This window comes from Paenibacillus sp. SN-8-1 (assembly GCF_050995535.1).
GTDB lineage: Bacteria > Bacillota > Bacilli > Paenibacillales > Paenibacillaceae > Fontibacillus.
Map to the genome: position 1 here is coordinate 880,343 of NZ_CP194782.1, position 57,671 is coordinate 938,013.

Here is a 57,671-nt window from a genome sequence, read left to right on the forward strand (position 1 = left end):
ATTAGCTCTATCGGCACAAGCAGAGACGGATATTTGGACGAATCCACGTTCAACGCTTACTCAAGGACGACTCTTTAGCGAAGAATTGGCTATTACGGTCTCCAGGCTTGAGAAGGTCGAGCCTGTGTATTCAATCAAACACAGTGAGCGTGTTCATAAGCTTTATCGTGATGGTTTATTATCAGAGGAAGTTAAGGCAAGCTTTGAGTGGCTCCGACTTAATGGTAATAAGGCGGCCCATGATACAACGTCTATTCCGGTGGATTTGGCATTATCGGCCCATCGGCATATCTATGTTCTGGCAACATGGTATGTTGAGACCTATGGGGACTTATCCATTAAGCCGCCTGTCTATCAGATGCCGTCTATGCCAAGTAATCAGTCTGCCGAGATGTTTAACCCTGTTCATTCCATTTATGCAATGGGAGATCAGCTTGAGCAGATGCTGAATGAGCAAATAGTGAACAAAATCCTGCCTACCATAAATGATCAATTCAAATATTTGCAGGAGACCATAACCAAGGTTGCTGATAGCTTTGGTGACAGGTCACCACTAAAGGAAAAGCTAACTTTTAACGATTCGAATGAGCAGACCGTATACGAAGCAGTAATGAAGGAGTCTGCTCAAGCGCTCACTGAAGAGACAACTCCTGATGCGGGGATTATCAAAAGAAAGGATGCTCACTCTGAAACAGAATTTGAGCAGGACATTCGGAGTCAACAGATTGTCTTCCCTGCTTCTATGGCCAACCTGGAACTTGACGACCTCAAGATTAAGGGATACAGCGCCATTCTTAACTATCTGCGAAATGAACTGAATGTGAGAACGATTAAAGACCTTCCAGAGGATCTATCATTTTTATCCTCCAACATGAGTGGTGTGGGACCCAAGACAGTGTCGAAGTTCATTCAGCAGTTAGATAATTGTATTACCGAAGAAAAACGTCTAATGGGCTCCGGTAAGCGGAAAGTGAATGCAATTACAGCCTTCCGTGAACTTAAAAATAAGCTTGGTCGCCGCCCGAAATATATGGAGCTGCATACGCTAGGCAGCTGTGACAGCCAGGATTACCGACAGCTATTTGGCTCTTATCATGGTTTTCTATGGAAAGCCAATGAGTTAAATAAGACTGAGGCCTCATTAGCCAAACGTTATGAGAACTGGCTTAATGAATTAGAGAGCACGAAGATGAGTAAAAGTTATAAAATGGTAGTTCTGTACTACATGCTTGAACGCGGTCCGAAGAACTGGACCCGTTCGGTTACCGCATATGAGGTTGCTCCATTCTTCTATGATTATTATATGAAGGATGAGAATAGAAAAAGCATCGATTTTTCTAATGATGAATCCAGGAAGCTCTGGGATGAACCGTTAATTAGAACGGCACGGTTGATCGCTCGCATGCCTATGACCGTCTGGGGTACAAATAACAAGTTCTTTTCTTATGCGAAAGGAGAATTAAGTTTATCACTTAAAGTTCGTGAGGAGGATCTTGAGCTGCTTCACGAATGGACAAGAGAGGTATGCGAGTATAGATTATTCACGTATTTCGAGCGCAAACGGGAAATTTAAGATGAAAGAAGACATATACTGGAATCAAAAAGGGAACCTTTCAACTAGATTGAAGGTTCCCCATTACTTTCCTCTGTATTCTATAATTGGCCTGATTACCTGTGAAATCAACTTTATTTTCTCGGCTGAGCAACCTTCTAGCATCACAATAATCTCATTTCTTAAATAATCGTCAGAGGCACTGTCCGCCCCATTCAATATATATTCCGTCGATTCTTCAAGTACCTTGCACAATTCAGATAATCTATCCAAATTGATAGGTGTCTTTCCACGTTCAATTTTGCTTATATAAGCGTTAGATACATCTAACTTCTCAGCTAAGCTCTCCTGTGTTAATCCCTTCTCTTCCCGAGACTGCTTGATTCTTTTTCCTATTACCGAGTAATCATAACCCATTTCCATCACCCAGTAAAAACTATAACAACGAATCCAATTCGTTAACATGCACTATAAGTTAAATTGAACTAATAAGTTAACTAGCGAACGTATATTCGCTGGCCACCATTTGACTTCTTCTCCTGGCATAATCTTCTTATAAATAAGAGGTCGAGGAGAGAAGAAGATGGAATTAGTATACAAGAACAACATCGTCTTGTCCGATGAAATGCTTAAATCCAAGGGTTGGGCCTATCTGTTTGATATTTCTCACATCAAGGAATCGCCGAACGATGAATTTGTGAACGAGCATGTTCAAAAGATATACTTATCTGCGCTTGATGCTATATCGAAGCAAAGATCAAAAAAACTGCAGAAGGGGCCCTTCGTTATTTGGCACTGTATGAAAAGACTTGTCGACGATCAGAATCGGCCTACCCAAGGATACGTACTTTTCATAACTCCGTTTTATCACGAGATTGTAGGCAGAGATGTCGATCCGGTTGTTGAAACCATGTGGACACATAAGGGATATATAAGGGCTTCAAGTTCAATTCCATTAATAGAGGGCGCTATGCCCCTTTGTCTGTTCGAAGAAGGACAAGCAATTGCTATAGACATTGATGATGTTCTGTTGTCTCGGTTATCTGATTTTTTTGAGGAGCAACAATATATGCTATCCTTGAGTAATCCTCACATAGCTATTCGGCTCAATCCGTATGAAGGTTAGGAGACTTTTCCATATGTCCAAAGATCAAATTATTAACCTTGTTCATGAGGGAATTACAAACCGTGAATACATTATAGGAAATGAAACTCGCTTTTATATCATAATAGTTAAAGTTACTTCCCATGACTACATCGTATATCTCCTGGATCATTCAGAGATTCTTATAAGTACTGAATTTAATGGTAGATTAGCCGCAGCAAAGCAAGAGGGTGTCCGCCTACTCTATAACTCTTATCCAGAAGTAGTTCAGGCAGACGTAACGATGATGCACTTTAAGGCTGACCGTCCGAGTGGAAGACCGTGGATGAAGGACAGTGATGTACTAGCTCAGCAAGGAGGAATGCAAGCGAATATGACAACCAACCGTATTCAATCAACCCCTGTTAACAAGATCCTGTACGGGCCTCCCGGAACAGGTAAAACTTACAATGTGATTTACGAGGCTTTATCTATCCTTAAACCAGGTATTGATCCAGACCTGCTGAATAATCCACAGCGACGTAACGAAGCTGTACAGCTGTTTAATCAATATACTGACAGTAACCATGTGATGTTCTGCACTTTTCATCAATCGTTCAGCTACGAGGAATTTGTAGAAGGGATTCGTTACAACGAAGAGAAGCAGCATTACGAAGTGCAAGACGGGATTTTTAAGAGAATATGCAACTTGGCAAGGGCAGCTACCGCAGAACACAAACTAACCTATAATTTTGACCCCGCAAGTACCCGATTCTTCAAAATGTCGTTAGGCAATACATTAACGGGTGATGATGAGGTATACGATTATTGTATCTCGAACAATGTGATTGCACTTGGATGGGGGGAAGATGCCGACTTCTCAAATTGTGGTGACAAGCAGGAGATAAGTAAGCTTTATCAGTCACAGTTGCCAAATGAGACTGTCTTTGGTGTCGAGGCTGTTGAACGGTTTAAGCATTGGATGCGCCTTGGCGATATTGTAATTATTTCTTATGGTAACAAGAAGGTAAGGGCAATTGGGAAGATTACTGGGGATTACAGCTATAAGGCAGATTCTCCAATTCCTTACCATCAGTTTCGGTCAGTAGAGTGGCTATATACAGATAGCAACGCTATGCTTCCGGTTCAAAGTATTCTTCGTGACAAGGTCTTCTCTCAACAAACTATTTACATGTTCAATCATAGTGATATCAATATGAACAGTATTCAGGAGCTCTTGTCGGGGAATAGCCAAGATAATGGGCAAGAACAGCAGTATGTTCTCATCATTGATGAGATTAATCGCGGGAATATCTCTAAGATTTTCGGGGAGCTCATTACATTAATTGAATCCGATAAAAGAATGGGGCAGCCAAATGAGTTATCCGTTACGTTGCCGTACTCAGGGAATACTCTCCATGTCCCTTCCAACCTTCATATCATTGGAACGATGAATACGGCAGACCGATCTATTGCTCTATTAGATACTGCGCTTCGCAGACGGTTTGAATTTGTGGAAGTATTGCCCGATTATTCACTTCTTCCAATTGACATTCAAGGAGTGAATATACGTAAACTGCTGGAGACGATCAATCAGCGAATTGAATATTTGTACGACCGCGATCATGTGATAGGCCATTCGTACTTTATGTCAAATAAAAAGCTACAGGCAGAAGACTATATCCGCATTATGCAGAAGAAAGTAATACCGTTGCTGCAGGAGTATTTCTACGAAGATTGGGAGCAGATTGAGCTTGTCCTAGGAGGGGCTGGCCGCGAGGGAGATAACTCGTATTTCCTGAATAGGATCGATATGGATGCCAGTCTTATTTTCAACAGGAAGAGCCCTGCTATGGAATCCCGGAAAACACGATATATTGTACAGCCGAATCCAACCATAGCGGCGCTCAGACGTGTATATAATAATTCGACCGATCATTCTGAAGAGGAACAAGAATGAAGCACATTGTTGTAACAGAATGCTTTGAGTCAATTGTTATATCAGATAAATTGAATGACGCCGCTCTCAACTCAGTAGAAGTTGATGAACTCGCCGCCTATGTTCGGAAGCAAGAGTTGGATGAAGACGGCATCCTTATCTCCCGAAATGAAGTTAGGTTCATTAACTATGTAGGATTCATTCAACTTAGTACATGTTCGATTGAGATACTGCCTAAGGTATCGGGCAGCAATCCTCGGCAATCTCGGAGAGTCCTTCTACGTATGCTTCAGTGTACTGGATTCCTGGAAATCCACGAGAGCCAGATCAGCCAATTGACGGTAGAGAAGATTAATCTACTTGAGATTATTGCTTATTTATTCGTTGCCAAGCTGTCTAATGAGCTTAGAAAAGGGGTGTATCGTTCTTATCAGCGTGAACAGGACGAGCTTCAGCTTGTTAGAGGCAAGATTGATATGAATCGCCAGCTTCGGCGGGAAGCGATGATGAAGCCGGGTGTAAGCTGTGTGTACGATGAATTTCAAGTTACCAATGAATTGAATCAAGTCTTGGTAGCAGGTTTGCAGACCGTGTTGTCCCGTTGTAGCTACCCTGCAACGAGAATGAGAGCGGCAAGCTCTATGGCCCTTTTGGATGAAGTAAAGCCTGGGCCAATCACTCAGTATGTCATGGATCATATGTTATTTGATCGTACGAATAGGCGCTTTCAGGAAAGCTATCGGCTTGCCAAGCTCCTAATTAGTCAGACTGCCCCGATGTCAGCACCCGGCAGGAGCAAGAACAGCTCGATCTTGTTCAAAATGAACGATCTGTTCGAAGCATACGTTGCTTACTTGGCGAACAAGTTGATAGATCAGGTCACGATTAAGGATAGAAGTCATAAGTTATTGATTAAGGAAGGTACTACAAGAGGAGTCTTTCAACTTGAGCCGGATTTGTTGATAGGGAGCTCGTCGGGAGCTCAAATCATCGTGGATACGAAATGGAAAATGATACGTTCAGATCGCTTGAGACACGGAGTGAAGCGTGAAGACTTTTACCAAATGTATGCTTATTTGACTCGTTATCAAGAAGTAGATACCGTCGTTATCCTGTATCCTCATCACGATGGAATTGATGAGCCAGCAGGCAGTTGTTTGGAATCTTGGCATTTGGAGGGACAGCCTTCCAAAAGGTTGAAGGTATACACGATTAATTATGAGGATGAGCGGATTGCGGAGTTGCAGCTGCAAGAAATAATAGATCTGATTGAATGATTGTTATGAGTCTTATGATTTTGAGAAGAAGGATAGTGGGATTATATGAACCAAATCGATATAGCTATAGAATTTGCAGCCAGGGCATATCGGAATCAAACAAGGATAGGTACGGACACGCCTTATATTAGCCATCCATTTGGAGTAGGTATGATATTGCTTGAGGCCAAGTGTAAAGAAGAAGTTGTAATAGCCGGTCTCCTTCATGATACATTGAAGGACACAGATACCACTGAAGAGGACATATACAATCGATTTGGTAGAGAAGTTCTGCGTCTTGTGGAGGGCACATCTGAACCGGATATAACACAACCTTGGGAATCGCGCAAAGAGCATACGTTGGAAGTATTAAAAAGGGCTGATTTGGCTATCCGACAAATCGCTTGCGCTGACAAGCTGCACAATTTGCGATCTATTCGCAGGGATATCGAAGCCTATGGTGATGAAGTGTGGAATAGGTTTAATCGAGGATATGAGGAACTAAGATGGTATTATACCAGCTTGGTTGAGAGTCTGGGGTATGCGTCGAGATTTGCCCTATTAGATACTTTTCAAGATGAAGTCGAGATGTTATTTGGGACACTGGAGCTCTCTACGGAGATTATGGCCTGCCGTAGGAACAAGAAGTTTTATGATGCCGTGTTTGAGGACTTGTTCGCTGCACATGCACGGAATACCCATGTTGAAGATGCGCGGACTGATCTGAAAGAAATGGTGTATGTATTGGCAGAGGAGTACAGAGCGGGAGAAGATAACAGTTACGAGAAAAGACATGAGATGTATCAATATTTAACTTCACGAGGTATCGAATTTGAAGTTAACTCTGAGGGAACTGACACAATCATTTCGACATGCGCTGCCATGAAAGATATATTTCATCTATTTCCGCACGAGGTATATCATCATCTCTACCGTAGTTTGAAGAGAGGAATACTTTAGTCGCCAAGAAGGAAAGGAAACATATCCGCTTTATTAGAGGGAGATGACATTATGCGTGAGCCGGTTGTTTATGGTGAGTTCGAAAGAAGAGACGGGGTACTCTTTAGAAGAAAGTGTTTTTTGCAATGGGGAAGCAGCACAAAGTCGATAGGAGCATTTGTAGGATTGAATCCGGGAGCTGCGGACTTTCTAGGGGGGCATCAAGAGCTTGAGCAGCGGATGGTTGGTGAGTTAAGGCTTGATCACACTCTTAGGCAGTTAGTACGGCTGATACGTCATATTCATGGGGATGAACCTGAGGGTAGGGTACATGTGTATAATCTTTTCTCTTTGAAAGACCCTCAGTCTGCCTCGGCTGTTAATCAGCTGCAACAAGTTAGAGATACATACAGTCCGGTTGAGGATGAGATCTCAACTCATGAACTGCAGGAGCATCCATGGTTGTTGTTAGCTTGGGGTCTGGATAGGTCAGAGACCATACTAAAATCTAAGGATCGATGGCTGGATACAATTAGACAATCAGGTGTACCCTTTTTCGGGAAACTTCATCCTAAAAAAAATGATTATTACCATTTATGCCCGAGACTTCAAAGTGATCGGGATATATTGTTGGATGATCTTGTGAATGAATATAAACAGATTTCTTATTAAGAAGGGATAGTTCTATGTTATGAAGACAATTTTGCGGGTTGGGGCTGAGGGAGGAAGCATCTCCTTATATGCAAAAAAGGATCATAATCAAGAGTTTTTCTATTTTTCGATAAGAAGCAATGAGAGAGCTTTAGCAGATCTTTTAAATGAAGACGATCAGAATCTATTGCCTTTGCTCGAGAGGGAAAGGAAATTTGTCTCTAAAGATTTGGCCAATGCCCTGGAACAATTGGGGCCCATCTGGAGAGAGTTGTATCCTATTGAAGTTCACCCGGATTTTGGTCCAATAATCTACGCTGAAGTTGCCAAGTTTCCTCCAGATAACTTGGACTATTGGGAGAAGAAGTGTTTAGGTGAGGAGGGGTTGTTTAAAAAAATGTCTTGGTGAGAGGTATACTCGCAGAAAACTGTAAATAATCCCTGAATTTAGAAAGTGATACGTTTATATCAGATGTGAGTCTATTTGACTACAGGAGGGCCTATGGAGTTCATTGCTCATATAAGACAAAAGGATGAGATTATCCAGACCGTAACTGAGCATCTGGAGGATGTACAGAAAGGCTGTGAATATTACGGGGCTAAAGCCGGGGTCCGACATTTGGCCGGGATGGCGGGGCTGCTGCATGATCTGGGCAAGAATACTAACGCTTTCAAGAAGTACATTCAGCAGGCTGTGGCCAACCCGGACTCTCCTCCGCGCCGAGGGTCGGTGGATCATTCAACAGCAGGCGGCCGCCTGCTCTATCGTCGTTATCACCGCAAGGCAGTGAATTATGAGGATAAAGTGGCCGCGGAATGGATCGCTAACTGTATTATTTCACATCACCAAGGGCTTCGGGACTTTCTTGATCCGGAGAAGTCTCCATTTCTGGAACGGGTGGCGGTGAAGACGGAAGGAATGGAGGAGTATGAGCAGGCTGTAAATGTTTTTTTCGCGGATAGATCCGAAGAAGAGTTCGACCTTTATTTCGAGAGAGCCAAAGCGGAGATGAAGGGTGTCCTGGAAGTGATTCAGAGGCACAAGCTTCCTCCTATTGCGGCTTCATTGATGATTAAGTACATCTTCAGCTGTCTGATTGATGCTGATCGAACGAATACGCGGCAATTTGAAGAAGGTGAGCCAACGAGGTGGGCAGCCTCCTATCCGGATTTTTTCAGCCAAAGCTATGAGAGATTAATGAGTGTAGTCCAGTCCTATGATCAGGCAGAGGATGCCGATCATCCGATCAACCGTCTACGGCGCGAAATGTCTCGTCAGTGTGATGAGTTCGCCGAGCGGCCTTCAGGCATCTATACTCTGTCTATTCCTACAGGCGGTGGCAAGACTCTAGCGAGCTTGCGCTATGCACTTAAGCATGCGCTCACCCATGGCAAAGAGCGGATTATCTATATTGTTCCTTATACGACAATTATTGAGCAGAATGCGGGAGATATCAGGGACATCATTCAGGACGATGATATGATACTCGAGCATCACTCCAATGTGATCGAGGAGGCCCAGCCGGGTGATGACACCTATGATAGCCGCATGAAGAAGAGCAGGCTCGCCAGAGATAACTGGGACAGGCCTATTATATTTACTACGATGGTACAGTTCTTGAATACGTTGTATGCCAAGGGTACCCGGAACAATCGAAGAATGCATCAATTGGCAAATGCCGTGCTTATATTCGATGAGGTTCAATCGGTTCCAGTCAAGTGCGTGTCGCTGTTTAATGCAGCATTAAATTTCTTGCATGTCTTGGGTAACTCCAGCCTCGTACTGTGCACGGCTACGCAGCCTGCTCTGGATTTCGTCAAGCACAAGCTCCATCTGCCGCAGCAGGCAGAGATGATCACTAATTTGGGTGAAGTGACAAGGAGCTTTAAACGGGTCGAACTGATTGATCGTACAAGACCACTCGGGTGGGGGGCTGAGGAGCTTGCTGCCTTCACCAGGCAAAATATAGATGAAGTTGGCAGTGTGCTCGTTATTCTTAATACCAAGACGGCCGTGCGAAGATTGTTCTTACAGTTGGAACGGGAGGAATGGTGCAGAGAAAGTGACGTAGAGCTGTTTCATCTGAGTACCAACATGTGCGCCGCCCATCGCAAAAAGATACTTGCAGAAGTAAAGGATGCGCTTGCGGCTGGACGGAGGGTAATCTGTGTCAGCACACAATTGATTGAAGCTGGAGTGAACATCAGCTTTGCATGTGTGATTCGTTCCCTGGCAGGCCTGGATTCCATTGCCCAGGCGGCTGGCAGATGCAATCGGCATGGCAAGGACCCGCTCCGTAAAGTATATATTATCCGCTCGGCCGATGAGAAGTTAAGCCGACTGCCGGAGATAGCTGTGGGAGCAGAGAAGACGGAGCGGCTGCTAAGCGAATTCAAGCGGGAACCGGAGAGATTTGACTATGACTTGTTATCGCCAGCTGCGATGCAAATATATTTTCAATACTATTATGATCATATCAAGAATGAACTGAGTTACTATATTCCGAAGCTGGATAAGAATATGTTCGATCTGCTGGATATGAATAAAGATTACTATGCCGCCTACAGAAATAAGCACAGAGCTAATCCCGAAATACTGAGCCGGCCCTCCTTTGCCTCGGCAGAGCAGTATTTTGAAGTGATCTCAAGTGCAGCTGCCTCCGTGGTCGTACCTTACAACGAAGAAGCGGAGAACCTGATTCTGGCATTGAATGGGGACCTCGATATCCGAGAGCTTGGGAAGATCATACGAAAATTACAGCAATATGTCGTCAATATCTATGATCACGAATTGAGGAAGTTGGAGAAGAATGGGGATGTGTATGCGCTGCTTCATGGTCAGGTTCTTGCACTTCGAGAAGTTGCATATTCTGCAAAGTTCGGAGTGGAGACAGACGGAGAAGGCGAATGGTCGGTAGCCATGATATGAGAAGAGCCCGCTGATAAGGGCGGTTCTTCTGTCTCAAATCATGATTTATAAATTTCAATCCACGCTTTTGGCGACACAATGAGTTTAGCATATATAAATTAAAAATGGCAATTTGGTGATCAAAGAAATTGTATTTTTCTGGAATGTGTAATATAATCAGCTTAGTTTATAAATCATGATATATAAGAAAGGAGGTTCAATATGAGAAATCAAATAGAGTTTAAAGTATCAGGCAGCCACGCTCTATTTACAGATCCCCTATCCAAGATAGGGGGTGAGAAATTCAGCTATCAAGTACCTACCTACCAGGCGTTGAAAGGAATTACGGAATCTGTATATTGGAAGCCCACCATAATCTGGTATGTGGATGAAGTAAGAGTGATGAACTCGATTCAGACCGAATCGAAAGGAATACGTCCTATTGAATATAGTGGCGGGAACACATTAGCCTATTACACCTATCTCAAGGAAGTAGAGTACCAGGTACGTGCCCATTTTGAGTTCAACCCTTTTCGTGAAGATTTAGTTCACGACCGTAACGAAAATAAGCACCATAATGTCGCAAAGCGTTCCGTTCAGGCTGGAGGGAGAAGGGATATATTCCTCGGAACCCGGGAATGCCAAGGCTATGTTGAGCCCTGTCAGTACGGGGAGGGTATAGGCTTCTATGATGATATCCCGGAGATTGATTTCGGGTTGATGGTTCACGGAATTAACTATCCAGATGAGACAGGAAGACAGGAACTCGAGACTCGCCTATGGCGTCCCAAGATGGAGAACGGGATCATCCGGTTCCCTAGGCCGGAGGAATGCACTTTGGTGCGCAAGACCGGGCAGGGCGTCGCCAAGTCATTTGGTCCGAATAATATGGAGTCTGTTGACCTGCTGTATGCGGAGTTATTTGGAGAGGAGGAGAGCGGATGACCTGGCTTGCCAAGCTGTATCAGACATTCGAGGATCACTCCCATGTTATGGGTCAATTTGAGAAGAAGGCTAACGACCGCGAGTATGCTTTAATCCCTGTATCACATACCACGCAAAGTGCTCATATTGAAGTACACCTGGACCAGAACGGGAACTTCGTATCCGGCAAAGTGGTGAACAAGAGTGAGGGCAGTACGATAATTCCGTGTACGGAAGCTTCCTCTAGCCGAACTAGTACCCCGGTACCGCATGCGCTATTCGACAAGTTAGTCTATGTAGCCGGAGACTATTCTCATTACTGCGGGGAGGCTAAGGGGACTCCGCATCCCGATTACATGAATCAGCTTCGCGATTGGTGTGAATCATCCGCAGCCCATCCCAAGGTCAAGAGCGTTTATTCTTATCTATCCAAAGGTACGCTGATGGCGGATCTGATCCGTGAGAAGGTGTTATGGGTGGATGAGCAGGGCAAGCTGCTGGACAAATGGACACCGAAGATGGAGGAGCAGTATGGGGAGAAGCCTGATATTTTCAAAGTGATTGCCTCTGATCAGAGCGCAGCCTTTGTCCGGTTCGCCGTCCAGGTGCCTGGGGAATCAGAAGCCAGGTTATGGCGAGATTCATCTGTTCAGCAGTCTTTTATAGAGTTCTATGAAATGAATCTGGCGGAACTTGACCTGTGTTATGTTCTGGGTGAACGCTTGCCTTATGCGGACAAGCATGCCTCCCGAATCCGAAATTCGGGAGATAAGTCTAAGTTGATCTCAGCCAACGACACAAGCGGCTTTACGTTTCGAGGAAGGTTTCGCAGCAGCAGAGACGCGGCAACGATCAGCTACGAGGTGTCCCAGAAGGCGCATAATGCCCTGAAGTGGCTGGTCGAGCGGCAGGGATTCACGGTAGACGGCAGAGTTTTCCTGGTATGGGGAACAGGGAGGCTGGATCTGCCGGATCCGTTCCACGATACGTTCGCCTTATATCAGGATGAGGAAGACCATGCAGCCGGAGACCTTACTCATAAGGAGTTCGCAGGCCGGATCAGACGTGCAATTAATGGCTATCGTTATGATGGTGATTACCAATCCGAGGTCATTATCATGATCCTTGATGCGGCAACCCCCGGAAGGATGTCGATTGTCTATTTTCGTGATCTGAACAAGGAGCTATTTCTGAACCGCCTTCAGAACTGGCATGAATCCTGTTCCTGGCTGCATCGCTACCGGAAGGACGCGGATAACCGCTATATTTCATTTATCGGGGCTCCGGCAACACGGGATATTGCCTTCGCAGCTTATGGTCCGCGGGCGAGTGACAAGATCATCAAGGACCTGATGGAGCGCATGCTTCCATCTATCGTTGACGGCCGTAAGATCCCGGTTGATATTGTGCGCAGCGCAGTTCAGCGCGCTTCCAATCCGGTGGGAATGGAAGATTGGGAATGGGAGAAGACGCTCAGCATTACTTGTGCACTAGTGAACAAAACGTATGAGAAGGAGGGCCTTGAAGTGAGCTTGGACATTCATAACACGAACCGTGATTATTTATTTGGCAGAATGCTGGCGATTGCCGATGTACTGGAGAGAAGGGCTTTAGGCAGAGATGAGAGGCGTGCCACGAACGCCATACGTTATATGAACGCATTCGCGCAGCGCCCTGGACGGACATGGAGCATTATTCAGACTAATTTGCAGCCTTATCAGGCAAGAATGGGAACCGATGCGAGATATTATAATAGCTTGCTTGATGAGGTTGGAGCCCAATTGAAGCCGGAGGATTACACGGATAAGCCGCTTAGTGGGCTATACCTGCTCGGCTTTTATAGTCAGCGCAATGATCTATATACAAGTAAGAAGGATAAGGAAGCGGTCGCAGCAGAACCAGATCATGATTATGAACAGGGGGATAACTAAAAATGAGTATACTTGACCACAAAATTGATTTTGCTGTTGTTATGTCGGTGCGTAACGCCAATCCTAACGGAGACCCGCTGAACGGGAATCGTCCTCGCCAGAATTATGATGGTCACGGGGAGATTTCGGACGTCTGCCTCAAGAGAAAGATACGCAACCGTCTGCAGGATATGGGAGAATCCCTGCTTGTGCAGTCCGATGAGAGACGGGATGATGCCTACCGCAGCATCAAAGAGCGGGTGGATGCGAATGCGGAGGTTCAGGAATTTGCCAAAGGGAAGAAGTCTAACAACGATTTATATGCTCAGGCCGCCTGCAAAGCGTGGATAGACGTTCGCAGCTTTGGTCAAGTGTTCGCTTTCAGCGGATCAGAAGGAGCTGGCGGTGTCTCTATCGGAGTTCGGGGGCCCGTGTCGATCCATACGGCAGTAAGTATAGATCCTATCGATATTTCGAGCATACAGATTACCAAAAGTGTTAACTCTACAACACCAAAGGACCCCAACAAGAAAGGCTCGGATACGATGGGGATGAAGCACAGGGTTGATTTTGGCGTGTATGTGTTCTACGGAAGCATCAATACCCAATTGGCGGAAAAGACCGGGTTCACTGTGGAAGATGCTGAGAAAATCAAGCAGGCGTTAATCTCCTTGTTCGAGAATGACACTTCTTCGGCACGGCCTGATGGAAGTATGGAAGTGAATCAGGTGTACTGGTGGGAGCATAAGTCCAAGCTGGGTCAGTATTCGTCAGCTAAGGTTCATCGTTCCCTTCAAGTTAGATTGAAGGATAGCGTCGAGGCAGCCAGGTCGATAGAGGACTATATCTGTGAGCTTCAACCGCTTCCTGGTTTAGAGGCTGAGGAGTATGCAGGACTATAGCGAAGAAGATTTCTTGCTGCTCTCGGGGATACAGCATTTCAACTTTTGCAGAAGACAATGGGCGTTAATCCATATCGAGCAGCAGTGGGAGGAGAATGTTCGTACAATCGAGGGCTCACATATCCATAGAAAAGCGGATCAACCTTTTATTCGTGAGAAAAGGGGAGACAAGCTGATTGTTCGCGCATTACCCGTGCAGTCCAGAGAACTTGGCATTACTGGAATCTGTGATGTAGTGGAGTTCATACGGCATCCCCAGGGAATACAGCTCGCAGGGGAGGAAGGACTATACCTTCCTTATCCTGTTGAGTATAAACGCGGGAAGCCCAAGAGGGATGACTCGGATCGCTCGCAGCTGATCGCACAGCTGATGTGTCTGGAAGAAATGCTGCTCTGCGATTTGTCGCTTGGCTATCTCTACTATGATGAGATCAAGCACCGAGTAGAAGTCCCTGTTCTGGACTCTGACAAGGATCGAATAAAGAAGACACTAAGCGAAATGCATCATTACTTCGGGAGGAATCATACGCCTAAGGTCAAGACAGGGCCCCATTGTCAAAGCTGTTCGCTGAATCTGGTGTGCCTGCCCGAATTGATGAACAAAAGAAGTGTCTCCAGCTTTATCGAGAGCAGGTTGAATGAATGAAGAAGTTGCTTAACACGCTGTTTGTTACTATGCCAGATACGTATCTGTCGCTGGATGGGGAGAATATTGTTGTCAAGAATGAAGATAGCATTCTCGCACGTTATCCCTTACATAACCTGGAGGGGATATGTACATTCGGTTACGCAGGAGTAAGCCCGGCTTTGATGGGTTCATGTGCGGAACGGAATATTGCACTGACTTTCATGACTCGCAACGGACGCTTCCTTGCCCGGGTAATCGGGGAGAGCAGGGGAAATGTAGTGCTGCGCAAGGAACAATACCGGATATCGGATCATGAAGGGCGAAGCGCAGCTGTAGCGAGGAACATGATTTTAGGGAAGATTTATAATAGTAAATGGATACTGGAGCGTGCGACACGTGACTATCCGCTCCGTGTTGATGTTAATCGTATGAAGCAGATTACCGCTTCCTTGACAGAAAGTATGAGGCTGGTGCGCGATGTTCAGAATTTGGAGATTTTGCGAGGGTTCGAAGGTTCAGCTGCAGTTCAGTACAACTCTGTGTTTGATGATTTGATATTGCAGCAGAAAGAGTGTTTTTACTTTCATGGCCGTAATAAACGTCCGCCGCTGGATAATGTGAATGCCCTGTTGTCTTTCGTATACACGCTGCTCGCGAGTGATATGTGTTCCGCTTTGGAAGCGGTTGGACTGGATGCCTACGTTGGTTTTCTTCACAGAGATCGGCCCGGCAGGGCCTCCCTGGCCCTCGATATGATGGAAGAGCTTAGGGGAGTCTTTGCTGATCGATTGGTGCTATCCTTGATTAATAAAAGGATAATTCAGCCTAAAGGTTTCCATAAGAAAGAGAACGGCGCGGTAATTATGGACGAAGATACCCGGAAGCTGGTACTCAAAGCATGGCAAGAGAAGAAGCAAGACAAGATCATTCATCCCTATCTCGGTGATAAAATATCATGGGGCCTTGTGCCGTACGCTCAATCCCTCCTGCTTGCGAGATATATTCGTGGAGATCTGGATGAATATCCACCATTTCTATGGAAGTAGGTGCCTGGTATATTAATCTTAATTACTTATGATGTTAGTACTTCTACTACAGAAGGTAGAAGAAGGCTGAGACAGGTGTCCAAGAAATGCTTGGATTATGGACAAAGAGTCCAGAACTCAGTGTTCGAGTGTATTCTCGACCAGGCCCAATTCCGCCGGTTAAAATATGAACTAGAGGAACTGATTGACGGGGAGACGGATAGCTTGCGCTTTTATAACCTGGGCGACAAGCATAAAAGCAAAGTGGAGCATATCGGTACAAAATGCTCATACGATCCAGAGGGCTTGTTGATACTTTGAAGTGCGAATGGGAAGCTCCCATGATTTTGCCGGATCCTTCGCACCAAGAATTATGTCGAAATTCAAAATGATTACATGTCAACTAGGATTGTCAAGTTTTAAACCATATGCATATTAGCTTGATTCTTGAAAAATCTAATAGTCTCATCTCAAGTTTAGATGAGACTGTGATTTTTCGCTGTCGCACTCCGTATGGAGTGCGTGGATTGAAACTTAAATGCTACCTGGGAGGAAGCAGAAGCTGCCTGTCGCACTCCGTATGGAGTGCGTGGATTGAAACCGCGCCGGTTACGATGATAGCGATGCGACCGCCGTCGCACTCCGTATGGAGTGCGTGGATTGAAACCGCGAAAGAATACGCCGTCCTCGAACCAACCGGAGTCGCACTCCGTATGGAGTGCGTGGATTGAAACTTCGCAAGCTCCAGCAGCCTGACGGACGTAGCCAGTCGCACTCCGTATGGAGTGCGTGGATTGAAACCCACACCCAATAAGTCTTAGCCGTTTGCTGCATGCGTCGCACTCCGTATGGAGTGAGTGGATTGAAACTTATATTGCAGCCAAGAATCAACATAGTCCTGAGGTCGCACTCCGTATGGAGTGCGTGGATTGAAACTTCCAGTTAGTGGCCGGGGTTAACGTGCTCAAGTATGTCGCACTCCGTATGGAGTGCGTGGATTGAAACCAAGCTAGAGATTGCCTTAGGTGATGAAATCCCGACGTCGCACTCCGTATGGAGTGCGTGGATTGAAACTGATCCACATATGTTGCTGTTGCGAATCCTTGGCTTGTCGCACTCCGTATGGAGTGCGTGGATTGAAACCGCTGCTGGTAGGCTGCCATCTGCTGGCGTTTACGGTCGCACTCCGTATGGAGTGCGTGGATTGAAACGTATTGTTTACCTTAGTGCTGCCATAAGTAAACCGTCGCACTCCGTATGGAGTGCGTGGATTGAAACTAATGTCGCGATCGTTCAGCATTTTAGCTATCATTGTCGCACTCCGTATGGAGTGCGTGGATTGAAACTACTTTCCAGACGCTAGGAGGCGCGACACCCACAGTCGCACTCCGTATGGAGTGCGTGGATTGAAACTGGTGTGGATGTCACTTGTTACGCACCTATTAACCGTCGCACTCCGTATGGAGTGCGTGGATTGAAACGTTACGTCAACATGCACTTTAATAGACACTTCTTCGTCGCACTCCGTATGGAGTGCGTGGATTGAAACTCAACTTTCTCCTCCGCCTTGACCTTCCCGGCCCGGTCGCACTCCGTATGGAGTGCGTGGATTGAAACAGTAAATTTCTAGGCAAGGAAATAAACGAGGCCGGTCGCACTCCGTATGGAGTGCGTGGATTGAAACATAATTGCTGTTTTCATATGTATAACCTCCAGATAGTCGCACTCCGTATGGAGTGCGTGGATTGAAACCGCTCCAGACTTGGATTTGTATTGTTTCTGCTTGAAGTCGCACTCCGTATGGAGTGCGTGGATTGAAACGACTATGTTGCTATGGTTGTTTATCTCTACTCTCGTCGCACTCCGTATGGAGTGCGTGGATTGAAACTAAAGATACTATGTTATGGAACATGGGGAAGATCGTCGCACTCCGTATGGAGTGCGTGGATTGAAACTGTACCTTCTCTTTAGCTTTTGCTTTCCCCTTGGTCGTCGCACTCCGTATGGAGTGCGTGGATTGAAACAATGCTGAATTGTTTCTTACATCCTGCATCACAGTCGCACTCCGTATGGAGTGCGTGGATTGAAACCTTCAAAGAATGAGATCAACCATCCAAGTGGATAAGGTCGCACTCCGTATGGAGTGCCTGGATTTAATTCAGTATGCGATGTACATGAAAATAGTGAAGGGCAGCGTCGAACTACGCGTAGAGGGCGTGAACTGGCCCATAGCCTACCGAATTATGCATTCTGATCAGACAGACATAAATTAAGGTGTTAGACACACCCATTAACCCAACCAGCGTGTAGTCGACATAAGATAGCTGCGTCTTCTCTCCCCAAAATAAACTCCCCCAACAAATGCCTACGTTACGTCATTGAAATTATGCAGCATTTGTCATAAAATCTCTGTATTGCTATGGAGGGACGTTTTCCAGATCATTAACGTCTTAGAATGAACAATAACGAAGGGGAGCGTTCGGTTTGGAATCAAAACAACAATTAAACAGAGGGCTGAAGCCGAGGCATATCGAGCTGATTGCGCTCGGAGGCACGATCGGTGTGGGGCTGTTCATGGGATCGGCCAGTACGATCAAGTGGGCGGGGCCGTCGGTGCTGCTGGCCTATCTCTTGGTCGGGATTATTATGTTTTTTGTGATGCGGATCATGGGCGAAATGCTGATATTGGAACCGCTGACCGGCTCTTTTGCTACTTTCGCTCATAAGTATATCAGTCCATTGGCCGGCTTCTTGACCGCATGGAGCTACTGGTTCTTCTGGGTAACGGTAGGAATGGCGGAAGTGACTGCAATTGGGGTATACGTAGGCTATTGGTTCCCGGACATTCCGCAGTGGCTGCCAGCTCTGGCAGGCGTGGGAATAATTGCGGCAGCTAATTTGGCGGCGGTGAAGTTCTATGGAGAGTTCGAATTCTGGTTCGCGCTCATTAAGATTGTCGCGATCGGCTTTATGCTCGTGATTGGAACGGGAATGATCTTCTTTGGTCTAGGAAATGGCGGACATCCAATTGGATTGTCGAATCTCTACAGCCATGGCGGCTTTTTTGCCGGGGGGCTCAAAGGCTTCCTGTTCGCGCTCTGTATTGTCACAGCGGCTTATCAGGGGGTTGAACTGGTCGGCATTACGGCAGGTGAAGCGGAGAATCCGAAGCTGACCCTGCGCAAAGCAATCAAGAACATCATCTGGCGCATTCTGATCTTCTATGTGGGCGCGATCTTCATTATCGTGACGCTCTATCCATGGAATCAGGTTGGTGAGATCGGCAGCCCGTTCGTATTGACTTTTGCCAAGGTGGGTATTGTAGCTGCCGCAGGCATCATTAATTTCGTCGTGCTAACTGCCGCCATGTCCGGCTGCAACAGCGGGATCTACAGTGCGGGCAGAATGCTGTATACGCTGGCTAAGAACGGACAAGCACCGAAGTTCTTCGGGAAAGTGTCCAAAAGCGGGGTACCTAGAAACAGTATTATCACGACCATCTCGATGCTGCTTCTCGGTGTGCTGTTCAATTACCTGGCTCCGAACTCGAAGTTGTTCTTGTATATTTATAGTGCCAGCGTGCTTCCAGGTATGGTGCCGTGGTTCGCATTGGCATTCAGTCAATTCAGCTTCAGGAAAAAGTGGAAGAACGAGATGGGGGAGCACCCGTTCAAGTCGCGGTTCTTCCCGATTAGCAACTACATTACAATTATCTTCTTGTTCCTGGTGATCATTGGCATGTGGTTCAATCCAGATACCCAGACGTCCCTCATTGTCGGCATCGTGTTCATTGCGATTGTGATTGCCGGTTACTATGCCTTCCGCATAGGCAAGCGGGAGAGAATGGAAGATATTGACGAGGCTTAAGAGGGATTTCGAGATTGGCCAAGTGACATCAGACTGGCGATAAAATAACGACTGTGTAGAACGCAACTATATAAGTTGAATTTAAGAATCACTTATAGGCAAGAGTGTGAAATGATTCTGGAGAAGCGGAGCGTTCGCCTACAAGCTTTCTGAAAGAAAGCCACATCGGAAGCATAAGCTTTGTCTCCGGATTTCAACCGCACCACGGTATAAATCAAGAAATCTGCGGACAACGGCGGCCGGAGATCCAAGCATTCCCTGTAGTTACGACTGACTGCACCCCCAGATGTCAACTTTTAACTGCGTCATATACATGAACAAGCCCGGGCACGGAGTGCTCGGGCTTGTTTTCTTTTGCAGCAGGAGATGTGTGGGATATACCCATCCTCTAAATTCGGCTATGCTACCATATTAGTTCGCAGTAATGCGGCTCACGAATGTCCGATATACGGAGTGCTCGGGGATTGAACAAGCGATGGTACGCAGCATCTGCTGGCATTCCAGGAAGCAGGATCTCCCGATCCACTCAGCAGGAAGCAGCTCTTCCGGAAGGATCGGATCACTGAGCCCCAGCTCCGCAATTGTCTCCCCAAGCTCCAGGAAGCGGACGAACAGCGCCCGGTCATCCAAGGGTTCCTCTTGCAGTAAGCGTTCGAGGGACGGAGAGAAGTGGCCGCGAATCCATTCCCGCTTGGTTAGGTATACCTCACTCAAGGCATCAAGGTCCCAAATCCCCCTGGCTTTCTCAGGAGTAAGTCCATTATGGACAAAGGTCCCCTCGCCAATTGTAACCCAGTCAGTGATGCCCAGATTATCAGCAAGACGAAGCACATCCTCTTTATAGTCCCAAGGTGAGATATATACGCTCTTATAAAGCAGACCAAAACCCAATTGCAGCAAGCCCCCGCGGAAGGCATCCCGCTTCTTCCGATCCGCTTCGGGCACTTCGAACATAACCATGTGCCAGACGCCATCCCATGTCTTCTCGATTAGAAGAGGCTTGCGGTTAATAGTCTGAATGAATTCAGAACCGAGCGGCGTCACGGCGTAGCGCGACCGCTCAGTGGATTCAATATAGCCGTCTTTCTTCAGGCGGGATAATGAATTTCGAATAATTTGGGGGGACACATCCCTGGCCTCGTAGATATCGACGAGGGTCTTTACATCAATATCACGGGCGCTGGAGATCAAATACAGGATTTGTTTCTCTACAGATAGCATTACTTGGCTCCTTATAAATAGACGTTGATCAAGTATTGACAACTGACGTTTAAATATATAATAATAAATCCAACGATCGTTAATAAATTTATTATAAATTATAAAATGAAAGCGAGGATCTTATATGCAAATTCAGTTTCATGGGCATTCCTGCATCCAGGTAACAGAAGGGGAACACTCGATCATCATCGATCCATATCTAACGGGCAATCCCACAGCGGTCACTAACGCGAAGGATATTCATGTGCAGCACGTGATACTGACGCATGGTCACTTTGATCATATCACCGATGCGTCTGCGATTGCAAAGCAGAATGACGCGTCAATTATCGCTGTCGAAGAGCTCGCTATCCATTTGGGGAGAGAGGGACTGCGGACAGAAGCCATGCATGTTGGCGGTGAATGGGAGTTTGATTTCGGTCATGTTCATCTAACTGGTGCAGCGCATACTTCTTCCATTACAACGCGCGATGGGGAGGTGCTGTACGCTGGAGTGCCGGTCGGGATCGTGCTGCGGATGGGGGATGTTACTCTATATCATGCCGGAGACACGGGGCTGTTCGGCGATATGAAATGGATCGGAGAACGATTCGACATTGATATTGCCTTCTTGCCGATAGGAGGGCGGTTCACGATGGGACCAAAGGATGCCCTTACCGCGGCTGAATGGCTTAAGGCCCGCTGCGTAGTTCCGATTCATTTCGATACATTTCCGCCGATCCGCCAAGATGGACATGCATTCGTAAGCGACCTGGCCCGACTAGGGATTCAGGGAAGATGTTTAGCGCCAGGCGAGACGATAACCATATAGATTAGATTAGACGGACTAGGAGTGTTGTGACATGTTGACCCTGTATACTTTTTACCACATTATTGTTCCCATTCTGATTCCAGTCGGTATCGGAGCATTGCTTCATCGTAAATTCCGGTTCGACCTGTCGGGATTCTCAAAATTGATCTTATACTATTATGTACCTGCACTTGCTTTCGTCAAAATATATGAAGCTCGGCTGTCTGCAAGCTTGCTCTTCTCAGTGATCGGCTTCCTGCTGCTGCAGTTCGTAGCTGTCGTCCTGATTGGACTGATCACAAGCCGCGTGCTGCATCATCCCCGGCCGCTGGCGGCCAGCTTCTCCAACAGTATCTCGCTAACAAACAATGGGAATGTCGGTATTCCGGTTAATGCGCTGGCATTCAAGCAGGACCCGTTCGCGATGTCCGTTCAGATTATCGTAGTGGTATTTGAACTATTCGCCACATTTACGTACGGTTTATTAAATGCTAGCAAGGCAGCCGCCGGGTTAAAAAGCTCTCTCATCCAGTTCGCCAAAATGCCGGTCCTATACGCCATTATTGCTGGAACGGCCCTGCATCTGCTGCATGTTCAGATCCCAGATCCGATCCTGAGCCCGCTGTCTGATATCGCGAGCGGCATGCTCTCCTTCGCTCTCGTCTCTATCGGAGCCCAGATCGCTTCAGCGAAGCTTCACCGGAATACATCAACAGTTCTGCTTAGCAGTATGATCAGGCTGGTTATAGCACCTATTGTAGCGTATGGCATTATCCACCTCCTCAACATTCAGGGAATTACGGCTCAAGCTTTATTCATTGCAAGCGCCATTCCAACTTCACGCAACAGCGCATCCTTAGCGCTGGAATATGGGAACGAACCTGAGTTTGCGGCCCAGTCTGTGCTTGTATCCATGCTTCTTAGCAGCATCACATTAACCTTTGTAATTAATTTGTCGCAGACGTTATTCTAGGGACTGCCACATAATAAGTAAGTCTTCTATATAAATGGCTATAAATAGAGGTAGGTCTTCCCAGCTATCTTGCTTAAATCTATTGGTAGAAGTCCGGCTCCAAAGGCGAACGCTCCACTTCTCCAGAATCAAATCACACTCCTGCTATTTGCTAACTTATTAAGCCCATAATGTACATTCAACACTGCTCTTCTCGGCAAAAAAACAAACAACCAATCCGTAAGCTCACGGATTGGTTGTTCTCTTGCATCCTATTTCCCAGCAGAATACTCCTTCTCCCGCAGTTCGATTCTGCGGATCTTGCCGGAGTTCGTCTTCGGAAGCGAGTCTATGAACTCGATCTTCCGCGGATATTTGTACGGCGCGGTTAACGCCTTAACATGACTCTGAAGCTCCTTGACGAGCTCTGGCGTGCCAATCACGCCTTCCACCAAGACGACGAAAGCCTTCACCACAGCACCCCGGATCTCGTCCGGGCTTGCCACCGCGGCACATTCCTTCACAGCGGCATGCTTCATCAGAGCCTCCTCAACTTCAAATGGGCCGATGGTATATCCAGAGCTGATGATGATGTCGTCATTGCGGCCCTCGTACCAGAAGTAGCCGTCCTCGTCGACACGGGCACGGTCCCCCGTCACGAAATACTCCCCGCGCTGATTGCTCTTCTTACGTTCGGGGTCCTTATAGTAACCCTTGAATAAGGCGGGCATGTCCAGGTGTACGGCAATGTCTCCCACTTCACCAGCAGGCAGAGGACTTCCTGAATCGTCTACGATCTCGATCAGGCCTGGTGAGGTAGCCTTGCCCATCGACCCGAGCCGTACCGGGGAATCCATAAGATTCCCGATAAGCAGCGTGCTCTCTGTCTGACCGTAACCATCACGGATGGTAAGGTTATGCACACGCTGGAAGACTTCGATAACCTCCTGGTTAAGCGGCTCTCCGGCGGATACAACACTGCGCAGAGAGGAGAGGTCATAATCACCCAAATGATCGATCTTGGCCATGATCCGGAATTCCGTTGGGGTACAGCAGAGTACTTCAATTCCGTATTCCTTGATCAGTTTCAAGTATTGATTAGGCTGGAATGATCCGTGATAGACAAATCCGGTGGCACCTTTGCCGAGAACGGATAAGAACGGGCTCCAGATCCATTTCTGCCAGCCGGGTGCTGCGGTTACCCAGACGATATCGCCGGGCTCAATACCCAGCCACAGTGTGGATGCAATCTTCAGATGTGCATATGCCCATCCATGGCTGTGGATGACCCCCTTCGGGTTCCCTGTCGTTCCAGAGGTATAGGCAAGAATAGCTATATCATCCCTATGGGTAGGAACCGCAGCGAATTCATCCGGTTCACCTTCCATTAGATTGGATAAGTTAAGCCAGCCCGAAGGAAGAGATTGTGAGGAATCGTCAGGACTAACCACAATACGGTACTGAAGGTTCGGATGCTCTTCTTCAATGTTGTCCACTTCCTGAGTAAGGGTGGACCAGGCAATAACGGCCCTGGCACCGGAATGCTGGAAGCGGTAAGACAGGTCCTTGGCACGAAGCATCTCCGAAGAAGGAATGATCGCCGCTCCAATCTTCAGGCAGGCCAGGTAAATGACATAGGCGATAATCTGGCGCGGGACCATGACCAGCACCCGGTCTCCCTTCGTCAGTCCCAGCTTCTTCAAGCCGCCTGCCAGTCGATTAGCCTTCTTCAGCAGCTCCCCATAAGTGATCTCTTCATATTCTCCCTGTTCGCTTAACCATTTCAGCGCAAGATGATCTGGAGGATGATTCTCCATTTCTGAGGTGAGATTATATTGTTCAGGTGCGTTCCATTGCTCGAAATTCAGTGGGAACCTCTCCTTTACTCTGAATTGTTAAATATATTTCATTATAGCTCTTAATAATAGTACCAAGTATTAGTGTTACCGCGGAAGTCATGAGTTAATCAACAGGGAGGAGCTCTCCAGGAAGAATAGGGAGTGTAACACCGAGCTCCGGATTTCTGGCCACGATTATGGTTGATGCCATTCCATGGGATGAGATGACAAGCAATTAGCAGTGGGAAGAGGGTTCGCAATAACAGGCGGGAGAGGGGAAGTCATGAGAGCTGCTTGCAGGGGATGCAAGATCAAGAACACAACGTATGGAAATGACAAAAAACCCCCTTCAGATAAAGGGGGGGGTTAGGCTTCATATATAGTCAATAGGAAGGGGGAAGCAAACTAAACGAAGAAAGATTGAGTAATGATAACCAGCAAAATGAACAGAACCAGGATGGCTCCTGTAGATGTGCCAATACCGCCAACTCCACAGCCAACTCCACTCATATATGTCCCCTCCTTTCTCAAGAAACAATGGTCTCAACGATATATACTATGTAAGGATTAAAGTGTTCGTATGGGCAAATAAGCATTTACTTCTATTGACACACTTTTTGGCCCGTGATATATAAAAATAAGATTTAGCACTCTTTGTGTATGAGTGCTAAAATAAGCAAGGGCTATAACTACATAGAAAGGAAGATTACAATCATGGCAAAAAAGCAGTTTCAGGCTGAGTCCAAGCGGCTCTTGGACATGATGATTCACTCCATCTATACCCAGAAGGAAATATTCCTCAGGGAGCTTATTTCCAATGCCAGTGACGCAATCGACAAGATGTACTACCGCGCTCTCAGCGATGACACGCTGGTATTTAATAAGGAAGACTACTACATTAAGGTGACTGCCGACAAGGCGAACCGTACGCTGACAATTACCGATACGGGTATCGGTATGACGCCGGAGGAGCTGGAGAACAACCTGGGCGTCATTGCCAAGAGCGGCTCGCTTGCGTTCAAGAACGAGAATGAGCTGAAGGACGGACATAATATCATCGGCCAGTTCGGAGTCGGATTCTATTCGGCTTTCATGATTGCCGATGTTGTGACCGTAACAAGCCGAGCTTTCGGAAGCAATGAGGCCTTCAAATGGGAGTCTGAGGGTGCTGACGGATATACAATTGAGCCGGCTCATAAGGATTCGGTAGGTACAGAGATCGTACTGAAGCTCAAGGAGAACACTGAAGACGACCAGTATGATGAATATTTGGACGAGTACCGTCTCAGAAGCATTATCAAGAAGTATTCCGACTTTATCCGTTATCCGATCAAGATGGATGTGACTTCCCGCCAGCCTAAGGAAGGCAGCGATAGTGAGTTTGAGGAGACTGTGGAAGAACAGACCATCAACAGCATGGTTCCGATCTGGCGCAAAAATAAGAGCGAGCTTACGGACGAGGACTATGAGAACTTTTATAATGAGAAGCGGTATGGGTTCGATAAGCCGCTGTCCCATATTCATATCAAGGCAGACGGAGCTGTGGTGTATAACGCCATCCTTTTCATCCCGGAGAATACGCCATTCGACTACTATACGAAGGAATATGAGAAGGGCCTTGAGCTGTACTCGAACGGCGTGCTGATCATGAACAAATGCGGCGATCTGCTGCCGGATTACTTCAGCTTTGTAAAGGGAATGGTTGATTCCGAGGACCTGTCCCTCAACATCTCCCGGGAGATGTTGCAGCATGACCGCCAGCTGAAGCTGATTGCGAAGAACATTCAGAGCAAGATCAAGAGCCAACTGACAAGCTTGCTGAAGGATGAGCGCGAGAAATACGAGCGGTTCTATACTTCTTTTGGCCGTCAGCTGAAGTTCGGTGTCTATAACGATTATGGTATGAACAAGGAAGTGCTGCAGGACCTGCTCTTATTCCACTCCTCCAAGGAGAAGAAGCTGGTCACACTGGATGAGTATGTCTCCAGAATGCCTGAGGATCAGAAGTACATCTATTACGCGGCTGGGGAGTCCATTGAACGGATTGAGAAGCTTCCACAGATTGAAGTAGTCTCCGATAAAGGCTATGAGATTCTGTATCTAACAGATGATATCGACGAGTTCGCTCTTAAGGTGATTATGTCGTATAAGGAGAAGGAATTTAAGTCCGTCTCCAGCGGTGACCTTGGGATTGAAGCAGATGCGGATAAGGAGCAGTCCGAATCGGAGGAGATTGCGAACAAGGAGCTGTTCGATTCCATGCAGGGCTTCCTTGCGGGCAAGGTGACGAAGGTCAAAGCCTCGAAGCGGCTTAAGACCCATCCGGTCTGCTTGTCCACTGAAGGGGAACTGACCATCGAGATGGAGAAGATACTAAAGGCGATGCCAAGCGGCCAGGATGTGAAGGCGGATAAGGTACTTGAGATTAACGTGAATCACGAGGTATTCAAGTCCCTGAAGGACGCTAAAGCCAACAGTCCGGAGAAGCTTGAGCTGTATACGAACCTGCTGTACAATCAGGCGCTTCTTATCGAAGGACTGCCGGTAAGCGATCCGGTTGAGTTCACGAACAATATCTGCAAGATTATGGTGTAAAGTATTACTATATAAGTTGAATTTAAGAATTACTAATAGGCAAGAGTGTGAAATGATTCTGGAGAAGCGGAGCGTTCGCCTACAAGCTTTCTGAAAGAAAGCTACATCGAAAGCATAAGCTTTGTGATTAGACTTCTACCTTTAAAAATTCAATTAAGAAGTCTGGGAACAACAGCGATCGTAGGAACATTTCATACGGCTGACTAGCATGTAAATCAGTAGTTTAACTTATATAGTCATATCAGCAAGGTTATAGTGTAAATACAGGCGCTGTTATCGTAATTCCCCCGCTTCCAGGTTATCCGGAGCGGGGGATTCTTGTTAGTTAACTGTTGAATTTTGGCGGCTCTAGCTGATTGGAGTTATTTAGTACCGGGTAAGAATACTGCGACAAGACGCGACAAACCACGCAGAACCTACTACCGAAGGAGGAAGTCATGATATGTTTTTTCACATTAAAGAACTTCAATTTCGTGCAAAGCCCGAGAAACCGGATCCTGTATATGCGAGAAAGCTTCAGGAAGTACTAGGTGGCCAGTATGGTGAGATGTCCGTAATGATGCAGTATCTGTTCCAGGGCTTTAACTGCCGGGCAGACCGAAAATATCGTGATATGCTGCTGGATATCGGTACTGAGGAGATCGGTCATGTGGAAATGCTGTGTACCATGATCTCTCAGCTGCTGGACGGTGCGCCGGCCGATCAGGTGGATGAGATGGCTAAAGACCCACTCATTGCGGCAGCACTGGGCGGTATGAATCCTCAGCACACGATTGTATCAGGCATGGGAGCCATGCCTAGTGACAGTAATGGATATCCTTGGAACAGTAAATATATCGTATCGAGCGGAAACCTGCTCGCTGATTTCCGGGCTAACCTGAACGCTGAATCCCAAGGCCTGGTGCAGGTTGTGCGGCTCTATGAGCAGACGACAGATCCGGGTATCCGGGATATGCTGTCCTTCATGATCGCCCGCGATATCATGCACCAGAACCAATGGCTTGCTGCCATTGAAGAGATTGAACAGCTGGATGGGCCTATTGCACCAGCTTCCTTCCCGCGTGAGCAGACAGTTGAGGAGGCAACACGCCAATTCCTGAACTTCTCCGAGGGCGAAGCGAGCAGTGCGGGACGATGGGCCAATGGTCCCCTGCCGGATGGCACAGGCAACTTCGAGTATGTTGCGAATCCGCAGGCTCAAGGCGGAGTACCGGAGCTGAAGCCGCCTGCGGATCATCAGCATTCAACGCCGGGAACAGGTCCGTATATTGTGAATAAGGGACAGCAGGGCAAGTAATTTGGGAATAATCGCACAATGGGGAGACTGCCAGCGGGCGGGTTCCCTTTTTACATATAAGAACGGGATTTAACTTGATTCTTTAGGTCAAACCACATAGGAAGTCAATAAATGTGTTAAACTGGTTATTAAGTGAAAGGTTACCCGTACGGTGCATGTGGAGCGGCGTGTGGATAGATTGCGATTGAGATAAGATCAACTTAAGCGGAGTGATTATTTGAGTAAAGCTAAAGGCAAGAGCGGAATAGGCAGGGGAACAGGCAAGAAGGGCTGGAACCGGTGGCAGGCTAGTGCCAACAAAGCAAAGAGCGCGCCCAAACCTTACAAGAGTAAAGGGACCAAGAACCGGGATAGCGAGAAATCTCCCGTTAATCTTCAAGACGAATAACGAATAACCATATTTCATAGGAGTGGTGCTTTCTGAGAAAACAAAAACCAATGTCATTTGATGATCTGTTAGTGGAATTACAAGGCCAAAGAACGGTTCAGGAAGATCCGGCCAATGTGCCTTTAGACAAGCTGTTCAATGAATCATTCATGAGTAAGCATTCCAGTTTTGACAGCTTTGGAGCGTTTGTGGAAAAGGGGAACTTCCAGATTCACACGCAGGAGGATGTGAATAACATCCCGGATGAGCTATTTGACCGTCATGTGGCGCGGTCAACGGATTTCCCGGATTGGAAATCCATGCTCGAAACGGCGAATAAGGAATACGCAGGTTCTTAATTTGTGAATACCAGCATAAAAAATAACTCAAGCAGACAAGAGGCTTGAGTTATTTTTTATATCCACGAAGGGGGAGGTGAACACCATTTCATGACTAAATCTATCATTTAATGTATAATCTGCAAAATCGTAGTGTGCAAATTTGTGCAATCGTTGGAGTAAAATGTTGATATCCTTTTTATATCGGTTAGACTGTGCGAAATTGTTAGTTAATAGCGGTTGACAAGTTTTTACTTGGAGGCTTACTATGATAAGCAGATGTATATAGCAAACGCTTTCATTTGGCTTTTTGTGCAAATAAGTTGCACAAAGTGAGTTGTCTGATACGTTTGCATTTATTGTGCAAGAAAGGCAAACGTTTGCGCAAACTTCGAGTGCTTCAAAATAATGCGCAGTCTCTAATGTTCTTAAACTCTGAAGAAGGAGGGTGACGTGTTAACAGGGCCTGACAAGCCGAATTAGTGTATGCGCAGGTGTACAGAATTTACAGCAAGGAACAGCGAGGGATGTACGAAGAAGGATTTTTGAAATTTGATATTCTCGTAACCGCTTACAGGAATGAGATTGTTAATATGGGAGGTTGATTGAATGAAGACTTCGTTATGGGGAAAGAGAGCTTTTGCGGTAAGTATGGTCTTGGCTCTTGTATTCTCCTGTTTTGGAATGTACCCCGCAGGGGTGAAAGCCGCAACCAGCAAGGTTGTACTCGCGGGAAGCCTGCAGTCTGAGCTGGGTTCGGCAGCAGATTGGGATCCAGCATCTGAAGTGACCGAAATGGCTGATCAGGGCGATGGCCTGTACGTCTTTAAAGGCACATTGCCAGCTGGAACGTATTCGTACAAGGTTGCCCTTAACGGAGATTGGCAAGAAAACTATGGATTCAGCAATTATACGAATCCCCAAGGGATTAATGACGACGGCAACATTAAGATAACCCTCGCGGAAGCGGGTGAGGTTACTTTTTATTACAACGATACAACTCATAAAATCGCAGATTCTACCTACTACACACCGCTAGCTGACGATAAGCTTCCACGTATCGTGGGAACTGTGCAGACGGCACTGGGGGATACTTCAAACAATTCTCCTGCGGATGCGAAGACTCTGTTAACTGATCCCGACTTTGATAATATCTACTCCAAAGTTGTGGAAGTTCCGCAAGGAGACTATAACTATCAGGTGTATGTACCGGGGGCAACCGAAGCAGACAATCATTCATACCCTGATTCCGCTGCTGAACTAAGCCTGCCTTCTAAGTTACCTGTTACTTTTACGTATAATGCCAAGGACAATGCCACTGCGGCAAATTTCACGGTTCCTAAAACTCCTGATCAGGTGAGTCCTGTTCCAGAAGGTAATGTTCGGATCCACTACGCACGCACAGACAAAACCTATACAGATCAAGGGTTATGGCTGTGGGATGATGTAGCATCGCCTTCCGCGAACTTTCCAACAGGCGCAACTCCATTCCCTGACGGACAGATTGATGCTTACGGGGCATATGTAGATGTTCCCGTGAAAGCAGGAGCGAAGAAAATATCATTCCTTGTTGTAAATCGTACAAATAGTGTCAAGGAAGCTGGCGACAAATCGTTCCTAATCAGCACACCTGAGACAAACGAAGTTTGGATCAAAGAAGGCTCCAACACCGTCACTCCATACGAACCGGTAACGCTTCCTGCGAATACGGTTCGAATTCACTATATGAGAGCGGATAGTAAGCAAAGCGATTACGGCCTCTGGCTGTCGGAGGATGTAGCGAACCTTCCTAATACTTGGGCTATCGATGCTGTTCCTTTCACGTCAACGCAGACGGACCGCTTCGGGGCTTATATTGATGTCCCTCTTAAAGAAAACGCCATGAAAATGGGAATGGTTGTGGTCAGGCCGATTAAGGATGCTCCGGACAGCGATAAGGATGGAGGCGACAAAACCTTTACCCTGCTGGACCGCTATAACCAATTGTGGATCAAGGAAGGCGATAACAACGTCTATGTATCTCCTTTTGGCGAGGCTCCTATTGGGCTAGTATCTGCAGGATTAGCTTCTACAACCAAGCTTACTCTCAATTTCACGTTAACAGATGGGCTGGATGCAGCCGAACTTAAGACTGGGATCAAAGTAAAGGACAAAGACGGCAATGATATTGCCGTGAAGAATGCAACCATTACAAGTAAAACTTCAGTTAGTGTGGAGACGAATGCTTTTACTCTAGATCAAGCTCCGCTGAGTATTGAATATTCAGGGAAGACGATAACGACTTCCAGCGACTGGAGATTGATTGACGAGGATTACAACTATACTGGCGATGATCTTGGAGCTACTTATCATGACAAGTCAGCTACGCTGAAGCTGTGGGCTCCGAAAGCCAGCAAGGTCACCGTTGATGTCTATAACAAGGATGACTCTAATGATCTGGTCAAGAGCCTGGACCTGACTAAAGGCGAGCATGGAGTCTGGTCGATTGAGCTGACACCTGAGAGCCTCGGGGTCACCGATGTCCGCGGATACTTCTACCAATATGAAGTTACTAATGCAGGTGTAACCAACAAGGTGCTCGACCCTTATGCGAAATCCATGGCTGTATTCACCGTGGATACTGATGGCAAAGCCGGTGTTGGTGGAGATACAGTAGGTAAGGCAGCCATTGTTGATCTCAGTCAGACGAATCCCGATTCATATGGCTACGCGAATATCAAGGGCTACGAGAAGCGGGAAGATGCCGTTGTCTATGAAGTTCACATTCGTGACTTCACCTCGGATCCTACAATTGAAGACAGCCTTTCGGGCGAGAGATGGGGCTCTTACGAAGCATTTGAGAAGAAGCTTGATTACCTCAAATCGCTCGGTGTCACCCATATTCAGCTTCTTCCTGTAATGGCTTGGTATTATGGGGACGAGACCAAGATGGGAGAGAGAGAGCTCAATTACTCAAACAAGGGCAACGAATACAACTGGGGATATGATCCTCATAACTATTTCTCCCCAGATGGAGCTTATTCTGATGACCCTAAAGACCCTGAACTGAGAATCAAAGAATTGAAAGGCTTGATCGATGCGGTACATAAAGCCGGAATGGGTGTTGTTCTGGACGTTGTGTACACACATATGGCGAAGAAAGAGTTTTTGAACGATATTGTACCTAATTATTATCATTTTATTGATGCAAGCGGTAACTTTATTGGCGGGTTCTCCAACAATCTCGCTACCAATCACAAGATGGCTGAGAAGCTGATGGTGGATTCCGTTAAGTACTGGTTCAAGGAGTACAAAATCGACGGAATGCGCTGGGATATGATGGGTGATGCCACATATGAGGCTGTACAGCATGCACTTGACGCTGCAAAAGAGATTAATCCTAAGGCACTCTTCATCGGTGAAGGATGGAGAACATTTGGCGGAGATCAAGCGGAACCAGATCTTGTTGGCAAGGCTGCTGACCAAGATTGGATGAACAAGACGGATGATATGGGTGTATTCTCCGATGAATTCCGCAATGAGCTGAAATCCGGCTATGGTTCGGAAGGTCAGCCGAGATTCATCACGGGCGGCGCACGTTCGATCACTACGATTATGAACAATATCAAAGGAGAACCTTCCAACGTTAAGGGCGACGATCCGGGCGATATCGTACCTTATATTGAAGCTCACGACAACTTAACTCTGCACGATGTTATCGCGCAGTCAATCAAGAAGGATCCATCCATTCCGGAGAATGAGCTTGAAATCCAGAAACGGATCCGACTCGGGAATATGCTGGTTCTAACTTCCCAGGGTACCGCCTTTATTCATGCGGGTCAGGAGTATGGCCGAACTAAGCAATGGTTGGCACCAGGGAAGCCTGAGGACGAGGGTAGAACTACAGAATTAAAAGATAAAGACGGTAATACTTTTGGATATTTCGTCCATGACTCGTATGACTCTTCGGATGCTGTCAATATGTTTGATTGGACGAAAGCGACCGATAAGGAGAAATTCCCGGTTCAAACTACAACCCAAAAATACACTTCGGGTCTAATTGAACTTAGAAAATCAACGAACGCTTTCAGATTGGGCGACAAATCATTGGTAGATTCCAATGTAACGCTGATTCCTTCTATAGACAGCCAGTCTTCTGATGTCCTTATCGGTTATAAGAATAAATCAACCGACGGAACAGGGAATTATTATGTGTTCTTGAATGGAGATAGCGAGTCAAGAACAATTACGCTTAACGAGGACTTGACCAAAGGAAGCGTGCTTGTAGATAGCGATGAAGCTGGGGTTAAGGCAATTCCAGCCGCCAGTCAATCTGGATTCAAGCTTACCGCTAATTCCATTACACTTGACCCGCTTACGGCAGTGATTATCAAGCAAGATGCAGCATCAACACCGGGTAACCCAACACCAGGCAACCCATCACCAAGTAACCCAACACCAAGCCCATCTGTACCAACAACGCCTTCAGATTCTCAGGTAGTTAACGAGTCCAGTCTGAAGAATGGTAAGGATGGCAAGGTTGAAGTTGAGATTGCTCAAGGCAAGAAGTCCGTACTTCTGCCAATCCAAGCGGCTAAGGCTCTTGGAACGAACAATCTGGTTGTGAAATCAGGCAGCTTGAACGTCACTCTTCCTAATGGAGTGCTGAACACGATTCAGGGTATGGTCTCTGGTGCGGAAGCGGATGGATCTCAAATTCTATTTGAAGCAAATCCACTCGAAAGCAGCTCAGCAAATACCACGGTTGGCGGATTACAGAAGAACGGAGCTAAGGTATCTCAAGCCTCCGATGTGTATGAATTTACAATCAGTATCATTAAGAAAGACGGAACGCGTATTCCGGTAACTACATTCAAGGAGCCAATTACCGTATCATTCAAGCTCACAGGGAAACCGAACAAAGATCTGATCGGTGTATACTATTTGGCAGATAACGGTACCCTTGAATATGTAGGCGGAGTATTGAACGAAGATGTATTAACAGCAAAGGTTAAGCATTTCAGTAAATATGCGGCGCTCGAGATTGATAAATCCTTCGCCGATGTTCCTGCATCGCACTGGGCATCTGCGGCGATTAAATCGCTGACAGCGAAGCAAATTGTAACTGGAGTAACAGATACGAAGTACCAGCCGAACAGCAATGTCAGCCGGGCTGAATTCACGGCACTCTTGACACGGGCTCTTGGCCTCCAGACAGATGAGCACGCGGCCTTTGCCGATGTGAAGCCGGGAGCATGGTATGCTTCCTATGTAGATGCAGCGGTTAAGGCAGGTATTGTAAATGGCCGCAGCAAGGATACATTTGCACCGAACGACACGATCAGTCGTGAGGAAATGGCAGTCATGCTCATTCGCGCACTGGAAGTGAAGCAAGGCAAGAAGACCGACGCGGCTGCTAGCGCAGCGACCTTCGCTGATGCTTCCAAGATCAGTTCATGGGCAGCTTCTTATGTGAATGCTGCTGCCAGCCTCGAACTGGTGCAGGGCAAGGAGAATCACAAGTTTGATCCGCAAGGCTTCATGACTCGCGCTGAAAGCGCACAGGTCATCTACAAGCTGCTTGCGAAATAAATTATGGAATGAACCGGCACTCTTCTTAGGAAGAGTGCCGGTTTTTTTTCTAGTGGACTTAATTAGGGCTTGATTAAGAATTGCTTTCACTTATCCGATACAGGAATCAACCGCAGTAAAGCGTTCCAGCAGTGTGGTTTACGGCCGATTAACACAGCAGGTACACTAAGGGATGGTATGAACGTACTCACCTACTGAAGTTACTTACACTACCCACATTGCTAGTAAAGGAGCTCTTATCTTGTTGTCTTCAATCTCTACTTCAAAGCCGGTGTCAGCGAACTACCGGTTAGTGATCCTACTGCTGGTCGTTATTGTCTCAGGCGCAAGTCAGGGCTTGCTGCTGCCCTTGCTCTCCATTCTGCTGGAACGGCACGGCGTATCGTCAGATCTGAACGGAATGAACGCCGCCGCGTTATATATCGGAATATTTTGCACCATGTTCTTTGTAGAGAAGCCGGTTGTGAAATTTGGATATAAAAGTGTGATTGTAGTAGGTCTGATCCTTGTGAGCGGCTGCTCGCTGCTATTCCCGGTCAGCTCTTCTTTGTATTTCTGGTTCGCCCTGCGTCTGCTGGTCGGAGTGGGTGACAGCTCGCTTCACTTCGCCACACAGCAGTGGATTCTGAGCAGCAGTCCTGCGGACAAGCGCGGACGCTTCTTCTCGCTCTATGGCATGGCCTACGGCATCGGCTTTAGTATCGGGCCGCTAGGAATTAACCTGCTACCATTCGGAGAAGCTGTGCCATTCTTAATCTCGGGTGCCCTTTATGCGCTGATCCTGCTCCTGATGCTCCGAATTCCAAATGAAATGCCAGAGCAAGTAGAGGCGGGAGAAGCGGCGCAGAATCGATTCTTCCGTTCCTATCGGCTCGCTTGGTTCGCTCTGATTCCACCGCTGCTCTACGGCGTTATGGAAGCTTCCATGAACAGCAGCTTCCCGCTGTATGGACTACGTATTGACCTTGGAAAGCAGTGGATCTCACTGCTGCTGCTGACGTTCGGAGTGGGCAGCATTATCCTGCAGCTTCCGCTTGGGGTATGGAGTGACCGAATCGGACGCAAGCCTGTGCTGATGACCTGTGCTTTCCTTGGAGCCGGCTTGTTCCTGTTGATCCCTGCTGCTGGTGATCATACGCTCATTCTGTTCCTCTTGTTCGCTCTGGCAGGCGGAATTGTAGGTTCTTTCTATTCGCTGGGGATGTCTTATGCAGCTGACATTGTACCCAAGGCCATCCTGCCGGCAACCGGGGTAATCGCGTCTGTACATTACAGCATCGGAAGCGTGCTTGGACCCGTATTGGGGGGCTATGGAATGAGGTACATCTCGATCAATAGTGTGTTTTTCTTCCTTGGAGCCGTATTTCTGACCTTCGCGGTTCTGGGAATCTGGTTCAAGCGAGAACCTAAAGCTGACGTTGGAACATAATCGAATACCATCTTATCTTCAAAAGGGGACTATCCACATAAGTCATCAAAGATGACGATAGGATAGTCCCCTCGTTTTAATCTAGGTAGACGATGTACTGCGATTTCGAATGTTCTTTCGCCGCTGGCGCTTCTCCAGAATTATTCGGGCCAACACCTCGCCTTGTCAGTCTCTTTGCTGAATTATAGGACAGAGGTATCACCGGGAGTACAGAATAGCTCAGATGGCTGGAATATGCCTTAACTTATCAGGATTAACGACAATATAAATGTTGGCAATCTGCCTCTCCTGAACTTGGAATGTGACCACATTCAGCGGCTGGCCATTCGTATAGGTCACAATCCCAATATCTCCGTTCACGCCGGTAACGGAGTAGCTGAAGCCCTCAGGGGGTCTGGACAGCAGACCGGAGAAGAACATAGCGATGCGCCCGGCACCGTGTATAGGACGAACAGCCGCGGTGACCTTGCCGCCTCCATCTGAGTATAGGACGGCATCGCTCTTGATGATGTTAAGCAATGCGTTAACATCACCGGAGAGAAGTGCCTGCACGAATTGTTCCACAGCGTCTGATGCCTGCTCCATCACGGTCGGCTTGGCCGTAGGAGTTACTTCTTCCGAATCGGTATCCGTTATGGGAATACGGGTAAGGGCGCTCTTGGCCCTGCGAAAGATCTGCCGGCAGTTCGTACTGCTCTTCCCGACAATATCGGCAATCTCGTTATAGTCATACTGCAGCACTTCTCTGAGCAGGAATACCGCTCTCTCTGTCCAGGACAGCTGCTGGAGAAGAAGGAGATAGGCGGTCGAGATAGACTCCTTGTGGGTATAGAGTTCATCGGGTCCCTTGCGCGTGTCTTCGTTCATCACGAGCGGTTCGGGCAGCCACGGTCCTACGTAGACCTCACGCTGCTTGCTGGCAGAACGCAGATGATCGATACAGCGGTGGGTGACTATTTTGCATAAATACGCCTTCGGATTAAGAATGTTATCCGGCTTTGTCTCGTTGACATACAGGAATGCTTCCTGAACGATATCCTCTGCTTCCGTTACACTCCCCAGCATCCGATAGGCCAGGGAGATCAGCAGCGGCCTGTAAGAACCGTATTCTTCCGCAGTTCCGGTCAATTCCATATAGCTTACCTCCTGGCTGAGATTTCTACTAAATCTTGCTGCGATTTTTGAATAATTGATTGTGCGGCACGTACTGCACTTGCAGCGGACGCATCAGCAAGCATTTCGCCCTGACTAACCCAATCACCTGCTACGAACAAGCCCTGGATTTCAGGTACAGCCGGTCCTGCAAAGCTCTCTGGTTGACCCACATGATGATAGTTATGGGTCACGGTTATTCTCGGCAGGAATCTTTGCGTCACCACTTCCTGTTCCCAGCCGGGTTGAATCAGGCTCATAGCCGCAGTCAGGATCTGTTCATCTGTGACCGGGTCACTTTCTTCTTGTCCAATATACTTTACAAGATGCACGACCCGTGACCCGTCATCGCTTAATCTGGCATGAGCGGTATGGTGGGAGATAAATACGGGCTGATCCAGTCCGATGGCGAACTCCCGCTCCGTATTGGGAAGCTTCTTCAGTCCGACGTCAAGACAAGCAGCTACCACGGGACGGGCTTTTTCCTTCCAGTGTTTCAATTCCGTATGTTCCGCGCCGCGAACAAGCTTATATACCTCTGACGGGGAAGCCGTGCTGACCACATGATGAACCTCCAGCGAATCTCCTCCCTCAAGAGCAACGCTGCGAACTTTGCCTTGTTCATGAACGATCTCTGTTACAGATTTGCCACTGACAAGGTGAACTCCTGCTTGCTCTGCTTTGACTTTAAGCTGATCTATGATCGTCTGCCAACCGTTATTCAGGTACAGGACACCTTGTAATCCACGCTGAACCTGAGCCAGAGCGGGACCTGCGAGCTGATAATCCGGAGCGTGTGTATAGGTAGAGGTCCGGCATAGGGCATAGAAGATATGTCTTACCATCGGGTCTTTGATCTCCTGCTCTGCCCATGCTCTTAAGCTGCCAGGCCCCATCTGATTCGGGTTAAGCTGTTTGATCTTCATCATAAGTCGCATAAGGTTTATTTTGTTAGACCAGGTGAGAAGCTTGGAGGATAAGAGACTGGCCGGCCCTGCGAGAAGCGGGATGGTCTGATTATTCCAGATCGCATGAATATGGGAGGCTGGCTTGCCTCCTTCCAGACTCACTCCAAGCTTCCGCAGGATGGAATAAGCTTCCCCGGCTTGGTACAAAGCATGCCCGCCCAGGTTGAGATACACTTGATTCTTCTTATTTGTAATTGCGCGTCCACCCCAGCGTCCCGATTTCTCGATCAAAGCTACAGATTGCCCGCTCTGTGCTAAATTAATGGCAGCGATGAATCCGGCCAATCCTCCACCAATAACAGCTGTATCGTATTTGTTCATCAACAAGGTTACTCCCCCTCAATGGTTATGATTACTTATAAGGCGAAGCAGGGTATGGTTTTGTGACAGAATACAATCCACTGCTCTAAATTTTTTTGTTTATAACAGGAGTAACTATATAAGTTGAATTTAAGAATTACTTATAGGCAAGAGTGTGAAATGATTCTGGAGAAGCGGAGCGTTCGCCTACAAGCTTTCTGTAAGAAAGCTGCATCGGAAGCATAAGCTTTGTGATCAGACTTCTACCTATAAAAATTCAATTAAGAAGTTTGGGAACAACAGCGATCGTAGGAACATTTCATACGGCTGACTAGCATGTAAATGAGTAGTTCAACTTATAAGCCAGATCCAGAATTACATAATGAGCGAAAGGCAGCGGGAATCGTGAGGTTAATGGGCGAAATAGACGGGGGAATGGGAGCAGATCCTTAGGAATGTAAATAGTGAGCCCGGGCTCAATTCCAAATTTTATAGATAAAAAGTAGAATCTCCCTGACCGATATATCATCTAATGAATTATTTGCATCACCAGCTAGGAGTGAACAGAGCATGAAAGTAATTGGCGGCATGCTAAAAAATAAGTGGGTTCTGATTTTTGTCTTTCTAATTATAACGGGTTCCTTATTTGATATTTTTCTGGATTCATTAAATCGGACCGTGTATATGTCTCTGCACATCATTATAATGTTATTTACGCTGTATGGCTTCTTCTCCATGCTTAAAGAAGTAAGCATGACCAAAGACGAGCTAATGGTGAATAATCAAAGGCTGAATAACATTTTTGAGACCCTGGATGTGGCTGTTTGGTATCACGATATGAAAGAGGACTCATTACTCATTACACCGGGAATTGAGAAGCTGTATGGTTATCCACTCAGTTCCTTTTATAATGACAAGACCTTTTGGATGCAGGTTATTGTTCCTGAGGATATGGCTGTGCTTACAGACCGGTTATCCAGGACAGCCAAAGGGGAGACGGTCACCAGTAAGTACAGAATCGTTCGCCCGGATGGAGAGGTGCGCTGGATTCAGGACCGGGGAATACCGAAGATGGATCAGAAGGGCAACATGGTGGACTTCACAAGTGTCATTCTCGATATCACCGATCTTATGGAAAGCAAGGATCGTTATCAAAGCCTGGTGGAAATGTCACCGGATCTTATCGCTGTAATTAGCAAAGGACGGATTGATTACATCAACAAATCCGGTTGTGTCCTTATAGGAGAATCCTGTCCATCCGAGCTGATTGGTCAGCCTATAGAGAGGTTCTTTCCGTCGGAGGTACTCGAAGAGATCAATATCAAGGAAGAAAGTAAAGGCCGCGGTGTTAAGAGGCGGACGATTGAATTTGAAGTGAACCGTATTGATGGGAAGAGCACCCATGTAGAGCTGTCGGCGAGCCCGATTCTTTTTGAAGGGAGATCTGCGATCCAGGTCGTAGGCAGTGATATTTCACTCCGCAAGGAATCCGAGAAGATGGTTGAGTTCATGGCCTATTATGATGCCTTAACGGAACTTCCGAACCGATATAAGCTCAGAGAGCAGCTGAATCATATCTTGAATCAAGCAAAGAGTGAAATGCTGGCCGTGCTCTTCCTGGATTTGGACCGGTTCAAGATCATTAATGATACCAAAGGTCATATGGTTGGCGATCTGCTTCTTCAGAAGGTGGCCAAAAGACTGGAGGAAGCGGTTCAAGGGGAAGGTCTGGTCTCAAGGCAAGGTGGAGACGAATTCATTATCCTGCTGGAGAACTGCAGCAAAGAGAAGGTGACCCGGATTGCTAAGCAGCTGCTCGTCGAATGCTCAAGACCTATTGAGATCAACCAACAGGAATACTTTGTTACAGCCAGTATCGGGATCAGTATGTATCCAGCGGACGGGGTGGATGAAGAGACGTTGATCAAGCATGCCGATACAGCTATGTACCTGGCCAAGGAACGCGGAAAGAACAATTACCAGTTCTACTCCTCAGATCTGAACGGGTTATCGACTCGCAAGATGGAGCTGGAAAATGGGCTGCGGAGGGCGATTGAGCAGGATGAGATGATGATCTACTATCAGCCGCAGGTGGAGCTCTCTACCGGGAAGCTTGTCGGGATTGAAGCCCTGCTGCGCTGGAGGCATCCGTATTATGGCATGATCTCTCCGCTCGAATTCATTCCGCTGGCTGAAGAGACAGGCCTGATCGTTCCCTTGGGAAAATGGGTGATGCGAACGGCCTGCATGCAGAACAAAGCCTGGCAGGATCAAGGGTATCCTGCTATTCCTGTAGCTGTGAATATTTCAGTTCGGCAGATGGAAGATGAGAATTTCGTTGATTCCATCACTGACGTGCTGAATGAGACCCGTCTGGACCCTCAGTATCTGGAACTCGAAATTACCGAAAGTATTGTGCAAAATATCGAGAAGTCGACGCTGATCCTCAGATTGCTCAGACTGATCGGGGTTAAGATATCGATAGATGACTTTGGAACAGGCTACTCCTCCCTGAGTATCCTGAAGCATCTTCCAATTGATAAGATCAAGATTGATAAATCTTTCGTCGACGATATTATTTATCACTCCAATCAAGGAGCCATGGTGAAGACCATTATTGATATGGGGATCAATCTGAACTTCAATGTTATTGCGGAGGGGATCGAGAAGAAGGAGCAGGTGGATTTCCTTATTCAAAATGCCTGCAATCTTGGACAGGGTTATTATTACAGCCCGCCTTTGTCTGTAGCAAATATGGAAGTGTACATGGAAAAAGGGATTTCGGGACAAAACGGTCACTAAGTCGGAAGTTGTAAATTATTTCATTTACAAGAACGTTTTTTTGTTGAAATTAAATTCCAATCTTTGTATGATGTTGCTATACGGATTGGTGAATTCTACTCGACATATGAAGAAGAACCAATTTAAGGGCAATGAATTGTCACTTGAAGGACAACAACCCCGCAGCTGCTGCGGGGTTGTTTTATTTTTACCTATAATAGGAGGATGACCATGATGAATTCTAATGAGACAAGAGTTATATTAACCAAGGAGGATCTGATCCAGCAGTTTAAGAATTGCGGAGTGGCGCCTGGGCAGACGATCTTCGTGCACACCTCGCTAAAGAGTCTGGGGTTCGTTGTAGGTGGCGCCGAGACCTTAATCAGAGCTCTACTCGAAATCGTTGGGGAGGAAGGAACTCTGATGATGCCGTCACAGACATGGAAGAACCTGGACCCGTCCACAGGTGTACACTGGGAAGAGCCTCAGGAATGGTGGCCGATTCTACGGGAGCACTGGCCTGCCTATGATAAAGAGATCACCCCGGCTATCGGTATGGGAGTTGTCGCTGAAATGTTCCGGAAATGGCCTGGAGCCCGGAGAACGGATCACCCGGCGCGGTCCATTGCCGCGGTAGGGAAGTATGCGGATTACATAACGGAGGAGCATGATCTTAGCAATATTTTTGGAGAGAACTCGCCTGTGGATAAATTGTATAAGCTGGATGGGTATGTGCTGCTGATCGGGGTTGGATACGACAAGAATACCTCCTTGCATCTGGCTGAGACGAGGGCAGACTTCCCTTCCAAGAAATTCGCGGATGAGAGCAGTGCTATTCTGGTAGATGGACAGCGGAAGTGGGTAACTTATAACACGCAAGCTGTAGACGATGTGGATTTCGTCAGAATCGGGAAGGAATATGATGAGGCCCATCAAGTTAAGGTCCATAAGGTTGGCAATGCGGAGGTTCGGTTAATCAGACAAAGATCCCTGGTGGACTGGGCGACGGACTGGATGGAGAAGAATCGGGTCTGACACATGTTTTTATGGGCAAAATGAAGGCAATGCTGAAGTTGAAGTATCCAGGGACCCCCAAGTAGTTATATAATAGAGACTTACAGATCACAGCAAACAAAGGAGTTAGGTCCGTGTGAATAACGAAGAACTGCACAGCGAATTGCCTGAGAATTACGATGAACTCAAGAAGGCTGCCAACCGTACGTCTGATTGGAGAGCACGTCTGGAAGCTGTAGAAGAACTGGGTAAGCTTAATCATCAACAAGCGATCGGCGTCCTTAAAGGCATTTTGAAGAATGATCCCGTACTCAAGGTACAGGAAGCCGCACAGCGTCAGCTCAAAGGACTTGGGGAGAATGTGCCGATTCCTAAGCGCGAGCCAGGGGATCTGGTTCCGGGAATTACGAAGCTGCTGCTTAGAATCAAGAAGAGCCTGCCGAAAGAGCACACCTATGAGGAATTCAAAGAAAAGCTTAAGAAGATGAGAATAGATGTGTATGATATCTATGAAGGCAACAAAGGCGATGAATTTGATGCATGGCTTGAGGACAAGTGGGCATCGCTTCGGACGAGCAAGTACGCTTAAGGGACAGGAGTGACCTGAGAATCTATGGAGATTGATGTTCAATATACACCTAATCCGAATTCGATCAAGATCAGTACGAGTGAGCAGTTATTTGAAGGACCAAGAAGCACTTCCCTGAAAAGAGGAGATGCCACAGATCATCCGCTGGCTAAGGCGCTGCTTAGCATTGAGGGGATTGATAACTTGTTCGCGGTTAATGACTTCGTCACGATTACCAAGACGCCGGATGCGGACTGGGATACGATCCTGACCCATGTGGAAGAGGCATTCAACGTAGTATACGGCTAAGCGATTCAGAAGCGAAGCGATGGACACCTCTGGCAGCCGTGAAGGGCGATGCCGGGGGTGTTTTTTTGAGTACAGAGGAGGAGTCGAATTATGGGTTTGTTCGATAAGCTGCGCGGCAGGAAAGAGGAATCATCAGCTCCATCAGGAGAGGCAAGTTCAGGTCCTATTGTTGGATTTGTGCTGCTGGACAGACAGCAATATGACTTTGATTCATGTATCGCAAATTTGAATGAGCACTGGGGAATTGAGACGGGGGAGCAGACGGAGCGGGAAAGTCTCGTGTTCGAGGTGGACGGCATGAATGTCGCCTGCGGGTATATACCGGCGGTGATTCCTAACCGTGAGGTCGAGGAGAATTGTAAATATAACTTCCTGTGGAGAGAAGCGGAGCAGGTCGTGTCAACCCACAAGGCGCATATCATTGTATCCGTTCTGGGCGCTGAGGATGCCATAGAGGGACACAAGCTCTTCACCAAGGTGGCAAGCTCGCTGCTGCAGACGGAATCTGCGATTGCCATGTATACGGCACCTCTCGTCATGGAAGCGGGGCAGTACGTGGATCTGGCGCAATCCCTGAAGGAAGATACCCTTCCTGTGGTGCTCTGGGTATTTATCGGAATGTATCAGAATGAGCACGGTGTGGGTGCATATACAGTGGGACTCCGCAATTTTGGCAAGGACGAGGTTGAGATTGTGAACTCCAGTCAAAGTGCTGGTGATGTATTTGAATTCATTACTGTAATTGTAAGCTTCATCATAGAGAATAATGTGACGCTGAGAGACGGGGAGACGATTGGATTCTCAGCTGAGCAGAAGCTCTCTCTTACTCGGTCCCCGGGCGTAGCGGCCGAAGGAGATAGCATTAAGATCGGATTTTAGATGAATTGAACTTAACGGCAGCCTAATGTGTCAAAAAACTTGTTACGATAAGGGCTGTCTTCTTCGCTCAGCACCCGTGTTCCGTTCACCGGAATACGGGTCTTTCTTATTCATTTGTACTTACTAGACACCGGGTTTCAGGTATGAGTGCTTAGGGTCTGTCCAGCTGACTCATACTCTTGACGATAATGATATGCTTGTGAAAGATAGAGATCCGCTAGGAGAAGGAGAGACAGCATGAATTTGACTGCACAGCCCATGCAGGAATCGTCCCCGCAAAAGGATAGATTTCCGCTATCATTGTTATGTCTAACTCTAGGTGCATTTGCTATTGGCATGACCGAGTTCATCATTATGGGACTTCTGCCCAATGTAGCACATGACCTGGGGGTGACAATCCCGGAAGCCGGCCAGCTCATCACCAGCTATGCGCTTGGTGTTGCCGTTGGAGCTCCACTGCTGACTGTGCTGACGCACCGGATGCCGCAGAAGAAATTGCTTGTGCTGCTGATGGCCATATTCATCGCCGGCAATGCTTTATCTGTGGCCGCGCCGACTTATACCCTCTTGATTGCTGCCCGAATTATGACTGCGCTGGCTCACGGGACTTTTCTAGGTGTGGGCTCATTGATGGCCTCCAGGCTGGTTCGGCCGGATAAGCGGGCGGGTGCCGTATCCATGGTTCTGGCCGGACTTACCATAGCGAATATCATTGGGGTGCCCTTCGGTACCTTCATAGGCCAGCAGCTCGGCTGGAGATCTTCATTCGGTGCCATTACCCTGCTCGGATTCCTGTCACTGCTTGGAATCATACGGTTCATTCCGCAGATCCGTCAGGATGGGCCTACAAGCCTGGCACAAGAATTCCGGAGCCTGGTGAATCCGCAGGTGCTGCTGATGCTGCTTACGGGAGCATTTGGATGTGCAAGTCTGTTCTCGATGTTCACTTATCTGACTCCGGCGCTTGAGACGATTAGCGGGTATAAGGAGCATGAGGTGACCTGGATTCTGGTGTTATTCGGTACGGGGGTCACCTTGGGCAACCTGCTTGGCGGGAAATTGGCGGATTGGAAGCTGATGCCTGCCATGATCGCTAACTTTGCGGTGCTGGGAGTAATTCTGGCTGTATTATCGGTTATGCTGAACTATGCGCTTCTTGCTGTAATTACCATGTTCGTCTGGGGAGTTGCGGCCTTTGGCATCATGCCGGGGGTGCAGGTCCGTATTCTGAATCTTGCTCATAGCGCGCCCCTCCTTGCTTCTACTTCAAGCCACTCGGCCCTGAATTTGGGCAATGCCGGCGGTGCTTATCTGGGAGGGCTGGTGATTACTTATGCTGGCCTGCCTCACGTGCCATGGCTTGCGTCTGTTCTTGCCTTGTTTGGCTGCGCTGGTGCAGCCTTAAGCCTATACATAGAGCGGCGTGGGAACAGAGTAAATGAACAACATCAACATTCTTGATGGGTTAACGGGTAGGGGGAGAGAGATGTTCGGTTCAATGGAGTTGTATTTGGCTGCTCTGCTTGCGGTGATCCTGGTCGGATTTGTAATCCGCCTGCTGCTGAAGAGAAGAAGCATATATACCCGCAAAGGGATTATAGATCCCATGAAGGTGAGTATTAAGGATATAGATCGTATGGAAGACGGTAAGGAATTCGAAGAGTATTTGTACCGCTTGTTCCTTGCCCTTGGATATGAGGATGCTTACAAGACGGTCAGCAGCCGTGATTTTGGAGCAGATCTGGTCTTCACCGATCGGGACGGGGAACGAAATGTGATTCAGGCCAAGCGTTATGCGGAGTCGAATCCGGTGGGACTCAGCGCCGTTCAGGAAATCTACAGCTCTATGAGATATTACGGAGCCAGTAAGTCCATTGTGATTGCTTCAAGCCGGTATACCGAGGCTTGCGAGATCCTGGCTGGCTACAACGGGGTAAGATTAATAGACCGATCCGAGCTAATTGATATGATTGATCTCTTTAAATCCAATCAGATCACGCCTGTTATGGATTTGATTGAGGAGGAACCGGATCTGATCTTAGATATGGATGAGGAGCATCCTGGCGGCGGTAGGAAAATTAGACTGTCCAGCAAAGCTAGAAGCTGACGGATTAACATCTGGTGATTCCATGGTTGAGCGGGGATCGGGAGTCGAAGAAATTGGGAAGTAGAGTTGAAGCGTGAAGTACAATTAAGCGTTTAGTTCCATAAGGGGACTTCACGCTTTTTTTATTGTGGCTGGAATTGAACTAGGATTGGGACAAGAAATCCTGCTCATTTGCAGAAGTAGGATGCTCACGCATTTCCTGTTCGAGGAAGTAGGTGTGAACCAGATACAGGCAAAAGGAATCTTCGTAAATTGTAAGAAATAGTTTACAAAACACATGAAATATTTTACAATAATGGTAGAGGTGGTTCTGTTGTTATCCAACAAATTAGTGGTGTTCCGTGCAGAAAAGGGATGGACTCAAGAACAACTTGCAAATCGAGTTGGAGTCAGTCGTCAAACCATTGCTACCCTTGAGAAGAACAAATATAATCCTTCCCTAATTCTCGCTTTTAAAATCTCAAATGCATTCGAGAAGCCGTTAACCGAAGTTTTTGATTATGGGGAGGAGTGATGATATGTTTTGGTTAAAAGTTCTATTCGTTGTTGTGATATTTGTTTGTCAGATGTATGTGATTAGATTCCAGTCAAGCAGGGAAGGACAAGATGAAAGAGGTAGGGGAATTCAATATAAAACCAATAGTACTCTGTATAACATGATGTATTTAGGTATAATTTTGTTAATAGTTCTAAACTTATTAGAGATAGTTTCGACCAAATACCTGCCTGATATATTGTTATATTTTATAGTTACTTTAAGCTTATTTGGTGGAGTATTCACATACATTAACAAGACCCAAAGGAATTACTAATTAGTGCGCACACTGATGCAATAATCTACGCGGAAACCGCATTAATAGCAAAGACAGTAAGCCTCTTAAATGTAGAGACTTACTGTCTTTCTTTGTGTAGGTAACGCCTCGGGATAACGGGGATAATTCGTTCACAGGGGATTTAAATCTTTTATGGAGTAATAGGGACGGTAATCTCAAGATCTTTGTTATGGATTGGCTTGGGCAGTTGTCTAGTAACAAGCATAAGTCTTTGGTCTGGCCGGAAGGCTGGGTATTCCCGTACGAATTTATATTGAACAGGGTTAATCAGCTCAGGAGCTTTATCATGCAGCATATACTTTGCACCCGAATTATCCTCAATCCATAACTGAATTGATTGCGTATATGGATCCGCACCTTCGGTTTGATAATAGACAAGGGTTTTGTCTTTAAGGAACTGTACTTGGTAGACTTTAAGCTGACCGATATCACCCTGTGACAAGATAAGGGTATGATCTTCACTCGGGGCTCGGTCCAAGAGTACGCGTGTTTCTTTATCTGGCACTGGGGCTTGACTTAAATCATTAGCCGGACTAATGGTGACGGATTGTGGTATTCCCTGCGCCGGTCCGAACAATTGCTTGAACTGGGTTATTTCTACCCCATTCTCAGTACGTCCGCCTCCGCTTCCACTGTGAGGCTGAAGAACGACTCCTTTGTCGTCGGTTACCGTAAACGTCATTACATCACTGCTAACAGGCCGCTTCACCTCTACGTCCAGCTCGGTGGTGCTTGGTGTGAACAGTATTTTTTTGATCGTAAGTGTGACATTACCCGAGGTCTTGGAGATCATAGGAATGACTACCTTGTTGCTCGAATCCGTTCTCTTAACGGGGAAGCTGAAGTTCCACGACCCAGTTGTATCTCCGATCTTGGACACGCTCATGGTTAGCTCAAACTGCTCAGGCAGCTTCTCATCGGGCGTTAAATTAATGACACCGGCGTAGGTATGATCATCTAACCGGTTACCTGTCCCGCTACCAGGAAAAGATACTGACTTCCCATCAATCGCATACTTAACTTGTCTTACTTCCTGGATACCTTTAGGAGACTTTTGGATATATCCCAATGTGAGTCTCGATCCGTCATATATGACTTCAGACAGCTCAAGTGAAATTCCTTGATCCGTAATTCGCTGCGCAATGGTAGTCGTCAATCCCTGCTCATCTGCCGTCTTAAGGCCAAAGTCCCCGGCAATCTCGAACACTTTCTGTATACCTGGAATCTGCTTGAGCGCAGAGGCCATTGCTGGTGAGACGAAGGCTGAGCCAAGGCCGCATATCAATATGAGAGCAGCTGCTGTAGAGCTTATAACTAGCGGCTTACGCCATCTTCGCACTGCAGGCTGTTCGGGCAGTAATTCAAGCGTAGAGTTGATCCGTTCGAGAACTACTTCCGGCAGCTTGTCCTTCTGTTCGCCGGTAACCTTCATAAGTTCAGCATCCAAATTAATAGGATTCATATCCAACCTTCCTCTCCTTCGTTCCTTCTAAAAATTCCGCAAGAATCTGTCTAGCCCGATGTAGACGGGATTTAACTGTTCCTTCAGGTGTACCAAGAATTTCAGATATTCCTTTCAGGGAGATATCCTCGTAGTAGTGAAGTGTAACCACTAGTCTGAGTGTTTCCTCCAGCTGCTCAATTGCTTTTTGAAGGTCAATATTCCCGTAACGATCCATTGAAGAAGAGTCTATGAGTAATTTATCCGATACAATAACCTTCTTCTCCCTGCGAAGTATGGTATTACATTCATTAATTAAAATTCGGAACATCCATGTTTTGAAGAAGGCAGGCTCTTTCAGCGTGTGAATGGAGCGATACGCCTTCAGTATGGTCTCTTGAATGGCATCGGCACAGTTCTCATCCTGTTTCAAGATAGACCTCGCAACGTTATAGAGACTTAATTCATTGGCCTTGATAAGCCGGACAAAAGCTTCCTTGTTGCCTTTTCTGGCAAGTATAATATCCTGTTCTAACTCCTGCACATTGTTAAACCTCCTGTATTGAAATCTACTAATTAGATGCGTAAGGTCTGCATCCGGTTCACGAACATGAAACTTCTATTTATTTTAAGGGGAAAAGCCCAATACATATAGCAGAATGAATAAACGTTAGGGCAGCGCAATTGTACACTCAGGATATATATGCTAAATTTGAACTCGAGACGCAAAGAACGGATCAAGACCAGAAGGAGGTTGCTGCATGTGGCGCCAGTAGTGTCGGAGGATTATAAAATGCGGAAGAAGCAGGATATTCTATCCAGCGCTCTGATCTGCTTCGCCAAGAAGGGCTACCAGCAGGCTACGATGGATGATATTGTGGAGCAATCGGGGCTCAGCAAAGGGGCTATCTATAACTATTTTAGATCCAAGGATGAGATTTATTTCGAAGCAGTGAATGAGAATACTTCAAACCTACAAAGTGTTGTAAAAGAACAGCTTCAACAGCTGCCTACCTCTATAGATAAATTGTCTTTCTTATTCGATACTTACCTCAGCAATGCTCACCAGGACCAGGCCGAGAAGGCGCTGTTTCAGGTGTATTATGAATTTCGGCTGCAGTCCTGCCGGGACGAGAAGATTGCAAGCTTTCTGAAGAAGCGAAGACAGGAGTTGTTCATTAACCTGATCGGGGATATTATAACGGACGGGCAAGGCCGGGGAGAGATCCAGGCCAGCCTGGATGCAGCAATTCTGGCTCATACGTTCTGGGGGATGATTGATGGGGCATCCATCAATGTAGTTACAGACCCTGAATATCCTTATGAAGCCGCACTAACCCAAATGAAACAAATGTTTCTTGCCTATTTAAGTTGAGAAGAACAAGATAACGCCGACTAAGCCTATTGCCGGACTTCCCGGGAGTAGGTTTTTTGCATAAAGGAGAGACTAGATTTCGTTTGAAAGCAGGAAAAAAATGTGATTTAATAAAATAAACTATTCAGTCTATTTTAACGTACAGGAATAAAAAATATTTGCTTATGGGAGGCTTATCGTATGGAATCTAAAACTCTTGACCCCAAGATTCAATTGGCTGTGGAAAGGTATAAAGCTTTAGAAGAGAAGATTGCCCATTTTGTCATGATTGGGGGTCTGCTTGAGTGGGATCAGAAGGTAACTGCTCCCAAGAAGGGCAGAGGCATATTCGCGAAAGCGATTGGTACCTTTAGAACGGAGGAATTCAAGTTATCCGTCTCACAGGAGATGGGAGAACTTCTACATATTTTATCCGCGGATGACGTGTATGAGCAGCTGGATGAGATTACGCAGGCGCAGATCCGGGAACGATTAGAGGAATACAACCGTTCAAGGAAGATTCCTGAAGAGATGTACCGCGATTATGTCGTCCTTACCGCCAAGGCGAATGATGCCTGGGAAGAGGCGAGAGAGACGAATAATTTCAGTGTGTTCCAGCCCTTCCTGGAGAAGATCGTTGATTATAATCGGAAAGTTGCTGAGATTTACGGATATGAACAGCATCCTTATGATGCACTGCTTCATCAATATGAACCAGGCCTAAGTGTTGCCGTACTGGACCCACTGTTCGCCAAGCTGAGAGAGACGAGTGTTGCCCTGCTTGAGAGAATTAAGAACTCAGGCAGTAAGCCGTCTACCGAAATTTTTGAGCAGGATTACGATGTGGAGCAGCAGAATAAGTTCAATACCTACTTCCTGCCTATTATCGGCTTCGATATGCAGGCCGGCCGGCTTGACGAGACGGTTCATCCGTTCGCCCAGACAATGAATACCGGCGATGTGCGGATTACGACAAGATACCTTAAGGACAATGTGCGTTCTGCGGTGTTCGGGACGATCCACGAAGCCGGACACGGCATCTATGAGCAAAATATTGATCCGCGCCTAGAAGGCACAGCCTTGTCTACAGGTGCATCCTTTGGAATTCATGAATCCCAGTCAAGATTCCTGGAGAATATGGTCGGCCGCAGTGAACAGTTCTGGACGTTCTTTTATCCAAAGATCCAGGAGCACTTCCCGCAGCAGCTGGGGCACGTTAGCCAGCAGGACTTTTACAGAGCGGTGAACACCGTACAGCCAACAATGATTCGTGTGGAAGCGGATGAGCTGACGTATAACCTTCACATCATGCTTCGATATGAGATTGAGAAGGCAGTCATCGGCGGAGAGCTTGAAGTCAAGGACCTGCCAGCTGTCTGGAACCAGAAGATGCGGGATTATCTGGGCATTACCCCGGCTACGGATACGGAAGGTGTGCTGCAGGATGTGCACTGGTCCTTTGGCGGCTTTGGCTACTTCCCTTCCTATTCTCTCGGTAATTTGTACGCTGCACAGCTGCTGAACACGATTGTACGGGAGCTGCCGGACTTCTATTCCCAGATTGAAGCAGGTAACTTTGCGGGCATTCAAGCTTGGCTGAAGGAGAACGTTCACCGCCACGGTAAGCTGTACACGCCTGAGCAATTAATCCGTAAAGTTACGGGAGAAGATTTGAAGGCGGATTACCTGGTGAATTATTTAGAGGAGAAATACAGCCGAATCTACAATTTTTAGCCGGCCAGGAAGGATTGTACGGGGCTTCCAGTTCATCTTAGCTGATGAAGCCTCGTTAAGACCGGTCATCTCCCATGCAGGGCTGGGCCCTATGCAATGAATACATGACACATAGAAAGGGAGCAGATTATGGCTGAAGATCTTAAAGCGCTTAAATATTTGGATGGGAAAAGAATCTTCCTTCGGAGGATCGCGGAGACCGATGTGGATTATCTGCTGCGAGCCGTGTCAAATCCAGTGATTCGGAAGCTTACCGGAACCACCTCTTTCTACACCAGGAAGCAGCTGGAACAGGCCATTGAGAGATGGAGTCTGGATGACAGCCGGATGGATCTCCTCATTTGCCTTAAGTCCGACTTCAAAGTAATTGGCGACCTCGCCGTTCTGGATGTGGATCACCGGGAGAGAAAAGGCAGCTTCCGTATTGCGATTACCGATGAGGCGTATATGAGCCATGGATATGGAAGTGAAGCTCTGCATCTTATCATTCCCTATATGTTTGATACGCTTAACCTTCGTAAGATCAATATCAATGTGTATGCATACAACGAGAGAGCCATTAAGACTTATGAGAAGTTAGGCTTTGTCCAAGAAGGGATCATTCGGGAAGACCTGTATTTCGAAGGACAGTATTATGACAATATCCTGATGGGGCTCTTCAAGGATGAATATATTCCTGTGAAGTAAGCCCAGGGGTAATTCATAAATTCAACTGATATAGAAGCTCAGGCTGGTGTAGGCCTGGGCTTTTTAAGTCTTTTATTGTGCAATTCGCCGCGACGATAGGGTCAAAATAGATTAATATGTAAAAAAATACCTCAACCTTAATAAGATACAAAGGAGATGTCAAAATGACTAAGGTAGATTATGCCCTTTTAAGAGGGTTCATCGTTGGATTTCTATTGTTGTTTGTTCCTGAAAATTTGACGTTTGTACACAATTCTATAATTGAAGTAGGTGAAGTTGTCCATGTGATCTTGCAAATATTGAATTTGATTGGCTTTATAAGCGTGGTGTTTTTTGGGCTAACAATTATATTTAGATCTATAAACTACAAAAAATATAATTAATTTATATAAGTTGAACTACTGATTTACATGCTAGTCAGCCGTATGAAATGTTCCTACGATCGCTGTTGTTCTCAGACTTCTTATTTAAATTTTATAGGTAGAAGTCTGATCACAAAGGCGAACGCTCCGCTTCTCCAGAATCATTTCACACTCTTGCCTATGAGTAATTCTTAAATTCAACTTATATAATAGTAAGATGAGAGAGTGAGAACTGTTCATGATACCCGATCATTGCTGAAAGTAGCGGAACGAACGGAAGGATTGCGGACAAGCGGCAGCGGTCGCCTTTGTTTCCAGATTTACACCGCTAGAACTATTTCAACAAATCTGGAAACAACAGCGAGGGGAGCAACCTTCCGTTTGTGGAGCGTCGCACGGAGCACCATTGGATACTGATCTGCTACCTACCTTTCTAACTATCTAACTATCAAGCTATCTATCCAAATCATGAAATCCGTACTATGATAATCAGTGAATAGATGAGAGGAGATGAACGACATGGAGCTGACATTTGCATCCAGCAAATAACCATGGTGGTTGTCTCAGAGGATACAGCCACCCTTAAATATGATTAAAGGTGGTCACCCAATATGACAATGAATAAATATGAGATTATAGAAAGATTGCCAACAGTCGAAGAACATCAACTTCTATGGGAATCCGTAGGCTGGGGAGAAGTGAATACCAGGATGACGGAGGCCTCGATTGCGGGCTCGGTATATGGTGTAGTCGCCGTTCACCAAGGCATCACGGTCGGTATGGGCCGGATTGTTGGCGATGGGGCGATGTACTTCTATATTCAGGATGTTGCTGTTCTGCCGGAGTACCAGGTCTCTGGTGTGGGCAGCCTTATTCTGGAACAGCTCCTGGCTTTCATCGAGACATCGAGGTGCCCTGATGGAAGTGCCTTTATTGGATTATTCGCTTCGGAAGGCAAGGAGAAGTTCTATGAGAAGTACGGGTTCAGGGACTATTCTCCAGGCATGACTGGGATGTTCACGGTCATGGATAAATAGAAATTCAAGTTGGATAAGGAACGTTCCTTGTGGTAGTGGAATGTTCCTATTTCTGTGTCAGAAGAGACGTTTACAATGATGATGATAAAGAGAGGTCTACCTATGCGAAAAGAATCCTTTGTACAGCCTGATCCGCAGAGCTGGCTCAGTCAATTTCAATTTTCCATCCCGATTAAGGTTCGCTATTGCGAAACGGATCTGCTGGGACATGTGAACAATGTGAGCTATTTCATGTATTTTGAACAAGGGCGGATTGAATATTTCGAGAATTTGGGATTAACGGACGACCTGTTCAGTGAAGAACGGGTATCCGTCGTTGCTGATCTGGAATGCCAGTACCTGGCACAGATCTATTTACGTGATCCGCTCAAGCTGCACATCAGGGTGGCAAGGCTCGGCCGTTCGTCTATCGATATTGAGTACGCCCTGGTTGCGGATGACGAGCTGAAGGCAGCTGGGCGCGGAGCCATTGTATTGATAGATACGAAGAGTGGCAAGAGCACTCCAATTCCTGACTCCGCGCGCGAAGTGATTAGTTCTTATGAGAAATGGGCGGACTGATTACAAATAGAGGCTGACGAGGATTCCAATATAAGAGTCCAGAAAGCGAGCGATTGAGCTGCTGCTAGTCAAAGCCGCTATAACATAAGCATAAAGAGGGCGTCATGCAACCGGGAGGTAGGATTGCATGACGCCCTCTTTTCAAAATGTAACATTGTCTAATATCGTTCTTACTTCATATGCATATGCACATTTTCTTGATCAGTCCTGATCAAACCCCGCATAGAAAAGCAGGTAATTCTCCATCTGGCTGCTCCAGTAGGCATCATCATGCTTCCCGCCTGGATTCACATGCAGCTCATAGGATTTGGTCGGACGTTTGGCCAATACCTGATCCAGTGTCTTCAAAGGTCCAAGAAAATCATCCTTATCCCCCATATCAAGGTAGATCCGCTGCTTGTTCAGCTTCTGTGTTCCGGCAAGGAGAATAGGATCGTTCTTCTTGCGGACAGCTTCAGTCGGATAGATGAGTTTCTCCAGCACATCCCACATAGGGCCAACGAACAGCGCCGGGGAATGACCGCCTACCTTACCATACAATTCGGGATGAGAGAAACCAATGTGCAGGGCAGCGAATCCGCCCATGGAGGTTCCGCCCAGATAACGGCTGCTGCGGGATTTTATCGTCTTGAAATGCGTGTCGACATAGTTGACCACATCCTGAGTGATATAATCCTCGTACTTTCCTTTGTAAAGAACGCCCTCATCTTCGGGCTTACCGCTCTCGGGAACTGTACCGGTCAGCTCCGCCGAGTTCACGCCAAAGCTGTTATCAATCATTGGGGCTACAATAATCAGAGGTTCGATCTTGCCGCTTGCAATCAGCTCATCGGCCTTCTCTGTGATCTTTAGATTATTCCACCAATGGTCTTCATTCAGCTTATAAGAATGAAGCACATAGAGCACCGGATAATTTCTTTGAGCCTCATAATTCGGAGGCAGGTAGACGTTAAGGTGCATTTTTTTCTGAAGCGCATTGCTGTAGAAATTCACTTTCATGGTTGAAGAAGTGGAGCGGTCCTTTGCTGCTGAAGCCACCGCAAGGGGCTCTACAAGCAGAGCAAGGAACAGCGCCAAGATAAGTCCTTTGACCATTTTCATACCGATATCTCCCGCTTTCTATATGGATTAGTAAGGCTTATCCAGAGTCTAGCAGGCGGCACATGAAGCTGTGTACTGAGAATCGGCAGGCCCTTCCTGCAAATCGGCAGGAGTGATGGGGTGGTCAGTTGTGACTGTTAAGCATCCAGCAGTACTTATTCCTGTATTCCGCAGGTGAATATCCAGAGTATTTGCGGAAATGGCGGATGAAATGAGCATCATCCCGGAATCCGATTCTCTCCATAATCTCTGTTGTCGGCAGCAGCGTATTACGAAGCATGGAGTCCGCCATGGTCATTCGGATCTTGTTCAAATAGGCGATCAGCGAGAGGCCTGTGGATCTTTTAAATTGTTCCCCGAGTGTAGTCTTGTTCAGGTGGAAGGCTGAGGTCAAATCCTCGAGCTTGATCTTCTCTTTATAGTGGGTATGAAGATATTCCAGAATGGGCTTCACCGAGTCAGAGACATGATAAGGAACTGCGGCGGGGGTAAATACGGCTCTCTGATAAGATCTTCGGATGAGAAATAACAGTTCCATCAGATAGGATCGACTTCTGCAGGGCCAATAGTAATCCGGCTGATCGCTAAGATTAGTACCCATCTCTTGAAGAAGCTCTGCCACGTGCCTGGCCGATGCAGGATCAAGTGGAACAGACCCGCAGTAGCCATCTTGCCGTTCTCTGAAAGGCTCAAGCAGCCATAAGTCTTGAGAGTCCGTGACGGTAAGCCCATGTACATCTTCATCCTGAACAACCGGTAGACCCCCTAACCTTTCATTTAAAACGTCCGGTGAGAAGCACAGAAGATAATACTGAAGAGTGGTACCCGCAGTAAGGCGAATCTGCTCCTGAGGATGATAGCAATAGACGGCAGGGGACAGGATCGGGTACACCTGTGTCCCAACCTCTACCATTCCGTTCCCTTCTTCAATCAGTATCATTTGATATCCGGATGGAAGTTTTCGAGTCTCTTTGCACGTGATCTCCTCCATGCGGCAGGATAATCCCATTCTATAGCCGGGATGAAACGTTCTTCCTTCGGTCCAGTCTCCCATAGCAGCCTCCTAATTCCCTAAGTTTTCCAAATATTCTATACGAATAATAACAGTCGTCTACGAATGGAATCAATGGTTTTTGCCAGGTTAAGCTGAATTTTGGTAGAGTTCAAGATAAGGTATGAGTCTGGTGATTTCTTTCCGTCCGTGGCAGCCGATAGAGCTCATGACTCTATTGGCTGCCATGTCCAATTTTTGCATGAAAATTGCACCAATTATGAAGGTATTCTTATCAAGAGAAGACCTTTAGAATGTTAAACAGCAACCTTAGTAAGCGTTTACAAAATCCACACTGAGATCAGGAGGGAATTTATGTTCAGAAAAGTTCTTAGTCTCGCTATCGCCGCCGCAGTAGTACTGCCCGTTATGGGGGGCTCCCCATTCAGCGCACTGGCGAGGGAAGACCAACCTGCGGTCAAGAGCCAGACCTATGACTGGGGACGTGCCAAGGTGGTAGGCGGAGGATTCATTCCGGGTATTGTATACAATCCGAAGGAGAAAGATCTGATCTACGCCCGGACAGATATGGGCGGTGCCTATCGCTGGAATCCGGCGACCCATTCCTGGGTCCAGCTGCTGGATTCGGTCAGCTTCAAGGAGTGGAACATGCTCGGGGTTGATAGTCTGGCTACAGACCCGGTGGAACCGAATCGTCTCTACGTCGCATCAGGGACGTATACGAACGACTGGACGGATATGAACGGTGTCCTGCTGCGTTCTACGGACAAGGGGGATACCTGGAAGAGAACGGAACTGCCGTTCAAATTGGGTGGAAATATGCCGGGCCGCTCGATGGGTGAACGGCTGGCGGTTGATCCGAACAATAACCGTGTGATCTATATGGGAACCCGAAGCGGCAATGGACTGTGGCGCAGCACCGACTACGGGGCAACCTGGAGCAAGGTGGACAGCTTCACGGCAGTAGGCAATGTGAAGGATTACTATAATGATCTGGTGGGTGTGGTTTGGGTAACCTTTGATCCAGGAACGGGAAGCCGTGGGCGCAATACACAGACGATCTATGTCGGAGTTGCGGACACCGAGCACAGCATTTACAGAAGTACGGATGGCGGACAGACCTGGGAAGTGCTGCCTGGGCAGCCAGGGCAGGGCTTCCTCCCGCATCATGGCGTATTGTCTGGCAATGGTAATCTGTATGTAATCTATGCCAAAGAAGTCGGTCCATACTATGGCGGTGAGGGTTCTGTCTGGAAATACAACACCACTACCGGTAAATGGACAGATATCAGCCCAACCGGAGCCGGGGTGACAGACAGCCCATATGGCGGATTGGCCGTAGATGCCCAGCATCCGGATACCCTTATGGTCGCAACCATGAACAAATGGTGGCCAGACGAGTTCATTTACCGCAGCACAGATGGGGGCCAGACCTGGAAATCATTCTGGACGCTGGATTACGGGAAGGATCCGGTAAGAGAGAATCAT

At 47.0% G+C, this 57,671-nt stretch carries 49 protein-coding genes and 1 CRISPR repeat array (2 of these 50 running past the window's edge); of the genes, 39 read left to right on the top strand and 10 right to left on the bottom strand.

Translation table 11 applies throughout. The annotated features are described in order from the left end of the window. Positions 1–1,573: the 3' portion of a hypothetical protein gene (locus ACRRNK_RS04135; protein WP_433945544.1), read on the top strand. Its footprint begins 44 nt before the window's first position; 1,573 of the gene's 1,617 nt are visible here — the last part of the coding sequence; its start codon lies off the left edge, out of view; the stop codon is at positions 1,571–1,573. Positions 1,574–1,636: 63 nt separating this feature from the next. On the opposite strand, the gene ACRRNK_RS04140 is transcribed toward ACRRNK_RS04135, so the two are convergent. Continuing rightward, positions 1,637–1,969, bottom strand: coding sequence for a helix-turn-helix domain-containing protein (locus tag ACRRNK_RS04140; RefSeq protein ID WP_433945545.1), 333 nt, complete (start codon positions 1,967–1,969; stop codon positions 1,637–1,639). 166 nt (positions 1,970–2,135) lie between these two features. Here ACRRNK_RS04140 and ACRRNK_RS04145 point away from each other — a divergent pair, with 166 nt between their 5' ends. The 14 genes from ACRRNK_RS04145 to ACRRNK_RS04210 all read left to right on the top strand — a co-directional run bounded on the left by ACRRNK_RS04145 (position 2,136) and on the right by ACRRNK_RS04210 (position 19,585). After that, on the top strand, positions 2,136–2,678 hold the full coding sequence (locus tag ACRRNK_RS04145) for a hypothetical protein (RefSeq protein ID WP_433945546.1): 543 nt from the start codon (positions 2,136–2,138) through the stop codon (positions 2,676–2,678). A 13-nt stretch (positions 2,679–2,691) separates the two neighbouring features. Then, positions 2,692–4,596: an AAA family ATPase gene (locus ACRRNK_RS04150; protein ID WP_433945547.1), complete on the top strand. Its 1,905-nt coding sequence runs from the start codon at positions 2,692–2,694 to the stop codon at positions 4,594–4,596. After that, positions 4,593–5,852, top strand: coding sequence for an McrC family protein (locus ACRRNK_RS04155; protein WP_433945548.1), 1,260 nt, complete (start codon positions 4,593–4,595; stop codon positions 5,850–5,852). Before ACRRNK_RS04150 ends, ACRRNK_RS04155 begins: the two co-directional genes overlap by 4 nt. A gap of 45 nt (positions 5,853–5,897) precedes the next feature. Beyond that, a complete protein-coding gene (locus ACRRNK_RS04160) occupies positions 5,898–6,791 on the top strand; it encodes an HD domain-containing protein (RefSeq protein WP_433945549.1) in 894 nt (297 codons plus the stop codon). Between the two features lie 51 nt (positions 6,792–6,842). Continuing rightward, positions 6,843–7,442, top strand: coding sequence for a DUF1643 domain-containing protein (locus ACRRNK_RS04165; RefSeq protein ID WP_433945550.1), 600 nt, complete (start codon positions 6,843–6,845; stop codon positions 7,440–7,442). Between the two features lie 19 nt (positions 7,443–7,461). After that, positions 7,462–7,830, top strand: coding sequence for a hypothetical protein (locus ACRRNK_RS04170; RefSeq protein ID WP_433945551.1), 369 nt, complete (start codon positions 7,462–7,464; stop codon positions 7,828–7,830). A 93-nt stretch (positions 7,831–7,923) separates the two neighbouring features. Then, the gene (cas3, locus tag ACRRNK_RS04175; RefSeq protein ID WP_433945552.1) at positions 7,924–10,350 is read left to right on the top strand and encodes a CRISPR-associated helicase Cas3'; all 2,427 of its coding nucleotides are present in this window, start codon (positions 7,924–7,926) and stop codon (positions 10,348–10,350) included. A 201-nt stretch (positions 10,351–10,551) separates the two neighbouring features. Next, a complete protein-coding gene (gene cas5c / locus ACRRNK_RS04180; RefSeq protein ID WP_433945553.1) occupies positions 10,552–11,274 on the top strand; it encodes a type I-C CRISPR-associated protein Cas5c in 723 nt (240 codons plus the stop codon). Continuing rightward, a complete protein-coding gene (gene cas8c, locus ACRRNK_RS04185; RefSeq protein WP_433945554.1) occupies positions 11,271–13,184 on the top strand; it encodes a type I-C CRISPR-associated protein Cas8c/Csd1 in 1,914 nt (637 codons plus the stop codon). Before cas5c ends, cas8c begins: the two co-directional genes overlap by 4 nt. Before the next feature lie 2 nt (positions 13,185–13,186). Continuing rightward, positions 13,187–14,065 carry a type I-C CRISPR-associated protein Cas7/Csd2 gene (gene cas7c / locus ACRRNK_RS04190; protein ID WP_433945555.1) on the top strand — a complete coding sequence of 293 codons (879 nt, stop codon included), beginning with the start codon at positions 13,187–13,189 and terminating at the stop codon, positions 14,063–14,065. Next, positions 14,052–14,711: a CRISPR-associated protein Cas4 gene (gene cas4, locus ACRRNK_RS04195; RefSeq protein WP_433945556.1), complete on the top strand. Its 660-nt coding sequence runs from the start codon at positions 14,052–14,054 to the stop codon at positions 14,709–14,711. The genes cas7c and cas4 overlap by 14 nt, the downstream gene beginning before the upstream one ends. After that, complete coding sequence (cas1c, locus tag ACRRNK_RS04200) at positions 14,708–15,739, top strand: type I-C CRISPR-associated endonuclease Cas1c (RefSeq protein WP_433945557.1); 1,032 nt, start codon at positions 14,708–14,710, stop codon at positions 15,737–15,739. The genes cas4 and cas1c overlap by 4 nt, the downstream gene beginning before the upstream one ends. Positions 15,740–15,748: 9 nt before the next feature. Then, positions 15,749–16,039: a CRISPR-associated endonuclease Cas2 gene (cas2, locus tag ACRRNK_RS04205; RefSeq protein ID WP_433946797.1), complete on the top strand. Its 291-nt coding sequence runs from the start codon at positions 15,749–15,751 to the stop codon at positions 16,037–16,039. Positions 16,040–16,219: 180 nt separating this feature from the next. Then, positions 16,220–17,877: direct repeats of the CRISPR family, unit length 33 nt; unit sequence GTCGCACTCCGTATGGAGTGCGTGGATTGAAAC. Positions 17,878–18,202: 325 nt separating this feature from the next. Further along, positions 18,203–19,585, top strand: a complete 1,383-nt coding sequence (locus ACRRNK_RS04210; protein WP_433945558.1) for an amino acid permease — start codon at positions 18,203–18,205, stop codon at positions 19,583–19,585. Positions 19,586–19,996: 411 nt separating this feature from the next. Here ACRRNK_RS04210 and ACRRNK_RS04215 read toward each other — a convergent pair whose 3' ends face one another. Then, entirely contained in the window at positions 19,997–20,806 is an 810-nt protein-coding gene (locus ACRRNK_RS04215) for a PaaX family transcriptional regulator C-terminal domain-containing protein (RefSeq protein ID WP_433945559.1), read from the bottom strand. Between the two features lie 124 nt (positions 20,807–20,930). Here ACRRNK_RS04215 and ACRRNK_RS04220 point away from each other — a divergent pair, with 124 nt between their 5' ends. Together ACRRNK_RS04220 and ACRRNK_RS04225 are read left to right on the top strand one after the other, a co-directional pair. After that, positions 20,931–21,617, top strand: coding sequence for a metal-dependent hydrolase (locus tag ACRRNK_RS04220; protein WP_433945560.1), 687 nt, complete (start codon positions 20,931–20,933; stop codon positions 21,615–21,617). A 31-nt stretch (positions 21,618–21,648) separates the two neighbouring features. Beyond that, positions 21,649–22,569 (top strand): AEC family transporter, encoded by a 921-nt coding sequence (locus ACRRNK_RS04225; protein ID WP_433945561.1) that lies wholly within the window; start codon positions 21,649–21,651, stop codon positions 22,567–22,569. A 251-nt stretch (positions 22,570–22,820) separates the two neighbouring features. Here the strand turns inward: ACRRNK_RS04225 and ACRRNK_RS04230 are convergent, their stop codons facing one another. Beyond that, the gene (locus ACRRNK_RS04230; RefSeq protein ID WP_433945562.1) at positions 22,821–24,365 is read right to left on the bottom strand and encodes an acyl-CoA synthetase; all 1,545 of its coding nucleotides are present in this window, start codon (positions 24,363–24,365) and stop codon (positions 22,821–22,823) included. 426 nt (positions 24,366–24,791) lie between these two features. Continuing rightward, positions 24,792–24,896 (bottom strand): YjcZ family sporulation protein, encoded by a 105-nt coding sequence (locus ACRRNK_RS04235; protein ID WP_433945563.1) that lies wholly within the window; start codon positions 24,894–24,896, stop codon positions 24,792–24,794. Positions 24,897–25,100: 204 nt separating this feature from the next. Between ACRRNK_RS04235 and htpG the strand changes: the two genes are divergently transcribed. The 6 genes from htpG (at position 25,101) to ACRRNK_RS04265 (ending at position 35,983) form a co-directional block, all read left to right on the top strand. After that, the gene (gene htpG / locus ACRRNK_RS04240) at positions 25,101–26,981 is read left to right on the top strand and encodes a molecular chaperone HtpG (RefSeq protein WP_433945564.1); all 1,881 of its coding nucleotides are present in this window, start codon (positions 25,101–25,103) and stop codon (positions 26,979–26,981) included. A gap of 442 nt (positions 26,982–27,423) precedes the next feature. After that, positions 27,424–28,278, top strand: coding sequence for a manganese catalase family protein (locus ACRRNK_RS04245; protein WP_433945565.1), 855 nt, complete (start codon positions 27,424–27,426; stop codon positions 28,276–28,278). Between the two features lie 217 nt (positions 28,279–28,495). After that, positions 28,496–28,666: a DUF3934 domain-containing protein gene (locus ACRRNK_RS04250; RefSeq protein WP_433945566.1), complete on the top strand. Its 171-nt coding sequence runs from the start codon at positions 28,496–28,498 to the stop codon at positions 28,664–28,666. Between the two features lie 50 nt (positions 28,667–28,716). Further along, positions 28,717–29,004 carry a hypothetical protein gene (locus ACRRNK_RS04255; RefSeq protein ID WP_433945567.1) on the top strand — a complete coding sequence of 96 codons (288 nt, stop codon included), beginning with the start codon at positions 28,717–28,719 and terminating at the stop codon, positions 29,002–29,004. A 588-nt stretch (positions 29,005–29,592) separates the two neighbouring features. Next, complete coding sequence (locus ACRRNK_RS04260) at positions 29,593–34,554, top strand: pullulanase (protein ID WP_433945568.1); 4,962 nt, start codon at positions 29,593–29,595, stop codon at positions 34,552–34,554. A 241-nt stretch (positions 34,555–34,795) separates the two neighbouring features. Then, positions 34,796–35,983 carry an MFS transporter gene (locus tag ACRRNK_RS04265; RefSeq protein ID WP_433945569.1) on the top strand — a complete coding sequence of 396 codons (1,188 nt, stop codon included), beginning with the start codon at positions 34,796–34,798 and terminating at the stop codon, positions 35,981–35,983. 219 nt (positions 35,984–36,202) lie between these two features. On the opposite strand, the gene ACRRNK_RS04270 is transcribed toward ACRRNK_RS04265, so the two are convergent. Then, positions 36,203–37,117, bottom strand: coding sequence for an RNA polymerase sigma-70 factor (locus ACRRNK_RS04270; RefSeq protein ID WP_433945570.1), 915 nt, complete (start codon positions 37,115–37,117; stop codon positions 36,203–36,205). A gap of 5 nt (positions 37,118–37,122) precedes the next feature. Beyond that, the gene (locus tag ACRRNK_RS04275; RefSeq protein WP_433945571.1) at positions 37,123–38,424 is read right to left on the bottom strand and encodes a phytoene desaturase family protein; all 1,302 of its coding nucleotides are present in this window, start codon (positions 38,422–38,424) and stop codon (positions 37,123–37,125) included. Positions 38,425–38,973: 549 nt separating this feature from the next. Here ACRRNK_RS04275 and ACRRNK_RS04280 point away from each other — a divergent pair. The 9 genes from ACRRNK_RS04280 (at position 38,974) to ACRRNK_RS04320 (ending at position 46,873) form a co-directional block, all read left to right on the top strand. Continuing rightward, complete coding sequence (locus ACRRNK_RS04280) at positions 38,974–41,205, top strand: sensor domain-containing protein (RefSeq protein ID WP_433945572.1); 2,232 nt, start codon at positions 38,974–38,976, stop codon at positions 41,203–41,205. 210 nt (positions 41,206–41,415) lie between these two features. Continuing rightward, the gene (locus ACRRNK_RS04285) at positions 41,416–42,219 is read left to right on the top strand and encodes an aminoglycoside N(3)-acetyltransferase (protein ID WP_433945573.1); all 804 of its coding nucleotides are present in this window, start codon (positions 41,416–41,418) and stop codon (positions 42,217–42,219) included. Between the two features lie 115 nt (positions 42,220–42,334). After that, on the top strand, positions 42,335–42,787 hold the full coding sequence (locus ACRRNK_RS04290; protein WP_433945574.1) for a HEAT repeat domain-containing protein: 453 nt from the start codon (positions 42,335–42,337) through the stop codon (positions 42,785–42,787). A gap of 24 nt (positions 42,788–42,811) precedes the next feature. Next, positions 42,812–43,075 carry a NifU N-terminal domain-containing protein gene (locus tag ACRRNK_RS04295; protein WP_433945575.1) on the top strand — a complete coding sequence of 88 codons (264 nt, stop codon included), beginning with the start codon at positions 42,812–42,814 and terminating at the stop codon, positions 43,073–43,075. 90 nt (positions 43,076–43,165) lie between these two features. Continuing rightward, on the top strand, positions 43,166–43,954 hold the full coding sequence (locus ACRRNK_RS04300) for a DUF4261 domain-containing protein (RefSeq protein ID WP_433945576.1): 789 nt from the start codon (positions 43,166–43,168) through the stop codon (positions 43,952–43,954). A gap of 237 nt (positions 43,955–44,191) precedes the next feature. Further along, the gene (locus ACRRNK_RS04305) at positions 44,192–45,415 is read left to right on the top strand and encodes an MFS transporter (protein ID WP_433945577.1); all 1,224 of its coding nucleotides are present in this window, start codon (positions 44,192–44,194) and stop codon (positions 45,413–45,415) included. A 37-nt stretch (positions 45,416–45,452) separates the two neighbouring features. Continuing rightward, positions 45,453–46,061 carry a restriction endonuclease gene (locus ACRRNK_RS04310; protein WP_433946798.1) on the top strand — a complete coding sequence of 203 codons (609 nt, stop codon included), beginning with the start codon at positions 45,453–45,455 and terminating at the stop codon, positions 46,059–46,061. A 313-nt stretch (positions 46,062–46,374) separates the two neighbouring features. Next, complete coding sequence (locus ACRRNK_RS04315; RefSeq protein WP_127199461.1) at positions 46,375–46,575, top strand: helix-turn-helix transcriptional regulator; 201 nt, start codon at positions 46,375–46,377, stop codon at positions 46,573–46,575. Positions 46,576–46,579: 4 nt separating this feature from the next. Then, entirely contained in the window at positions 46,580–46,873 is a 294-nt protein-coding gene (locus tag ACRRNK_RS04320; RefSeq protein ID WP_433945578.1) for a hypothetical protein, read from the top strand. Between the two features lie 151 nt (positions 46,874–47,024). Here ACRRNK_RS04320 and ACRRNK_RS04325 read toward each other — a convergent pair whose 3' ends face one another. Together ACRRNK_RS04325 and ACRRNK_RS04330 are read right to left on the bottom strand one after the other, a co-directional pair. Further along, on the bottom strand, positions 47,025–48,356 hold the full coding sequence (locus tag ACRRNK_RS04325; protein ID WP_433945579.1) for a DUF4179 domain-containing protein: 1,332 nt from the start codon (positions 48,354–48,356) through the stop codon (positions 47,025–47,027). After that, positions 48,343–48,879, bottom strand: coding sequence for a sigma-70 family RNA polymerase sigma factor (locus tag ACRRNK_RS04330; protein WP_433945580.1), 537 nt, complete (start codon positions 48,877–48,879; stop codon positions 48,343–48,345). The genes ACRRNK_RS04325 and ACRRNK_RS04330 overlap by 14 nt, the downstream gene beginning before the upstream one ends. Before the next feature lie 219 nt (positions 48,880–49,098). Here ACRRNK_RS04330 and ACRRNK_RS04335 point away from each other — a divergent pair, with 219 nt between their 5' ends. The 6 genes from ACRRNK_RS04335 (at position 49,099) to ACRRNK_RS04360 (ending at position 54,070) form a co-directional block, all read left to right on the top strand. Beyond that, on the top strand, positions 49,099–49,710 hold the full coding sequence (locus tag ACRRNK_RS04335) for a TetR/AcrR family transcriptional regulator (protein WP_433945581.1): 612 nt from the start codon (positions 49,099–49,101) through the stop codon (positions 49,708–49,710). A gap of 180 nt (positions 49,711–49,890) precedes the next feature. After that, positions 49,891–51,423, top strand: coding sequence for a carboxypeptidase M32 (locus ACRRNK_RS04340; protein WP_433945582.1), 1,533 nt, complete (start codon positions 49,891–49,893; stop codon positions 51,421–51,423). 129 nt (positions 51,424–51,552) lie between these two features. Continuing rightward, positions 51,553–52,110: a GNAT family N-acetyltransferase gene (locus ACRRNK_RS04345; protein ID WP_433945583.1), complete on the top strand. Its 558-nt coding sequence runs from the start codon at positions 51,553–51,555 to the stop codon at positions 52,108–52,110. A 164-nt stretch (positions 52,111–52,274) separates the two neighbouring features. Then, the gene (locus ACRRNK_RS04350; RefSeq protein WP_433945584.1) at positions 52,275–52,493 is read left to right on the top strand and encodes a hypothetical protein; all 219 of its coding nucleotides are present in this window, start codon (positions 52,275–52,277) and stop codon (positions 52,491–52,493) included. 596 nt (positions 52,494–53,089) lie between these two features. Beyond that, positions 53,090–53,509 carry a GNAT family N-acetyltransferase gene (locus ACRRNK_RS04355; RefSeq protein ID WP_433946799.1) on the top strand — a complete coding sequence of 140 codons (420 nt, stop codon included), beginning with the start codon at positions 53,090–53,092 and terminating at the stop codon, positions 53,507–53,509. Positions 53,510–53,611: 102 nt separating this feature from the next. Next, a complete protein-coding gene (locus ACRRNK_RS04360; protein WP_433945585.1) occupies positions 53,612–54,070 on the top strand; it encodes an acyl-CoA thioesterase in 459 nt (152 codons plus the stop codon). 201 nt (positions 54,071–54,271) lie between these two features. Here ACRRNK_RS04360 and ACRRNK_RS04365 read toward each other — a convergent pair whose 3' ends face one another. Both ACRRNK_RS04365 and ACRRNK_RS04370 read right to left on the bottom strand, forming a co-directional pair. After that, entirely contained in the window at positions 54,272–55,171 is a 900-nt protein-coding gene (locus tag ACRRNK_RS04365; protein ID WP_433945586.1) for an alpha/beta hydrolase, read from the bottom strand. Between the two features lie 124 nt (positions 55,172–55,295). Continuing rightward, positions 55,296–56,225: a helix-turn-helix domain-containing protein gene (locus ACRRNK_RS04370; RefSeq protein WP_433945587.1), complete on the bottom strand. Its 930-nt coding sequence runs from the start codon at positions 56,223–56,225 to the stop codon at positions 55,296–55,298. A gap of 312 nt (positions 56,226–56,537) precedes the next feature. Here ACRRNK_RS04370 and ACRRNK_RS04375 point away from each other — a divergent pair, with 312 nt between their 5' ends. Next, positions 56,538–57,671, top strand: partial view of a WD40/YVTN/BNR-like repeat-containing protein gene (locus ACRRNK_RS04375; protein WP_433945588.1) — the 5' portion only. Its footprint extends 699 nt past the window's final position; the window shows 1,134 of its 1,833 coding nt (coding positions 1–1,134); it begins with the start codon at positions 56,538–56,540; the stop codon falls past the right edge of the window.

What these genes read in the sequence shown, in the direction of transcription:
- ACRRNK_RS04165 (WP_433945550.1), top strand. Translation starts at nt 6,843, where the DNA reads ATGCGTGAGCCGGTTGTTTATGGTGAGTTCGAAAGAAGAGACGGGGTA.
- ACRRNK_RS04310 (WP_433946798.1), top strand. Translation starts at nt 45,453, where the DNA reads ATGGAGTTGTATTTGGCTGCTCTGCTTGCGGTGATCCTGGTCGGATTT.
- cas5c (WP_433945553.1), top strand. Translation starts at nt 10,552, where the DNA reads ATGAGAAATCAAATAGAGTTTAAAGTATCAGGCAGCCACGCTCTATTT.
- ACRRNK_RS04170 (WP_433945551.1), top strand. Translation starts at nt 7,462, where the DNA reads ATGAAGACAATTTTGCGGGTTGGGGCTGAGGGAGGAAGCATCTCCTTA.
- ACRRNK_RS04345 (WP_433945583.1), top strand. Translation starts at nt 51,553, where the DNA reads ATGGCTGAAGATCTTAAAGCGCTTAAATATTTGGATGGGAAAAGAATC.
- ACRRNK_RS04295 (WP_433945575.1), top strand. Translation starts at nt 42,812, where the DNA reads ATGGAGATTGATGTTCAATATACACCTAATCCGAATTCGATCAAGATC.
- ACRRNK_RS04245 (WP_433945565.1), top strand. Translation starts at nt 27,424, where the DNA reads ATGTTTTTTCACATTAAAGAACTTCAATTTCGTGCAAAGCCCGAGAAA.
- ACRRNK_RS04355 (WP_433946799.1), top strand. Translation starts at nt 53,090, where the DNA reads ATGAATAAATATGAGATTATAGAAAGATTGCCAACAGTCGAAGAACAT.
- ACRRNK_RS04235 (WP_433945563.1), bottom strand. Translation starts at nt 24,896, where the DNA reads ATGAGTGGAGTTGGCTGTGGAGTTGGCGGTATTGGCACATCTACAGGA.
- ACRRNK_RS04340 (WP_433945582.1), top strand. Translation starts at nt 49,891, where the DNA reads ATGGAATCTAAAACTCTTGACCCCAAGATTCAATTGGCTGTGGAAAGG.
- ACRRNK_RS04155 (WP_433945548.1), top strand. Translation starts at nt 4,593, where the DNA reads ATGAAGCACATTGTTGTAACAGAATGCTTTGAGTCAATTGTTATATCA.
- cas8c (WP_433945554.1), top strand. Translation starts at nt 11,271, where the DNA reads ATGACCTGGCTTGCCAAGCTGTATCAGACATTCGAGGATCACTCCCAT.
- ACRRNK_RS04145 (WP_433945546.1), top strand. Translation starts at nt 2,136, where the DNA reads ATGGAATTAGTATACAAGAACAACATCGTCTTGTCCGATGAAATGCTT.
- ACRRNK_RS04160 (WP_433945549.1), top strand. Translation starts at nt 5,898, where the DNA reads ATGAACCAAATCGATATAGCTATAGAATTTGCAGCCAGGGCATATCGG.
- ACRRNK_RS04325 (WP_433945579.1), bottom strand. Translation starts at nt 48,356, where the DNA reads ATGAATCCTATTAATTTGGATGCTGAACTTATGAAGGTTACCGGCGAA.
- cas3 (WP_433945552.1), top strand. Translation starts at nt 7,924, where the DNA reads ATGGAGTTCATTGCTCATATAAGACAAAAGGATGAGATTATCCAGACC.
- ACRRNK_RS04140 (WP_433945545.1), bottom strand. Translation starts at nt 1,969, where the DNA reads ATGGGTTATGATTACTCGGTAATAGGAAAAAGAATCAAGCAGTCTCGG.
- ACRRNK_RS04230 (WP_433945562.1), bottom strand. Translation starts at nt 24,365, where the DNA reads ATGGAGAATCATCCTCCAGATCATCTTGCGCTGAAATGGTTAAGCGAA.
- ACRRNK_RS04225 (WP_433945561.1), top strand. Translation starts at nt 21,649, where the DNA reads ATGTTGACCCTGTATACTTTTTACCACATTATTGTTCCCATTCTGATT.
- ACRRNK_RS04305 (WP_433945577.1), top strand. Translation starts at nt 44,192, where the DNA reads ATGAATTTGACTGCACAGCCCATGCAGGAATCGTCCCCGCAAAAGGAT.
- cas7c (WP_433945555.1), top strand. Translation starts at nt 13,187, where the DNA reads ATGAGTATACTTGACCACAAAATTGATTTTGCTGTTGTTATGTCGGTG.
- ACRRNK_RS04220 (WP_433945560.1), top strand. Translation starts at nt 20,931, where the DNA reads ATGCAAATTCAGTTTCATGGGCATTCCTGCATCCAGGTAACAGAAGGG.
- cas1c (WP_433945557.1), top strand. Translation starts at nt 14,708, where the DNA reads ATGAAGAAGTTGCTTAACACGCTGTTTGTTACTATGCCAGATACGTAT.
- ACRRNK_RS04280 (WP_433945572.1), top strand. Translation starts at nt 38,974, where the DNA reads ATGAAAGTAATTGGCGGCATGCTAAAAAATAAGTGGGTTCTGATTTTT.
- ACRRNK_RS04270 (WP_433945570.1), bottom strand. Translation starts at nt 37,117, where the DNA reads ATGGAATTGACCGGAACTGCGGAAGAATACGGTTCTTACAGGCCGCTG.
- ACRRNK_RS04150 (WP_433945547.1), top strand. Translation starts at nt 2,692, where the DNA reads ATGTCCAAAGATCAAATTATTAACCTTGTTCATGAGGGAATTACAAAC.
- ACRRNK_RS04370 (WP_433945587.1), bottom strand. Translation starts at nt 56,225, where the DNA reads ATGGGAGACTGGACCGAAGGAAGAACGTTTCATCCCGGCTATAGAATG.
- ACRRNK_RS04215 (WP_433945559.1), bottom strand. Translation starts at nt 20,806, where the DNA reads ATGCTATCTGTAGAGAAACAAATCCTGTATTTGATCTCCAGCGCCCGT.
- ACRRNK_RS04255 (WP_433945567.1), top strand. Translation starts at nt 28,717, where the DNA reads ATGTCATTTGATGATCTGTTAGTGGAATTACAAGGCCAAAGAACGGTT.
- htpG (WP_433945564.1), top strand. Translation starts at nt 25,101, where the DNA reads ATGGCAAAAAAGCAGTTTCAGGCTGAGTCCAAGCGGCTCTTGGACATG.
- ACRRNK_RS04350 (WP_433945584.1), top strand. Translation starts at nt 52,275, where the DNA reads ATGACTAAGGTAGATTATGCCCTTTTAAGAGGGTTCATCGTTGGATTT.
- ACRRNK_RS04275 (WP_433945571.1), bottom strand. Translation starts at nt 38,424, where the DNA reads ATGAACAAATACGATACAGCTGTTATTGGTGGAGGATTGGCCGGATTC.
- ACRRNK_RS04320 (WP_433945578.1), top strand. Translation starts at nt 46,580, where the DNA reads ATGTTTTGGTTAAAAGTTCTATTCGTTGTTGTGATATTTGTTTGTCAG.
- ACRRNK_RS04260 (WP_433945568.1), top strand. Translation starts at nt 29,593, where the DNA reads ATGAAGACTTCGTTATGGGGAAAGAGAGCTTTTGCGGTAAGTATGGTC.
- ACRRNK_RS04365 (WP_433945586.1), bottom strand. Translation starts at nt 55,171, where the DNA reads ATGAAAATGGTCAAAGGACTTATCTTGGCGCTGTTCCTTGCTCTGCTT.
- cas4 (WP_433945556.1), top strand. Translation starts at nt 14,052, where the DNA reads ATGCAGGACTATAGCGAAGAAGATTTCTTGCTGCTCTCGGGGATACAG.
- ACRRNK_RS04285 (WP_433945573.1), top strand. Translation starts at nt 41,416, where the DNA reads ATGATGAATTCTAATGAGACAAGAGTTATATTAACCAAGGAGGATCTG.
- ACRRNK_RS04360 (WP_433945585.1), top strand. Translation starts at nt 53,612, where the DNA reads ATGCGAAAAGAATCCTTTGTACAGCCTGATCCGCAGAGCTGGCTCAGT.
- ACRRNK_RS04300 (WP_433945576.1), top strand. Translation starts at nt 43,166, where the DNA reads ATGGGTTTGTTCGATAAGCTGCGCGGCAGGAAAGAGGAATCATCAGCT.